Origin of the sequence: Embleya hyalina (genome assembly GCF_003967355.1) — a bacterium.
Taxonomy (GTDB): domain Bacteria; phylum Actinomycetota; class Actinomycetes; order Streptomycetales; family Streptomycetaceae; genus Embleya; species Embleya hyalina.
The window spans coordinates 1-45,106 of record NZ_BIFH01000062.1; the positions used below are offsets into that span (position 1 = coordinate 1).

The 45,106-nt window shown below is 71.7% G+C and carries 36 protein-coding genes; 14 read left to right on the forward strand and 22 right to left on the reverse strand.

Annotated features, from left to right (window positions below; translation table 11 throughout):
• Positions 1–34 precede the first annotated feature (34 nt).
• Both EMA17_RS49795 and EMA17_RS49800 read right to left on the reverse strand, forming a co-directional pair.
• Positions 35–694 (reverse strand): alpha-ketoglutarate-dependent dioxygenase AlkB family protein, encoded by a 660-nt coding sequence (locus tag EMA17_RS49795; protein WP_126643834.1) that lies wholly within the window; start codon positions 692–694, stop codon positions 35–37.
• Between the two features lie 52 nt (positions 695–746).
• Positions 747–1,586, reverse strand: coding sequence for an enoyl-CoA hydratase family protein (locus EMA17_RS49800; RefSeq protein WP_246127434.1), 840 nt, complete (start codon positions 1,584–1,586; stop codon positions 747–749).
• Between the two features lie 375 nt (positions 1,587–1,961).
• On the opposite strand from EMA17_RS49800, the gene EMA17_RS49805 reads away from it, so the two are divergent.
• Together EMA17_RS49805 and EMA17_RS49810 are read left to right on the forward strand one after the other, a co-directional pair.
• Positions 1,962–2,693, forward strand: a complete 732-nt coding sequence (locus EMA17_RS49805; protein ID WP_126643865.1) for a response regulator transcription factor — start codon at positions 1,962–1,964, stop codon at positions 2,691–2,693.
• A complete protein-coding gene (locus tag EMA17_RS49810; protein ID WP_126643835.1) occupies positions 2,693–4,102 on the forward strand; it encodes a sensor histidine kinase in 1,410 nt (469 codons plus the stop codon). The genes EMA17_RS49805 and EMA17_RS49810 overlap by 1 nt, the downstream gene beginning before the upstream one ends.
• An 83-nt stretch (positions 4,103–4,185) precedes the next feature.
• Here EMA17_RS49810 and EMA17_RS49815 read toward each other — a convergent pair whose 3' ends face one another.
• From EMA17_RS49815 to EMA17_RS49835, 5 genes are all read right to left on the reverse strand, one after another.
• Positions 4,186–4,494, reverse strand: a complete 309-nt coding sequence (locus EMA17_RS49815; RefSeq protein WP_126643836.1) for an antibiotic biosynthesis monooxygenase family protein — start codon at positions 4,492–4,494, stop codon at positions 4,186–4,188.
• A gap of 146 nt (positions 4,495–4,640) precedes the next feature.
• A complete protein-coding gene (locus tag EMA17_RS49820; RefSeq protein ID WP_126643837.1) occupies positions 4,641–5,438 on the reverse strand; it encodes a peptidase in 798 nt (265 codons plus the stop codon).
• Positions 5,435–6,709 carry a VWA domain-containing protein gene (locus tag EMA17_RS49825; protein WP_246127436.1) on the reverse strand — a complete coding sequence of 425 codons (1,275 nt, stop codon included), beginning with the start codon at positions 6,707–6,709 and terminating at the stop codon, positions 5,435–5,437. Before EMA17_RS49825 ends, EMA17_RS49820 begins: the two co-directional genes overlap by 4 nt.
• A gap of 67 nt (positions 6,710–6,776) precedes the next feature.
• Entirely contained in the window at positions 6,777–8,972 is a 2,196-nt protein-coding gene (locus EMA17_RS49830; RefSeq protein WP_170222385.1) for an ArnT family glycosyltransferase, read from the reverse strand.
• Entirely contained in the window at positions 8,969–10,282 is a 1,314-nt protein-coding gene (locus EMA17_RS49835; protein ID WP_126643838.1) for a bifunctional glycosyltransferase family 2/GtrA family protein, read from the reverse strand. The genes EMA17_RS49830 and EMA17_RS49835 overlap by 4 nt, the downstream gene beginning before the upstream one ends.
• A gap of 215 nt (positions 10,283–10,497) precedes the next feature.
• On the opposite strand from EMA17_RS49835, the gene EMA17_RS49840 reads away from it, so the two are divergent.
• A complete protein-coding gene (locus EMA17_RS49840; RefSeq protein ID WP_126643839.1) occupies positions 10,498–11,394 on the forward strand; it encodes an alpha/beta fold hydrolase in 897 nt (298 codons plus the stop codon).
• Positions 11,395–11,473: 79 nt separating this feature from the next.
• Here the strand turns inward: EMA17_RS49840 and EMA17_RS49845 are convergent, their stop codons facing one another.
• The 3 genes from EMA17_RS49845 to EMA17_RS49855 all read right to left on the reverse strand — a co-directional run bounded on the left by EMA17_RS49845 (position 11,474) and on the right by EMA17_RS49855 (position 14,381).
• On the reverse strand, positions 11,474–12,895 hold the full coding sequence (locus tag EMA17_RS49845) for a selenium-binding protein SBP56-related protein (protein WP_126643840.1): 1,422 nt from the start codon (positions 12,893–12,895) through the stop codon (positions 11,474–11,476).
• Between the two features lie 66 nt (positions 12,896–12,961).
• Positions 12,962–13,471: a hypothetical protein gene (locus EMA17_RS49850; RefSeq protein ID WP_126643841.1), complete on the reverse strand. Its 510-nt coding sequence runs from the start codon at positions 13,469–13,471 to the stop codon at positions 12,962–12,964.
• Positions 13,472–13,589: 118 nt separating this feature from the next.
• The gene (locus tag EMA17_RS49855; protein WP_126643842.1) at positions 13,590–14,381 is read right to left on the reverse strand and encodes a dioxygenase family protein; all 792 of its coding nucleotides are present in this window, start codon (positions 14,379–14,381) and stop codon (positions 13,590–13,592) included.
• A 126-nt stretch (positions 14,382–14,507) separates the two neighbouring features.
• Between EMA17_RS49855 and hrpA the strand changes: the two genes are divergently transcribed.
• Positions 14,508–18,461 (forward strand): ATP-dependent RNA helicase HrpA, encoded by a 3,954-nt coding sequence (gene hrpA / locus EMA17_RS49860; RefSeq protein WP_126643843.1) that lies wholly within the window; start codon positions 14,508–14,510, stop codon positions 18,459–18,461.
• A 51-nt stretch (positions 18,462–18,512) separates the two neighbouring features.
• Here the strand turns inward: hrpA and EMA17_RS49865 are convergent, their stop codons facing one another.
• The 4 genes from EMA17_RS49865 to EMA17_RS49885 form a co-directional block, all read right to left on the reverse strand.
• Entirely contained in the window at positions 18,513–18,803 is a 291-nt protein-coding gene (locus EMA17_RS49865; protein WP_246127438.1) for a YiaA/YiaB family inner membrane protein, read from the reverse strand.
• A 918-nt stretch (positions 18,804–19,721) separates the two neighbouring features.
• Positions 19,722–22,139 carry an endopeptidase La gene (gene lon / locus EMA17_RS49875; protein ID WP_126643846.1) on the reverse strand — a complete coding sequence of 806 codons (2,418 nt, stop codon included), beginning with the start codon at positions 22,137–22,139 and terminating at the stop codon, positions 19,722–19,724.
• 349 nt (positions 22,140–22,488) lie between these two features.
• The gene (locus tag EMA17_RS49880; RefSeq protein ID WP_126643847.1) at positions 22,489–23,094 is read right to left on the reverse strand and encodes a dihydrofolate reductase family protein; all 606 of its coding nucleotides are present in this window, start codon (positions 23,092–23,094) and stop codon (positions 22,489–22,491) included.
• A gap of 223 nt (positions 23,095–23,317) precedes the next feature.
• On the reverse strand, positions 23,318–23,671 hold the full coding sequence (locus EMA17_RS49885; protein WP_126643848.1) for a hypothetical protein: 354 nt from the start codon (positions 23,669–23,671) through the stop codon (positions 23,318–23,320).
• A 183-nt stretch (positions 23,672–23,854) separates the two neighbouring features.
• Here EMA17_RS49885 and EMA17_RS49890 point away from each other — a divergent pair, with 183 nt between their 5' ends.
• From EMA17_RS49890 to EMA17_RS49900, 3 genes are all read left to right on the forward strand, one after another.
• Positions 23,855–25,084 (forward strand): MFS transporter, encoded by a 1,230-nt coding sequence (locus tag EMA17_RS49890; protein ID WP_126643849.1) that lies wholly within the window; start codon positions 23,855–23,857, stop codon positions 25,082–25,084.
• 138 nt (positions 25,085–25,222) lie between these two features.
• A complete protein-coding gene (locus EMA17_RS49895; RefSeq protein WP_126643850.1) occupies positions 25,223–25,849 on the forward strand; it encodes an NADPH-dependent FMN reductase in 627 nt (208 codons plus the stop codon).
• 66 nt (positions 25,850–25,915) lie between these two features.
• Positions 25,916–27,430 carry a DHA2 family efflux MFS transporter permease subunit gene (locus EMA17_RS49900; RefSeq protein WP_126643851.1) on the forward strand — a complete coding sequence of 505 codons (1,515 nt, stop codon included), beginning with the start codon at positions 25,916–25,918 and terminating at the stop codon, positions 27,428–27,430.
• Between the two features lie 475 nt (positions 27,431–27,905).
• On the opposite strand, the gene EMA17_RS49905 is transcribed toward EMA17_RS49900, so the two are convergent.
• Both EMA17_RS49905 and EMA17_RS49910 read right to left on the reverse strand, forming a co-directional pair.
• Positions 27,906–28,619: an HdeD family acid-resistance protein gene (locus tag EMA17_RS49905; protein WP_126643852.1), complete on the reverse strand. Its 714-nt coding sequence runs from the start codon at positions 28,617–28,619 to the stop codon at positions 27,906–27,908.
• A gap of 139 nt (positions 28,620–28,758) precedes the next feature.
• A complete protein-coding gene (locus tag EMA17_RS49910; RefSeq protein ID WP_126643853.1) occupies positions 28,759–30,600 on the reverse strand; it encodes an AMP-binding protein in 1,842 nt (613 codons plus the stop codon).
• 377 nt (positions 30,601–30,977) lie between these two features.
• Here EMA17_RS49910 and EMA17_RS49915 point away from each other — a divergent pair, with 377 nt between their 5' ends.
• Positions 30,978–32,150 (forward strand): acyl-CoA dehydrogenase family protein, encoded by a 1,173-nt coding sequence (locus tag EMA17_RS49915; RefSeq protein ID WP_170222386.1) that lies wholly within the window; start codon positions 30,978–30,980, stop codon positions 32,148–32,150.
• On the forward strand, positions 32,147–33,292 hold the full coding sequence (locus EMA17_RS49920) for an acyl-CoA dehydrogenase family protein (protein WP_174861547.1): 1,146 nt from the start codon (positions 32,147–32,149) through the stop codon (positions 33,290–33,292). Before EMA17_RS49915 ends, EMA17_RS49920 begins: the two co-directional genes overlap by 4 nt.
• 115 nt (positions 33,293–33,407) lie before the next feature.
• Here EMA17_RS49920 and EMA17_RS52455 read toward each other — a convergent pair whose 3' ends face one another.
• The 6 genes from EMA17_RS52455 to EMA17_RS49945 all read right to left on the reverse strand — a co-directional run bounded on the left by EMA17_RS52455 (position 33,408) and on the right by EMA17_RS49945 (position 39,734).
• Positions 33,408–33,554, reverse strand: coding sequence for a hypothetical protein (locus EMA17_RS52455; protein WP_160161879.1), 147 nt, complete (start codon positions 33,552–33,554; stop codon positions 33,408–33,410).
• A 107-nt stretch (positions 33,555–33,661) separates the two neighbouring features.
• A complete protein-coding gene (locus tag EMA17_RS49925; protein WP_126643855.1) occupies positions 33,662–34,186 on the reverse strand; it encodes a hypothetical protein in 525 nt (174 codons plus the stop codon).
• Between the two features lie 59 nt (positions 34,187–34,245).
• The gene (locus tag EMA17_RS49930; RefSeq protein ID WP_078974646.1) at positions 34,246–34,989 is read right to left on the reverse strand and encodes an ABC transporter ATP-binding protein; all 744 of its coding nucleotides are present in this window, start codon (positions 34,987–34,989) and stop codon (positions 34,246–34,248) included.
• Positions 34,986–35,747 (reverse strand): ABC transporter ATP-binding protein, encoded by a 762-nt coding sequence (locus EMA17_RS49935; protein WP_126643856.1) that lies wholly within the window; start codon positions 35,745–35,747, stop codon positions 34,986–34,988. Before EMA17_RS49935 ends, EMA17_RS49930 begins: the two co-directional genes overlap by 4 nt.
• Complete coding sequence (locus tag EMA17_RS49940) at positions 35,737–37,965, reverse strand: branched-chain amino acid ABC transporter permease (RefSeq protein WP_126643857.1); 2,229 nt, start codon at positions 37,963–37,965, stop codon at positions 35,737–35,739. Before EMA17_RS49940 ends, EMA17_RS49935 begins: the two co-directional genes overlap by 11 nt.
• 197 nt (positions 37,966–38,162) lie before the next feature.
• Positions 38,163–39,734, reverse strand: a complete 1,572-nt coding sequence (locus tag EMA17_RS49945) for an ABC transporter substrate-binding protein (RefSeq protein WP_160161880.1) — start codon at positions 39,732–39,734, stop codon at positions 38,163–38,165.
• 470 nt (positions 39,735–40,204) lie between these two features.
• Between EMA17_RS49945 and EMA17_RS49950 the strand changes: the two genes are divergently transcribed.
• From EMA17_RS49950 to EMA17_RS49970, 5 genes are all read left to right on the forward strand, one after another.
• Entirely contained in the window at positions 40,205–40,885 is a 681-nt protein-coding gene (locus EMA17_RS49950) for a spermidine synthase (RefSeq protein ID WP_126643859.1), read from the forward strand.
• A gap of 109 nt (positions 40,886–40,994) precedes the next feature.
• Positions 40,995–41,480 carry a nuclear transport factor 2 family protein gene (locus EMA17_RS49955; RefSeq protein WP_126643860.1) on the forward strand — a complete coding sequence of 162 codons (486 nt, stop codon included), beginning with the start codon at positions 40,995–40,997 and terminating at the stop codon, positions 41,478–41,480.
• Entirely contained in the window at positions 41,477–42,964 is a 1,488-nt protein-coding gene (locus EMA17_RS49960; RefSeq protein ID WP_126643861.1) for an MFS transporter, read from the forward strand. The genes EMA17_RS49955 and EMA17_RS49960 overlap by 4 nt, the downstream gene beginning before the upstream one ends.
• A 94-nt stretch (positions 42,965–43,058) precedes the next feature.
• Complete coding sequence (locus tag EMA17_RS49965) at positions 43,059–44,270, forward strand: sensor histidine kinase (protein ID WP_126643862.1); 1,212 nt, start codon at positions 43,059–43,061, stop codon at positions 44,268–44,270.
• Positions 44,267–44,938 carry a response regulator gene (locus EMA17_RS49970; protein WP_126643863.1) on the forward strand — a complete coding sequence of 224 codons (672 nt, stop codon included), beginning with the start codon at positions 44,267–44,269 and terminating at the stop codon, positions 44,936–44,938. The genes EMA17_RS49965 and EMA17_RS49970 overlap by 4 nt, the downstream gene beginning before the upstream one ends.
• Positions 44,939–45,106 lie beyond the last annotated feature (168 nt).

The following is a 45,106-nucleotide window of genomic DNA, read 5'->3' on the forward strand; positions in this document are numbered from 1 at the left end:
CCCAACCCCACCGCCCGACCGTCCACCCCGCCCGCTACCGGCTCGGCCGTCGGCCCGAGGCTCGGATCGTGATGTTCAGGCGGCCGCCCGCCAGGCCCGTTGCCGGGTTGCCTGTGGTCGGGCGGATTCTTGGTACTCCGTGGTAGGCGAGTCGGGACGGGCCGCCGAAGGCGATCAGGTCGCCGCCGTGGAGGTCCACGTCCGTCCATGGGCGGGTGCGGGTCTCGGTGTTGCCGAAGCGGAACACGCACCTGTCGCCGATGCTCAGCGACACCACCGGGGCCGGGGACGCCTCGTCCGCGTCGCGATGCAGGCCCATCGTCGCCCCGGCGTCGTAGTGGTTGACCAGGCCGATGTCGTACGGGTCCGGCGGGACCGACCCATACACGTCGGCCACCGCCCGCCGGGCCAGCGCGCCGAGCAGTGCCGGGAACGGCTTGACCGGTGTGCCGTCCGGTAGGAACTCGCTGTAGTGGTACGGCTCCCAGTGCAGCCCGAGGCACACGGTGCGCACGCTCATCACCCCGCCGGAGGGCATCACCACGTGCCGCATGCCGGCCGGCGGCGCGGCCCAGGAGCGAGCCGCGACCACCAACTCCCGCTGCTCGTCCAGCGAAAGCCAGTTCGGCACGTGCCAGGCCCCGGGAGCGAGTTCGACCCGCTCCCGGGGCACCGGGAAGAGTTCGCCGGTCACGTCGCGGCAACTCCCGATCGGCCGTACATGGTTGCGCGTCGCGCAGGGTCCGTCACCGTCCCGCTTTCCCCTCGCTCACCCACTTCGGCTCCCGCTTCTCCCGAAACGCCGCCATCCCCTCCGTCGCGTCGGCCGAGGCGAACAGTTCGGCCGAGCGCCGGGCCAACTCCCGCCCGTCCCGGTCGAAACCGGCCTGGAGCGCGCCGATCGTCAACTTCTTCGACTCGATCAGCCCCTGCCGCGAGCACAGCCGGAACGACGCGACCAGCGCCGCCACCGCCTCGTCCGCGCCCTCGGGGCCGTCCACCGCGCGGGTGAGCAGGCCGATCCGCTCCGCCTCGGCGCCGTCGAACACGTCGCCGGTGAGGTAGTACCGCGACACCGACCGCGGATCCATCCGCGGCGCGGTGGTCAGCGAGATCACCGCCGGGCTGAGCCCGAGCCGCGCCTCGGTAAACGCGAAGGTGGCCTGCGCCGGCGCGATCGCCAGGTCCGCCGCGCCGACCAGGCCGATTCCCCCGGCGCGCGCGTTGCCGCGCAGGTGTGCGACCACCGGGACCGGCACCTCGACCACCAGGCGCAGCAGCGCGAGCAGTTGCTCCGCGCCCTGGGCCATCCCGCCCGCCGCCGCCTCGCGCAGGTCCATGCCCGAACAGAACGTCGGCCCGGTGTGGGTGAGCACCACCGCCCGGACCCGCTCGTCCACGCCCGCCTCGGCGAGGTGGTGGCGCAGTCGGGCGACCAGGCGGGCGGACAGCGCGTTGCGGTTGGCGGGCGAGTCGAGGGTGATGGTCGCGATGCCGTCGTCCAGGGTCATCCGGACCGGATCGTCGGTCGGGTGCGGGTGGCCGGGCTCGTCGTCCAGGCTCGTGCGTACCGGCTCGGGCTCCACGGTTTACCTCCGGGTTCGGGGCGGTCGGCGCGGGGACTCGGGGGTGGCCCGGACCGCGCGCCCGGTGCCGCGTATGTTGCCGGTCGCGGCACCCGCGTGTGTCGTCGGCCCCCCGTTCGGCCGACCGAGGACGTCACCTCGATCGGCGCGGGCGAGGGCCCGCCGCGATTCCATGATCCTCACACGCGAGGGGCTGCTTCGATCGAACCGCGTCGCGTTCATGTTCCTTTCATGTCGAGCGCGCACATTGGCACGACACGCTTTGTACCGAGTCCACACGGAGGGTGTCCGCGTGCGACCGTGGGGCGACCCGGAGTAACCGGATCCCCCGGGATCCGCCGCCGAATGAAGGAGTCGCCCGCCATGACGCCCGCCATGACGCCCGCCGCCGACACCGGAACGCCGCCGCACATTCTCGTCGTGGACGACGAACCCGCCGTCCGCGAGGCCCTCGAATCCAGCCTGCGCTTCGAGGGATACCGGGTCACCCTCGCCGACGAGGGGGTGGCCGCGCTCACCGCGATCGCGGGCGACGCGCCGGACCTGGTGCTGCTCGACGTGTTGATGCCCCGCATGGACGGGCTGACCGCGTGCCGCCGGCTGCGCGCCCGGGGCGACACGCTCCCGGTACTGATGCTCACCGCGCGCGACGCGGTCGGCGACCGGGTCACCGGGCTCGACGCGGGCGCGGACGACTACCTGGTCAAGCCGTTCGAGCTGGACGAACTGCTGGCCCGGGTACGCGCGCTGCTGCGCCGCAGCGCGATGGCCGGGGCGCGCGAGGAGGCCCGGGACGACGCGCTCGCCTACGCCGACCTGCGGATGGACACCGCCTCGCGCGAGGTCACCCGCGCCGGCCGGGCGATCGACCTGACCCGCACCGAATACACCCTGCTCGAACTGTTGCTCACCCACCCGCGCCAGGTGCTGACCCGGGAGCAGATCCTGCACAACGTATGGGGGTTCGACTTCGAACCCGCGTCCAATTCGCTCGACGTGTACGTGATGTACCTGCGGCGCAAGACCGAGGCCGGCGGCCTGCCCCGGCTCGTGCACACCGTTCGCGGCGTCGGCTACGTCCTGCGCACCGCGGAGGCGCCGTCCTGATGAACCGTCACCTGCCGCTGCGCGCCCGCCTGGCGCTGCTCACCGCGCTCGCCGTCGCCCTCGCGGTCGCGGCGGCGGCGGTCACCTGCTGGGTGCTGACCCGCAATCAGCTGCGCGAGCAGATGGACCGGACCCTGGCCACCACCGGGACACCGTTCCTGAACCCGCGCGGCGGCCAGGCGACGACCATCGCGGACATCTGTCTGCGTCCCGCGCCGCCGTTCCAGCGCGGCCTGTTGACGTATCAGGTGGTGCGCGGCGACGGCTGGTCCTGCACCCAGCAGGGCAGCAGCGCGGTGCCGGTCAGTCCGGTCCCGGTGACCGAGGACGACAAGGCGGTGGCGGCGGACACGTCGGGCACGAAGAAGGTCGTCTTCCACGACGCCACCACCAAGAGCGGGCAGCACGTGCGGGTGATGACGCAGCACGTCAGCCGGGACACCGCGGTGTCCGTGTCCCGGCCGCTCGACGAGATCGAGAGTTCGCTGGACAGCCTGGCCACGTGGCTCGTCGCGGTGAGCGCGATCGGCATCCTGGGCGCGGCCACACTGGGCCTGCTGGTCGCCCGGGCGGCGCTCAAGCCGGTGGACCGGCTCACCGAGGCGGCCGAACACGTGGCCCGCACCGAGGACCTGGACACGGTGATCCCGGTCGCGGGCAAGGACGAGATCGCCCGCCTGGGGCGCTCGTTCAACGCGATGACGGCCTCGCTCAAGGCGTCCCGGCTGCGCCAGCAGCGGCTGATCGCCGACGCGGGGCACGAACTGCGCACTCCGCTCACCTCGTTGCGGACCAACACCGACCTGCTGCTGCGCAGCGAACAGACCGGCCGTTCGATCCCGCCCGCCGACAAGGAACGCCTGCTGCACAACGTGAAGGCGCAACTGGTCGAACTCTCCGACCTGGTCGGCGATCTGCTGCTGCTGGCCCGCCCGGATCACGTGGCCGGCCAGCCGCCGGCCGAGGCCGCCGCGCTGCACACCGCGGTCGAACGCGCGGCGGAGCGGGCCCGGTTGCGGGCGCCCGACGCGCGGATCGAGGTGGACGTCAGCCCGTGGTACGTGCGCGGCGAGCCGGCCGCGCTGGAGCGGGCGGTGGTCAATCTGCTGGACAACGCGCTCAAGTTCGGCGGCCCGGAGGGGGTCGTGACGGTCCGGCTCGCGGACGGCCGCCTCACCGTGCGCGACCACGGCCCGGGCGTCGCCGCCGCCGACGCCCCGTACGTGTTCGAACGTTTCTGGCGCGCGCCCGCCGCCCGCGGCCTGCCCGGGTCCGGCCTGGGCCTGTCCATCGTCGCCCGAACGGTGGCCGACGGCGGCGGCACGGTGACCCTGGAGCCGGCCGCCGACGGCCCGGGCACGATCGCCACGATCCACCTGCCGGGCACCCGGGACACGCCGCCGGGCTGAGCCAGCCGAAACACACCGGGACCCCCGCCCCGACGCACGGGGACAGGGGTCTCGGGGACGGACCGGGCGACCGGCTGCCCGGCTCAGCCCTCGTCGGCCGGCGTCAGGTCGCTCTCGTAGTGCACGATCGTCGGCGGCACCGCGAAGAACTCGCCGACGATGCCGCGCCACTGCGGGAACAGCTCCGACTCGCGGAAGCCGACCGTGTGCGCCTCCAGCGTCTCCCAGCCGATCAGCAGCAGGTACGAGGTGGGCGACTCGACCTGGCGCACCAGCCGGGCCCAGCGGAAGCCGGCCGACTTCGCGACCACCTCGCGCCCGCGCAGGAACGCGGCCTCGAATTCGGCCTCGCGGCCGGCGGTGACGGTGATGTCCGCGTGTTCGATGATCATGATGGCTCCCTGCGTCGTCGGATCGGGGTCCGGCTCGGATTCGGTGTCGGCACGACTGTCGAATCATGGCGAACCGCCCCGGCGCGGGGTGCGCCGGGGCGGTTCGCCACGCGGTGACGCGGCCGGGATCACCGGGATCGGCCGGATCAGCTGAACCAGTGCCGCTTCTTCCGGGTGAGCTGGTAGCCCAGGATCCCGAACACGACCGCGACGAAGGTCGCCATCGCGGTCCAGAACCACCGCGCGTTCGGACCGTCCATCCAGTCCCACTGGTACCAGTGGTCCTCTTCCTGGTCCCACGCGACCGACCGGGTGTCCGCGGTCTGCCCGCTCTTGAGCACCGCGCCCGCCTTGCTGATCGGCACCAGCGGATCGGCCAGCTTGCGGTCCGAGGTCGGCACCTGGTCGTCGCCGTCCTCGGTGTCCACCCGCACCGCCACCTTGACCGCGGCGCCCGCGTCCAGGTCGGGTACGTCCATCGCGGCGATCCGGACGAAGTACATCCCCGGCAGCGGGTCGGTCGACCACGGCTCGGCCCAGTCCCGCACCACGCGCGGAACGCACGTGAGCGCGAGCTTGGTGTCGCTCTTCTGCGCGGTGGCGACCTGCTTGCCCTCGACACACGGCTGGCGCCGACGCAGGCCGTCGTAGATCTCGATCCGGTAGGTCACCGGACCGGTGCGGGCGTTGCCGGACGCCAGGTCGAGGTCGACCTTGGCGTGGATCTCCTTGCCCGCCTTGGCCGGGAACTGCCAGTACAGGTATTCGCCCTGGGACGCCGACCAGCGCGCGTCCTGGCCGAGCTTGAGCGTGCCCGCGGCCAGGAACGTGGTCCCCGGCGGCACGTCCTGGTCGGCCGCCGCCGCGCCCGCGAACAGCGTCACCCCGACGAACGCCGCGGCGACCGCCGCGAGCGCCCGCCTCATCGTACGGATCGCCGTCATGACATCGCCTTCCCGAGAGCCTTGAACGCGCGGCGCAGCCAGCCGGCCAACAGGCCCGAGATCAGGCCGAATCCGGCGAGCACGCCCAGGAACACCCAACCGCGGCCCAGGCCGTGCACGTTGGCCGCCTTGCTGTCGGTGGCCTTGACCAGGTCCACCGTCAACTCCAGCGGCAGACCGGGCTTGGTGGCCACGTTCGGCTGCGCGGCGAACGCGTTGGTGACGACCAGGCAGACCGTCTTCGTCTTCGCGTGGTCGTTGTCCGTCTTGTACGGGTAGCGGAACCCGGCGGACTGCACATCCGTACGGCCGTTGCCCGCACCGGCGTTGCCGACCAACTCGCGGCCGTCCTCGCCGAACGCGGTGACCGTCACGTCGTAGTCCCGCGCCACCTTGCGGTCGGCGCCGACGGTCGCGGTGGCCCGCAACTCCTGGTTCGGCTTGACCGGGACCTTGTACCACAGGTGTTGGCCGAACTCCTCGCGGTCGCTGTACACCCCGGGCGCGAGCAACGGGGCGTCCTGGCAACCGTTCGGGCTGCCCTTGACCGGAGCGGGCGTCTCGTCCACCTCGCGCACCGCGCGCTTGACGATCTGCTGGACCTTCTGCGACAGCTCGTCGGCGTTCAGCACCGAGGTGTACGTACCACCGGTGGCCTCGGCGATGCAGGACAGCTGCCGGCGGGTGTTCTCGTCGGGCACCAGACCGAGGGTGTCCACCACGAGGTTGAGGCCGGAGGCGGCCAACTCGCGGGCCACGTCGCACGGGTCGGGCGGCGCGCAGGTCTCCTCGCCGTCGGTGATCAGCACGATGCGCCGGGTACCGGTGCCGGTGCCGAGGTCCTTGGCGGCCTCGCGCAGGGACAGCGCGATCGGCGTCCAGCCGGTCGGCTGCAACTTGGCGATCTCGTTCTTGATCACGACCTTGTTGGGTCTGCCGACCGGGGCCAACTGCTGGGTGTCGACGCATCCCTTGGCCTTGTCGTTGCCCGGGTACGTCGCACCCAGCACCCGGACGCCGAAGTCGGCGGGTTCCGGGACGCCGTCCACGACCTCGTTGAAGGCCTTCTTCGCCGCGTCGATGCGGGTCATCCCGCCGGCGTCGTTGGCCTTCATCGAGCCGCTCACGTCGAGGATCAACTCGACCTTCGGTGGCGGCGCGGTCGAATTCGTCTCGTCGGCCATCGCGGACGGCGCGGAACCGCCCACGACAGCCAAGGTCGTCAGCAGGCCGATCAACCCGGCCCCGACCTTTCGCATCTTGATCGTCACGGGGAGGGATCCTACGGATCATCCGGGCCCGCCGTTTGCCGCACGCGGCAGGTCGATTGACAACCCGTCAGGCGGTTGGTGACGATTCGTCGGGAACGTTCCCCTCCGGCGCGGTCAGGTCGTAGAGGGTGACCCCGTCGACGGTGGTCGCGGTGAACGTGCGCTCGACCCAGGTCGCGATCTCCTGCGCGGTGTTGCTGCCGCCCATGCTGCGCATCCCGCCGAAGCCGCCGCCGATGAAGTAGTGGATCCGGCCGTTTCGCACCAGCTTGCGGAATTCGTCCAAGGTCGGTGACGGGTCGCTGCCGTTGAAGCCGCCGATGGGCATCACCGGCTCGCCGGTGGCCAGTTGATAGCCGGAGGCGCTGTTCGAGCCGACGGAGGCGGCCACCCAGGTGTAGCGGCCGGCATCCCGCTTCAGCGCCGCGACGACCTCCTTGCCCGGCGTGCTGCCGTTGAGCAGGCCGCCCATGCCGCCACCGCCCGCGCCGCCGGCGGGTCGGCGCGCCGTGCCCCCTCCGTCCTGCGGGGCGGTGCCGTCGCCCGGGCGTTGCCCCCGGGTACGGCCGGTGCCGTCGGGAGCGCCCGGGAACACCTGCGCACCCGCGCCGGGTTGCCCGCCGGGCGCCTGGCCGCCCGGCACCCGACCGGGCGCCTGACCCGGCGCCTGTCCGGGCGGCACGCCCGGGAAGCCCCGCGGCCCACCGTCGCCCCCGGGACCTCCGGGGCCGCCCGGGAAGCCGCGCCCGAAGCCCGCCCCCGCCGGACCCGCGCTCGGGATCGACCCGCGCTGTGCCGTGGTCGCGGTGGCCCAGGTGTAGGCCGCCGGCCCGGCCAGCAGCGCCACCGCGGACACCCCGGCCGCCACCGGCGCCAGCCCGCGCACCGCGGTGAGCGTGACGGCGAACACACCCAGCGCGCCGACGACTCCGCCGATCAGCACGGCGTGCCGCAACCACGGATGCCAGTCCGGCGTACGGTCCAGCAGGTGGTACGACCACCACGCGCTCACCGCCACGGTGAGCGCCGCGACCGCCGCCGCCCGCAACACCCGGCGCCGCTCCCACAACAACGCGGCGCCCATCGCGACCAGCGCCGCGATCGCCGGCGCGAGGGCGATCGTGTAGTAGGCGTGGAAGATGCCCGCCATATAGCTGAACGTCAGCGCGGTGCCCAGCAGCCACCCGCCCCACAACACGATCGCCGCCCGGCCGGGGTCGGTGCGCGGCGCCCGACGGGTCGACCACAGGCCCACCACCAGCAGGATCAGCGCGGCGGGCAACAACCACGAGATCTGGCCGCCCATTTCGGGGTTGAACATGCGGTCCCAGCCGGTGGCGCCCCAGCCGCCGCCCCGAGGCCCGCCGCCACCCACGCTGCCGGTCTCGTCGCCGTTGAGCCGACCGAGTCCGTTGTAGCCCAGGGTCAGTTCGAGGATCGAGTTGTGCTGGGAGCCGCCGATGTAGGGGCGCGAGGATTCCGGCCACAGTTCCACGATCGCGATCCACCACCCACCCGCGACCAGCAACGCCAGCCCCGACCAGAGCAGTTGTCGCACCCGTCGCCAAAAGCCCACCGGCGCCAGCACCAGGTACACCGCCGCGAGCACGGGCACGACCAGGAACGCCTGGAGCATCTTGGCCAGGAACCCGAACCCCACGCCGGCCCCGGCCAGCACCAACCAGCGGGTGGCGCCGCTCTCTTGCGCCCGCAGGACCGCGTAGGCGGCGACGGTGAGCAGCAGGACCAGCAGCGCGTCCGGGTTGTTGAACCGGAACATCAGCGCCGCGACCGGTGTGAGCGCCAGCACGGCCCCGCCCAACAGGCCGGCCCAGGCCGGGAATCGGCGCCGGATCGCGAGATACAGCACACCGACCGTGGCCACACCCTCCAGCGCCTGCGGGATCAGGATGCTCCACGCGTTGACGCCGAAGATCCGGGCGGACAGGCCCATCACCCACAGCGCCGCCGGCGTCTTGTCGACGGTGATCGAGTTGCCCGCGTCGGAGGAGCCGAAGAAGAACGCCTTCCAGCTCTCGGTGCCCGCCTGAACGGCCGCCGCGTAGAACGAGTTGGCCCACCCGGAGGCGCCCAGGCCCCAGATGTAGAGCAGGCCGGTGCCGACGAGCAGTGCGAGCAGCGCGGGGCGCACCCACGGCGCGTCCGCCTCTCGTCCGCGCACCAGGCGGACGTACCAGGGTCGATCGACCGTGCCCCCGACTCCGGGAGCGGGGATCGGCAGCGGAACCACCACGGCGGTCATGCGTCCTCCTCACGAGACGTGCTCTTGGCCGCGCCGGCCGACGTGATGGAAATCACCGAGGCCGTCGACGCGTTCGGGCCTGTCGCGCCGGCCGCGGCCGGGCCGGGGGGTGGATCCGAGGCGGGTGCGGCCGACGGGTGGCGGGTGCGGAAGACCCAGACCCGCAGCAGCAGGAAGCGCACGACGGTGGCGACCACTCCGGCGCCGACCAGCGCGGCCGACTCGAGCGTTCGGGACGGATCCGCGACGGCGGCGTGCAATCCGGCCAGCACGGCGCTGCTCAGACCCAGGCCGACGACGAACGCCAGGCCGCCCTGGGCCTGATGGCGCCAGGCACCGGCGCGCCCGCGTACCCCGAAGGTGAAGCGCCGATTGGCCGCCGTGTTGGCGATCGTGGTGACGGTCAGCGCGAGGGCGTTCGCGGCGAGCGCGTTCAGGCCGTCCCGAAGCAGGACGTACAGCAACAGATGGGCCAGCGTGCTGAGTACGCCGATCGTCGCGAAGCGCGGGAGTTGGGCGCGCATCCCGGTGGGCAGCCGCGCCTCGCGCACCCGGGCCGGGACCGGGACGCGAAACGTGCCGGCCGCGATCCGCCGGGCGACGCGGGCCATGCCGCGCAGATCGTCGATCGCGGTGTGCAACACGTCGACCCGGCTGTCCGGATCGTCGACCCAGTCCACCGGGACCTCGTGGATCCGCAGCCCGTTGCGCTCGGCCAGCAGCAGGAGTTCGGTGTCGAAGAACCACTCCTCGTCGTGCACGTGCGGCAGCAGCGCGTGGGCGACCACGGTGCGCGCGGCCTTGAAGCCGCACTGGGCGTCGGAGAAGCGCGCCGCGAACACCCCGCGCAGCAGCAGGTTGTACGACCGCGAGACCACCTCCCGGCGCGGCCCGCGCACCACGTCGGCCGAGCGGGCGAGGCGGGTGCCGATCGCCAGATCGCTGTGCCCGGTGACCAACGGCGCGATCAGCGGCAGGAACGCGTCCAGGTCGGTGGACAGATCGACGTCCATGTAGGCCACCACGTCGGCGTCGGACTCGGTCCAGACCTTGCGCAGCGCTCGGCCGCGTCCCTTGCGGTCCAGGTGGACGGCGCGGACGTGCGGGAGTTCGCGCGCCAACTCGCGCGCCACCGCGTGGGTGCGGTCGGTGCTGGCGTTGTCCGCGACGATGATCCGGAAGGCGTACGGGAAGCCGCGCAGGAGGTAGGCGTGCAGGCGCCGGATGCTCGCGGTCAGCACGTGCGCCTCGTTGTACACGGGCACCACCACGTCCACGATCCGGGTGCGCGTGGGTGTCGTCAGGCTCATGGTCGGACGGTGTCGGGGCGGCCTGGGAGCAGGATGAGGCGTTTCTTAAGGTGCGATGAGAATCGCGCGAACGCGAGCATGTCGCGGGCCGGGCCCGGATGTGGCCGAGGGGGGACTGGCGCGGGACGTGCGTGGGATGCGAATCTCGCGTACCGAGACGCCTATGCTGCCGATCGGAAGACCGGCACGGCGCGACACATCGATCCGGAGGTCGGATGAACACCTCGGCGGGCAGATCAGTCGGCGCGGACTCCCCGCAACCGTTCGTGGAGGCGGCCGAGATCACGGCCGGCGGCTGGGTCTTCAACGCCCGCGTGGCCGGACCGGCGGCCGGGCGGCCGGTGTTGTTCCTGCACGGCTTCCCGCAGACCTCCGCCTCCTGGACCGCGCAACTGCTCGGCCTGGCCCGGGCCGGCCACCGGGCGATCGCCTTCGACCAGCGCGGCTACTCGCCGGGGGCCCGGCCGCCGCAGGAATCGGCCTACGGGCGCGACGAGTTGGTCGGCGACGTGCTCGCCGTACTGGACACCCTGGGCCTGGACCGGGTGGACCTGGTCGGGCACGACTGGGGTGGCGCGCTGGCGTGGCAGGTCGCGGGGCTGGCGCCGGAGCGGTTGCACACGCTGACGGTGGTCTCCACGCCGCATCCGGTCGCGCTGGCCGCGGCGGTCCGGGACGAGACCTCCGGACAGCGCGAACAGTCCTCGTACATCCGGCTTTTCCGCACGCGCGGCGCGGCCGAGGAGAAGCTGCTCGCCGACGACGCGGCCTATCTGCGCGCGTTGTTCGCCTCCCTGCCCGCCGAGATCGCCGAACGCCACCTCGCGGTGCTGCGCGAACCGGGCGCGCTCACGGGCGCGTTGAACTGGTACCGGGCGATCGACCCGAAGGTCCTGCGCGACATCGGCGACATCGACACCCCGACCCTGTACGTCTGGAGCGACCGGGACGAGGCCTTCGGCCGCACCGCGGCGGAGGCCACCGTCGACTCGGTCACCGGCCCGTACCGCTTCGAGGTGCTCCGGGACGTGGACCACTGGGTCCCGGAGAACGGCGCGAAGGCCCTGACCGGTCTGCTGCTGGAGCACTTGGCGGCGTTCCCGGCGCGGTGAGGCGACCGTGCGCGGGCGGGCGGCGGCCGTCACGACGAACGGCGCCCGCCCACCCGCGCCGGGTGGGCGGGACGCGGGTTCAGGGCCGGGGATCCGAGGGGTGGCAGTAGGAGTCGGACGAGGCGTCGCCGCCCTGGAGCCGGGTCTGGTGCACCCGTCGGCCGCGGAACTCCTCACCGTGCGGGAAGAAGCGCTCGTCGACCGACAGGCCGCCGTGCGCGGTGTCCGCGTCGAGCTTGACCAGCCACGGCTCGACACCGTCCGGGTAGAACTGGTCGTCCCACGAGCCGTACAGCGAGTTGGTCAGATAGACCCGCCGTCCGTCCCGGCTGATCTCGACCATCTGCGGCCCGCCGGTGAGCGGGACCTCGGGCGCCCGGGGGTGCGGCACCCGACCGGCGATGCCGCCCAGCCGGACGGACGCGGTGCGCCGGGGGCGGAACGGGTCGGCGACGTCGTACTGGATCAACTCACCGGTCCCCCAGGCCGATATGTACAACCAGCGGTCGTCGACCGACAGGTTGATGTCGGTGATCAGCGGCGGCACGGCACCGAACGGCCGGATCACCGGCGGGAGTCGATCCGGCTCGGCGGCCTCGGCGGGGATCGTGATCACCTTTCGGACGGCGAACTCGTCGCCGTCGCGGTGCCACAACCACACCGACGCCGACAGGTCCGTCACGTCCACCACGACGCCGACGAATCCCCAGGTCGCCCGCGGATCGTGGGCCGGACGCAGCTCCAGCACCATCTGGTGTCGATCGCCCAGGTCCAGCCGCTGGAGGTGCCGGCCGGAGTGCAGTTCCCAAAAGTGCAGCGCGTGGCCGTAGCGCCGGCCGAGCAGCAGTTCGGCGTCGACGCCGTTCTCGATCATCGAGGGGGTGCCCCACTCGCTGGTCACCGCGACGTCGTGGTTCAGGTGCCACCACACGTCGTACGCCAGGTGTTGGGGGCCGCGGTCGCTCTCCCAGGCCCGCCGCACCTCGAACGTGTCGTGATCGAGCAGGGCGACACCACCGGGCCCGTCGGCTCCGCCCGCACCGCCCAGGCAGGACAGGAAGACGCCGTCGGGACCGCAGTGCAGCGTGTGCGGGCGCGAATAGCCCGCCCGGTCGGCGAGTTCCTTGGCCTCGATGGTCTTCAGGAGGGTCGGACGGGTCGGATCGGGCCGGGTGTCGAACACGTGCAGGCGCGAGGAACGCAGTCCGGGCGCGAGCAGGTAGCGCCGTTCGGGATGCTCGTGGCAGGCGTGCGCGAGGGCGCTGGAGCAGGCGTTCCAGCCGAAGTGGTGCAGTTCGTCCCCGGTGCCGCTCACCTCGACCAGACTCAACACCCGCCCGTACGAGGGGGACTCCGGGTCGGTATCGACGGTGAACAACGCGTCGGGGCGCTGCTCGGTGCGGTCGAAGCCGACGATGTAGGCGAGTTTCTCCGGGGGCGCGGCGATCGCGTCCTCCGGTGTGCGGTAGAGAGTGGGGTCACCGTGCTCGGTCTCGGTCATGCCTTCTCTCCTCGGTTCATACGTCGAAGATGGACACGCAATTCCTCGGCGGGGGCGGACTCTCCCTCACTCCTCCCACAGGCCCGCCACCGTCAGGCCCGGGTCGATGTCGGCGAGCGCGCTGGTGGGGTCGAGGGTGGGCAGGACGCGGTGGGTGGCGGCGGCGTGCGCGTAGACGAGCAGCAGGTCCTCGGCGGTCCAGCGGACCGAGGGCCAGACCGCGTCGCGGCCGGGACTCAGTCGGGTCAGGCGGGTGTGGAACTCGTCGAGCTCGGCCGGGTTGGTGAAGCTCCGGGCGGCCTCGATCGCATCGCGATCGGTGCGCAGCAGGGCGTGTGTGGGCACCACGGGGACGCGCATCACCGCGTCGGGATCGCCGTCCGACATGCCCATGCCGCGCGCGACGCGGTGCAGCGCCGAGGCCATCAACAGCGCGACCAGCAACCCGCTGTCCTCGCGCACTCCCCCGGACGGGAAGAACCTCGCGTCCCAGAAGTGTTGTTCGGCGTTCAGGTGCTCGCGCACGAGCATGCAGCCGACGCCCACGCAGCTCTGCGGCAGGGTTCTGGCAGCCATGCCGCTACGGTACGGCTCCGGTGGCGCGCCGTGGCGCGCTTTCGGTTATTTACGACAAGGGCCTCTTTATGGTGTTGGCGAGCCGTACGACCATCACCCTCGGGCCGCCCCTCCCGGCTCAGCCCAGCTGGATCGATCGTTTCGACAGCCCGAACCAGAAGCCGTCGATCACCTGGCGCAGCGTGTCCAGGTCCTCGTGTCCGGCGCCGAGCGAGACGAACAGCGGGGCCAGGTGCTCGGTGCGCGGGTGGGCCAGGCGCGCGGCCGGCGCCTTGTGCGCGAAGTCGAGCAGCGCGTCCAGGTCGCCCGCGCGAAACGCCTCGTCGCCCCAGTGGTCGAACTCGGCCGACCACCCCGGCACCGGCGCCTCGGCCCGGGGATCCAGGCCGCGCAGGTTGTGCGTGAAGAAGCCGCTGCCGACGATCAGCACCCCCTCGTCGCGCAGGTCGGCGAGCCGGCGCCCGACCCGGAACAGCTCCACGGGGTCGAGCGTGGGCAGCGACATCTGCAGGACGGGTACGTCGGCGTCGGGATACATCTCCACCAGGGGCACGTAGGCGCCGTGGTCGAGGCCGCGCTCGGGCGCGTCGCGCACGTCCGGCCCGAGCAGCGCCCGCACCCGCTCCGCCAGCCGGGGCGCGCCGGGGGCGGGGTAGGCGACCCGGTAGTAGTGCTCGGGGAAGCCGCCGAAGTCGTACACGAGCGGGACGGTGCGGGTGGCCCCCAGCGCGATCGGGGCGTCCTCCCAGTGCGCGGACACCATCAGCACGGCCGTGGGCCGGGGCAGGTCGGCGGACCACGCGGCCAGCTGGCCGGTCCACAACGCGTCGTCCGCGAGCGGCGGCGCGCCGTGACCGAGATAGACGACGGGCATACGCGACACGGCGGGCCGCGACGAGGTGGTCTCCATACGACCAGAATACCAAGTAGTTCTATGTTCAACAATTGACCCGGCAGAAGGAACGACACCCCGAACGCCGTCGGGAGTAATCCACTGGCCGTCGCCCCCGGGGTGCCACTTATCCTTGACCCCGTAATGGGAACGCCAGTAGCCACATCTCAGCTCGCCGACCTCCAGGCGCGCCTGCCCCACCTGATGCTTCGGGATCAGGACCGTCTGCGCCGTCGCCTCGACCGGACCCGCAAGAGCCGCAAGGGCCCGCAGCAGGTCGCCGAGACCGAGAGCCTGATCGCCGCGTTCGACGCCGCCGAGACACGGGTCGCGAACCGGCGCGCCGCCGTGCCCACGATCGGCTACCCCGAGGCGCTGCCGGTCAGCCAAAAGAAGGACGACATCCTCGCCGCGATCCGCGACCACCAGGTCGTGATCGTCGCGGGCGAGACCGGCTCGGGCAAGACCACCCAGATCCCGAAGATCTGTCTGGAGCTGGGCCGGGGCGTCCAGGGCCTGATCGGCCACACCCAGCCGCGCCGGATCGCCGCACGCACGGTCGGCGACCGCATCGCCGAGGAGCTGGGCGGACAACTCGGCGACGTGGTCGGCTACAAGGTCCGCTTCAACGACCAGTCGAGCGATCACACCCTGGTCAAGCTGATGACCGACGGCATCCTGCTCGCCGAGGTGCAGAACGACCGGTTGCTGCGCCAATACGACACGCTGATCATCGACGAGGCGCACGAACGCAGCCTCAACATCGACTTCCTGCTCGGCTACCTCAAACAGCTGCTGCCGCGCCGCCCCGACCTCAAGGTGATCATCACCTCGGCGACGATCGACCCCGAGCGCTTCTCGCAGCACTTCGACGACGCGCCGATCATCGAGGTCTCCGGCCGTACCTACCCGGTCGAGGTGCGCTATCGCCCGCTGGTCGCGGAGGTCGACGAGGACGAGGACGACGAGGAGGGCGGCGGGAAGCGCCGACCCGACGACCGCGACCAGGTCCAGGCGATCGGCGACGCGGTCGACGAACTGCTCGGCGAGGCGTCCGGCGACATCCTGGTCTTCCTCAGCGGCGAGCGCGAGATCCGGGACACCGCAGAGGCGCTGAACAAACGCCGGCTGCGCGACACCGAGGTGCTGCCCCTGTACGCCCGGCTGTCCGCGGCCGAGCAACATCGGGTCTTCCAGCAGCACACCGGCCGGCGGATCGTGCTCGCGACCAACGTCGCGGAGACCTCGCTGACCGTGCCGGGCATCAAGTACGTGATCGACCCGGGCACCGCGCGCATCTCCCGCTACAGCCTGCGCACCAAGGTGCAGCGGCTGCCGATCGAGGCCGTCTCGCAGGCCTCGGCCAATCAGCGCAAGGGCCGCAGCGGGCGCACCTCCGACGGCATCTGCATCCGGCTGTACTCCGAGGAGGACTTCGAGTCGCGGCCCGAATTCACCGATCCGGAGATCCTGCGCACCAACCTGGCCTCGGTCATCCTGCAGATGACCGCGCTCGGCCTGGGCGACATCGCCGCGTTCCCGTTCGTGGAGCCGCCGGATCGGCGCAACATCAAGGACGGCGTACAACTGCTCCAGGAGCTGGGCGCGCTCGACCCCGACGAGCCGGACGTGCGCAAGCGGCTGACCCCGATCGGGCGCAAGTTGTCCCAGCTGCCGGTGGACCCGCGCCTGGCCCGGATGATCCTGGAGGCGGACCGCATCGGCGTGGTCCGCGAGGTGCTGATCATCGCCTCCGCGCTGTCCATCCAGGACCCGCGCGAGCGGCCCACCGAGCACCAGCAGCACGCCGACCAGTTGCACGCGCGGTTCGCGGACAAGGAGTCCGACTTCCTCGCGTATCTCAACCTGTGGAACTACATCAGGGAACAGCGCGACGAGCTGTCCTCCAGCCGGTTCCGCAAGATGTGCAAGAGCGAGTTCCTGCACTATCTGCGCATACGCGAATGGCAGGACCTGCACAGCCAGTTGCGCTCCGCCGCCAAGTCGCTGGGGATCGAGGCGACCGGCGAGCCGAAGGAGCCGAACACCCAGCACATCCACACCGCGATCCTGTCCGGTCTGCTCTCGCACATCGGCCTGATGGACCCGGCCAAGCGCGAGTACGGCGGCGCGCGCGGCACCCGCTTCTCGGTCTTCCCCGGCTCGGCGCTGTTCAAGAAGCCGCCGCGGTGGGTGATGGCCGCCGAACTCGTCGAGACCTCCCGGCTGTGGGCCCGGATCGCCGGCCGGATCGAGCCGGAGTGGATCGAACCGCTGGCCGGGCACCTGATCAAGCGCACCTACAGCGAGCCGCACTGGGAACAGAAGATGGCCGCGGTGATGGCCTTCGAGAAGGTCACGCTCTACGGCGTGCCGATCGTGGCCGCGCGCAAGGTCGGCTACGGCAAGGTCGATCCGGAGCTGTCGCGCGAACTGTTCATCCGGCACGCCCTGGTGGAGGGCGACTGGCGCACGCACCACAAGTTCTTCGCGGCCAACCGGCGACTGCTCGCCGACGTCGAGGAGCTGGAACACCGGGCCCGGCGACGGGACATCATGGTCGACGACGAGACCCTGTTCGACTTCTACGACGAGCGGGTCCCGGCCGACGTGGTCTCCGGGCGGCACTTCGACGGGTGGTGGAAGAAGGCCCACCGCACCGATCCGGACCTGCTGAGCTTCGAGAAGTCCATGCTGATCAACGCCAAGGCCGGCGGGATCACCGAGGAGGACTACCCGAACACGTGGGTCGAGGAGGGTCTGGAGCTGGCGCTGACCTACCAGTTCGAACCCGGCTCGAACGCCGACGGGGTGACCGCGCACATCCCGGTCGCGGTGCTCAACCAGCTCTCCGGCGAGGGCTTCGAGTGGCAGATCCCGGGGCTGCGCGAGGAGTTGGTGACCTCCTACATCCGGTCCCTGCCCAAGGGCATCCGGCGCGGCTTCGTGCCGGCGCCGGACTACGCGCGGGCGATCCTGGCCCGCCTGACCCCGCGCCGGGGCTCCCTGGTGGACGGCCTGGAGCGGGAGTTGAGCCGGATGGCCGGGATGCCGGTCAAGCGGGAGGGCTGGGACCTCGCGAAGGTGCCCGAGCATCTGCGGATGACCTTCCGGGTGCTCGACGACGACCGGCGCGTGCTCGCCGAGGGCAAGGATCTGGACGCGCTGAAGCTGAAGCTGCGCGAGCGCATGCGGGCGGCGGTGTCCGAGGCGGCGAGCACGCTGGACATCGAGCGCGCCGGCGTCACCACGTGGGATCTGGGCGAGTTGCCGCGCGTGGTCGAGCAGCGGCGCGGGCCGCTGGTGGTCAAGGCGTATCCGGCGCTGGTCGACGAGGGCGGCTCGGTGGCGGTGCGGCTGTTCGACAGCGAACCGGAGCAGTCGCGCGCGATGCGGGACGGGACGCGGCGCCTGGTGTTGCTCAACGTGCAGTCGCCGGTCAAGCAGATCCAGGGCCGACTGCCCAACATGGCCAAGCTGACGCTCAGTCACAACCCGCACGGGGGCATCGATCCGCTCTTCGAGGACATCCTCGCGTGCGCGGCGGACATGCTGATCCGGGACGCGGGCGGGCCGGTGTGGGACGAGCCGGGCTTCGTACGGCTGCGCGATCGGGTCAAGGCGGGGCTGCCCCGGCTGACCGAGGACACGGTGGTCAAGGTCGAGCGCATCCTGGGCGCCTCCCACGGCGTGGCCGGGCGGCTGAAGGCGACCCGCAGTCCGGCGCTGGCCCCGGCGCTGGCCGACCTGAAGGCGCAGTACACGGCGCTGGTGCACAAGGGCTTCGTGACCGAGGCGGGGTGGCGCCGGTTGCCCGACGTGCACCGCTATCTGCAGGCGATGGAGCGCCGGTTGCAGCGGCTGGAGGCGGACCCGGTGCGGGATCGCGAGCGCATGCAGAAGGTCCATCAGATCCAGGCGGCGTACCGGGACTTGATGGACCATCAGGCAAAGGGTGCGCCGATTCCGGCCGAGGTGGCGGCGGTGCGCTGGCAGATCGAGGAGTTGCGGGTGAGCTATTTCGCCCAGTCGCTCGGCACCCCGCAGCCGGTGTCGGACAAGCGGATCCTGAAGACGATCGAGGAACTGGGCGGGTAGCGGCGGGCGGTGCGGCGGGCCCGGGGAGCCTCGGGCACCGCCGGCCCGCGTTCAGACCAGGTCGTTCTTGAACAGGTCGTGGTCGGTCAGCAACTTCTCCAGGCGCGCCTGGTCGACCCGGCTGACCACGGCCTCGCTCTCCTGCCGGTCCCGGACCACCTTGGCGAGCGTGATGCTGGAGGTCACCACGTAGAGCACGCCGATTCCGAGGAAGGCCCGGATCCAGCGGTCGACCGGGAGATAGACGATCCCGATCAGGACCGCGCTCACGGACACCCCGAAGGACAGTGCGGCCTGAACGAAGAACCCTTGGGTGTTGTTGGTGCGCAGCGGCGAAGTCATGACGACAGTTTTGGGCCGAACGGGCGTTGCGCACATGAGTAGGCGTACTCAAGTGGCACGGCCCCCGGCGGTGGGCCGGGGGCCTCGAAGGGTGCGGAATCACGTCGAGCGTGCGAGTGAACCGCCTGTCGGGATCAGGCCGCCCGCCACCGGACGTAGTTGTCGCCCGCCTTCGCCGAGCAGACCATCGGCGTGCCCTTGACGGTGAAGCCACGGGCGCCGAGCGGTGAACAGAACGCGCCGGGGTGAACCGAACCGACCTGTCCGGAACCGGGTTTCGGCGGATCCTTCTTCGGTGGGTCCTTCTTCGGTGGGTCCTGCTTGGGCGGGTCCTGCTTGGGCGGGTCCTTCCTCGGTGGATCCGCTCGAGGTGGATCCTGCCCGGGTGGATCCACCACGACCGGCTCCGGGGCCGGCGGGGCCTCGGCCTTCGGCGGTGCAGTGGTCGGTGCCGACGTCGGTGGTGCCGAGGTCGGCGGCGCGGACGAGGACGGCGCGATCGTCGCCGACGCGCTCGTCGAGGCGACCGGGGTCGGCGTAGCGGTCGCGCCGACCGAGGTGCGCGTGGGAATCGGGCGAGCCGACCCCTTGTCGTCCTCGGTACACCCAGAGATCACCGTCAGCGCCAGTAGTGCGGCCACCCCCGCCGCCCACCGACCCGTTCCACGCCTCGGGCGCGTGGTTCGTGCGTTCTTCGAAAACCCGGGCACGGCACGAGAGGAAACCCGTCCCCGGCCCGGTCCCCCACCTGTTCGATTGGACATGCGCGCATGATGACAGCACGCAATCGAACAATCCGATCATGTGATCGAATCGAGATTCGCCGCCAACCGGGTTGTCCGCTCGTGGCCGGAAAATGCCGCACGAGCCGCCCCTTCGGACGGCTCGTGCGGCTGGTCGGCGGGAGCTGACGGAGGATCAGGCAGCCACCGCGTGCTTGGTGTTGGCGGGTTCGAGGGCCAGGTGCAGCACCTCGCGGACGTCGGCGACCGCGTGCACGGTGAGCCGGCTCAGGATCTCCTCGGGCACGTCGTCCAGGTCGGCCTCGTTGCGCTTGGGGATCAACACCGTGGTCACACCGGCGCGTTCCGCGGCGAGCAGCTTCTGCTTCACGCCGCCGATCGGCAACACCCGGCCGGTGAGCGAGACCTCGCCGGTCATAGCCACGTCGGAGCGGACCGGCCGCCCGGTCAGCAGCGACACCAGCGCGGTGGTCATCGTGACACCGGCACTCGGGCCGTCCTTGGGCACCGCTCCGGCCGGGACGTGGACGTGCACGCCGCGGTCCTTGAGGTCGCCCACCGGCACCTCCAGTTCCGCCCCGCGCGAGCGCAGGTAGGACAGCGCGATCTGGGCCGACTCCTTCATCACGTCGCCGAGTTGGCCGGTCAGGGTCAATCCGGTGCCGCCGGTCTCGGCGTCCGCGAGCGAGGCCTCGATGTAGAGCACGTCGCCGCCCGCGCCGGTGACCGCCAGGCCGGTGGCCACGCCCGGCACCGCCGTGCGCTGTTCGGCCTTGCTCAGCAGCGACTCCGGGGTGTGCCGGGGCCGGCCGAGGTAGTCGCGCAGGTCGCCCGCGTCCACCGTGATCGGCAGCGGGTGCGACGCCGCGTCGAGCGCCTGCCGGGCCGCGACCTTGCGCAGCACGCGGGCGATCGAACGCTCCAGGGTGCGTACGCCCGCCTCGCGGGTGTACTCGCCCGCGAGCAGCCGCAGCGCGTCCTCGGTGAAGGACACCTCGGTGGCGTCCAGACCCGCCTTGTCCAACTGACGCTTGATCAGGTGGTCCCGGGCGATGACGACCTTCTCGTCCTCGGTGTACCCGTCGAGGCGGACCAGCTCCATCCGGTCGAGCAGCGGCTCGGGGATGGTCTCCAGGACGTTGGCGGTGGCCAGGAACACCACGTCGGACAGGTCGAGTTCGACCTCCAGGTAGTGGTCGCGGAAGGTGTGGTTCTGGGCCGGGTCGAGCACTTCGAGCAGGGCCGCGGTCGGGTCGCCCCGGTAGTCCGAGCCGACCTTGTCGATCTCGTCGAGCAGGACGACGGGGTTCATGCTGCCCGCCTCCTTGATCGCCCGGACGATCCGGCCCGGCAGCGCGCCGACGTAGGTACGGCGGTGGCCGCGGATCTCCGCCTCGTCGCGGACGCCGCCGAGGGCGACCCGGACGAACGAGCGGCCCATGGCGCGAGCGACCGACTCGCCGAGCGAGGTCTTGCCGACTCCGGGCGGGCCGACCAGGGCGAGCACCGCGCCGGAGCGCCGGCCGCCGACCACGCCCAGACCGCGCTCCTCGCGGCGCTTGCGGACCGCCAGGTATTCGACGATGCGCTCCTTGACGTCGTCCAGACCGGAGTGGTCCGCGTCCAGGATCGCGCGCGCCTCGGCAACGTCGTACGCGTCCTCGCTGCGCTCGTTCCAGGGAATCTCCAGGACCGTGTCCAGCCAGGTCCGGATCCAGCCGCCCTCGGGCGACGCGTCGGAGGCGTGCTCCAGCTTGTCGACCTCCTTGAGCGCGGCCTCCAGGACCTTCTCCGGCAGGTTCGCGGCCTCGACCCGCGCCCGGTAGTCCTCCTCCTCGCTGTCCGGGGTGCCGTTGAGCTCGTTGAGTTCCTTGCGCACCGCGGCGAGCTGCTGCTTGAGCAGGAATTCGCGCTGCTGCTTGTCCATGCCCTCCTGGACGTCCTTGCGGATCGTCTCGGCCACGTCCAGCTCGGCGAGGTGGTCCCGGGTCCAGCCGACCACCTTGGTCAGCCGCTCCTCGACGTCGATCGTCTGGAGCACGTCGATCTTCTGCTGCAGGCTCAGGTAGGGGGCGTAGCCGGAGTTGTCCGCCAGGTCGCTGGGGCTCTCCAGGGCCTGGACGTGGTCCACCACCTGCCACGCGCCGCGCTTGCCGAGCACGGTGGTGACCAGGGCCTTGTACTCCCGGGCCAGCTCCAGGGTGCGCTCGTCGGCCTCGACGTCCGGCACCCGGGTCGCCTCGACCCACAGCGCCGCGCCGGGGCCGGTGGTACCGCTGCCGATCCGCACCCGGCTCTCGCCGCGCACCACCACGACCGACTCACCTCCGGGCAGTCGGCCGACCTGCTCGATCACGCCGAGCGTGCCCACCGCCGGGTACTGTCCGTCGTCGCGCGGAACAAGCAGCACCCGCGCCTTGCTCTCACTACGGATGCCCGGTCCGGCCGACCGCCCCGCGGCGGCCCGCGCGGCATCCACGGCGGCTCGGGTCTCCGCGTCGTCGAGTTCGAGCGGGACCACCATGCCGGGGAGGACGACGACGTCGTCCAGCGGAAGAACCGGCAGGGTCAGGGTCCCGATGGTCTCGCTCATGTCATGCCCCTTCAGTGGCCACAGTCGAAAAAGTTGCGCTGTACCGACTCAAGAAACACGAGCCCCTCTTTGTTCCCCCACCCTCCCCACTCCGTGTTCGCCCTGGGCGAAGTTCGAGGCGGCGCGGGCGGACGGCGTTCGTCGCCGGGTTCGGGCGACACTCGCCGATGCCCCGTGACTCCGGCATCCGGCCGTTCGGGGGTGGCGGCGGCGGTGTCGGCTCCGTTTTTCCGAATCGCCGCGCAACCTCGGGTCGACCTCGCCCCGAGCCCGCACGGGAGCCGGGTCCGGTAGCGGTGATCCTCGGGACCCGGCGGGCTTCGGCGCGGCGAATGTGGCCGGTGACCTGCTAGTAGCTGTCGTAGTCGGGCTTGCCATGCGGTCGGTAGACGCCGAGGACGGTGCCGCCCCTGGTCGTCGAGAGGCTGACCGGCTCCAGCGCGGTGGGGATCGCTCCGTCGGCGAACAGCCGCTTGCCGGTGCCGATGATCACCGGGTGGATGGTCAGCCGGTACTCGTCGACGAGGTCGTGCCGCATGAGGGTCTGGGCGAGGTCACCGCTGCCGACGACGTTGATGTCGCCGCCCTCGGATGCCTTCAACGCGCGTACGGCGTCGACGGTGTCGCCCTCCAGGAGCGTGGAGTTCTGCCACTGGACGGAGGTCAGCGTTCGCGACGCCACGTACTTGCGCATGCCGTTCATCCGCTCGGTGAACGGGTTGTCGGGATCGGCGGTCGGCCAGTACGACGCGAAGATCTCGTACGTCTTGCGGCCGAGCAGCATCGCGTCGGAGTCCCGGTACCAATCGGCGATACCCGCGCCGACCTCCTCGTCGGACACCGGCTTCTGCCAGCCGCCGTGCTCGAAGCCGCTCTCCGCGTCCTCGTCCGGACCGCCCGGTGCCTGCATGACGCCGTCGAGCGTCAGGAACGTACAAACGATGATCTTGCGCATGATGTGCTCCTTTGTCGTCGACGGGTAGACCCCACAACCGCCGAAAACTCATCGGCGCACCTCGGACGACGTCCTCGATCGGGCCGTGGCGCGCCCTGCCCGACGGACGACCGGCCCCACGCGGGGACGATTGCGCGACGGGGACGTCCGGTGGGCGTTCGACCATCGGCGATCTCCGGACACGGCGGTCGACGGGTCGAAGACCTTCGGGTCGGGGCCGGGGTCAGAGGTGGCGTCGGGCGGCTTCGACGATGGTGTCCACGGTGGTGTTGAACGCGATGGCCGCCCCGGGGGCGTGGATGCGGATGAGGTTGACGATCTGCTCGAAGAGCGAGAGGAGTTGTTCCGACTTGCGGACGCCGCCGCCGATCAGGACCACGTCCCAGGCGCGCTCGGTCAGGGCGGCGACGACCTTGGGCCCGGCGGTCTCGTCGGGGCCGAACACGGTCATGGAGGCGTGGATGCCGTACTCGGCGAAACGGGCCAACTCCGCCTCCAGGGTGGCGAGTATGGCCGCGCCATTGGTGCCGGGGACGATGTGCGGGTCGACGCCGAGAACGAGTACCGAAGAAGTCATGGGGTCAACCTACGAAATCGGATCCGGCGGATCGAACGGCGGGCACCCGTGGGTCGGTTGGGCCTCCGAGCGGTGCCGGCGCGGTGTTGAGGGCGGGTTTCCGCCAGACCCGGGGTGGTGGGGGTGGCTGTACTGGATCCGCCCCGGCTTGCGGGGCTCCCCCACATCGCCGAAGGGACACCCATGCCCGCCATCGCCCGAGTCGACGAACATGCGGCCGCGTCACCCGAGTTCAAGCCGGATTCCGGGCCGCCGCGGCAGTATCGGGCCGCCGTCGTGTGTCTGTTCCTGGGGATCTTCGCGATCGTGACGACGGAGATCCTGCCGATCGGGTTGTTGACGCCGATCGCGGACGACTTCGGGGTCTCGGACGGGACGGCCGGGTGGTTGATGACCGTGCCCGGGTTGCTGGCCGCGATCTGCGCGCCGGTGGTGACCGTGTCCACCGGGCGGCTGGATCGGCGGAGCATGCTGGTCGCGCTGATCGTGCTGCTCGCGGTGGCGAACTTCCTGGCCGCGCTGGCGCCGGCGTTCTGGGTGGTGTTGGTGGCGCGTGCGCTGGTCGGGGTCACCATCGGCGGCTTCTGGTCGATCGGGGCGGGTCTGGCGCCCCGGCTGGTACGGCCCGAGGCGGTGGGTACGGCGACCGCCGTCATCTTCGCCGCGGTGCCGGCCGGCTCCGTACTCGGCCTGCCCGCCGGTACCCAACTCGGCGAGCACCTCGGCTGGCGGGCCTCGTCCGTGGTGATGGGCGCCCTCGCGCTGGCCGTGTCGGTCGCGCTGCTCGTCCTGCTGCCCCCGCTGCCCGCGACGACCGTGACCCGGGCCCGGGTGCTGCGCGGCCTGGTGCGCGGCGCCGACGTGCGGATCGGCCTCGCCGCCACCGCCCTGGTGGTGATCGCGCACTTCGGGGCCTACACGTACGTGACGCCCTTCCTCGAGGAGGTCACCCGCGTGGACCGCGGCCGGATCGGGCCGTACCTGCTGGCCTTCGGCGTGGCCGGCATCGTCGGGAACTTCGTCGCGGGCGCGACCCTGGCCCGCGGCCTGCGCGCCACCTTCGCCGGCTGCGCGGCGCTGATCGCCGCGGCCACCGCGCTGTTCCCGGTCCTGGGCCGGTGGGACGCGGGCGCGCTCGGCCTGCTCGTGGTGTGGGGGCTGGCCTACGGCGCGGTCCCGGCCTGCTCGCAGACCTGGTTCGCTCGGTGCGCGCCCGACGCCCCGGAGGCCGCGACGGTGGTGTTCACGTCGTCCTTCCAGCTCACCTTCGCCGCCGGCGCCCTCCTCGGCGGCGGCGTCGTGGACGCGACGTCCCCCTCGACGGTCATGGTGTGCGCGAGCGCGGTCGCCCTGACGATGGTCGCCGTCGTCGCGACCCTCGGCGGGCCGGGTCGGGACAGGGCTTCGGGGTAGCCGGGCATCCGCCCGGAACACGCCGAAAGAGTTCGGGAAAGCGGCAGTTGACTTCAAGTCGACTTGAACTTCTAACGTTTTCCTCGTCGCCCGGAGCACCCGCTTCCGAGGCGCGTCCGAACTCTTCTTGGGGAACCCATGACCACGCTCACGCACACCGACACCGACACCACCGCCGCTGCCGCCGGCGGCGACCCGTTCCGGCTCGCCGTCATCGTCGGCAGCACCCGGCAGGGCCGGTTCGCCCCGGTGGTGTCGAACTGGTTCGCCGCCGCGGCCGAGGAGCACGGCGACTTCGACGTCGACATCATCGACCTGGCGGAGGACCGCCTGCCCGACGTATGGGCCCCGCTGAGCGGCGAGCCCGCCGCCGTGGTCGCCCGGGTCGGCGCCCGACTCGCCGACGCCGACGCTTTCGTCGTGGTCACGCCGGAGTACAACCACAGCTTCCCGGCCGGGCTGAAGAACATGATCGACCTGTTCCGGAACGAGTGGCAGGGCAAGCCCGTCGGCTTCGTGTCCTACGGCGGCATCTCCGGCGGCCTGCGCGCGGTCGAGCAGCTGCGTCTGGTCTTCGCCGAGCAGCACATGGTCACCACCCGCGACGGGCTCGCCTTCCCGATGGCGTGGGAGAAGTTCGACGCCGACGGCAAGCCGGTCGACGCGGCCCGTACCGCCGCCGCCGCCAAGGTCATGCTCGACCAGCTCGCCTGGTGGACCGAGACCACGCGGTCGATGCGCGCGCGCCGCCCGTACGGCGTCTGACCCCGAGCACCGACGCCGCACCCGACGCCGCGGCGTACCCACCCCGTCGAACGCCAGGAGCCCGCGATGGCAACGACCACCGCCCCGGCCGCGAACTCCCCTGCGGCCACCACCCCCACCGACACCCCGCCCCGCGGCATCGCCGCCATCGCCCTCGTCGTCGTGCTCGGCTCGATCATGTCGGTCCTGGACGTGACGGTCGTCAACGTCGCGCTGAACCACCTCGCGCGGGACTTCGACGCCCCACTGGCCACGATCCAATGGGTCGCGACCGGGTACACCCTCGCCCTGGCCACGGTCATCCCGATGGCCGCGTGGGCGATGGGCCGCTTCGGCACCAAACGGCTGTACATGTTCTCGATCGGCACCTTCGCCGCCGGATCGATCCTGGCCGGCCTGGCCTGGTCGGCCGAATCGCTGATCGTCTTCCGGGTCCTGCAGGGGCTCGGCGGCGGCCTGATCATGCCGGTCGGGATGACCATCCTGGCCCGCGCCTCCGACCCGAGTCGGATGGGCCGCACGATGGCCATCATGGGCATCCCGGTCCTGATCGGCCCGCTGGTCGGCCCGATCCTGGGCGGATGGCTGGTGGACGACGTCTCGTGGCGCTGGATCTTCTTCATCAACGTACCGATCGGCGCGATCGCCCTGGGCCTGGCCGCCAAGGTCTTCCCGCGCGACACCGCACAACCGACCAGGCCGCTGGACGTACCGGGACTGCTGATGCTCTCCCCCGGCCTTGCCCTGCTCATCTACGGGCTGGCCACCGGCGGCGAGAAGGGCGACTTCGGCGCCGCCGGGGCGCTGGTGCCGGCCGTGCTCGGTGCGCTCCTGGTGATCGGCTTCGTGGCCCGGGCGTTGCGGGTCGAGCACGCGCTGATCGACCTGCGGCTGTTTCGCGGTCGGGCGTTCGTGGCCGCCGCAGGCACCATGTTCCTGTTCGTCTGCGCGTACTTCGGCTCGATGATGCTGGCTCCGCTGTACTACCAGCTGGTGCGTGGGGAGAGCGCCACCGCCTCCGGCCTGTTGGGCGCGCCGCAGGCGCTGGCGACGGCGCTGTCCATGCAGGTGGCCAGTCGGCTCAGCGACCGGATCGCGCCGGGGCGGATCGTGTTGATGGGGATCGTGGTCGCCGCGTCCGGGTTCCTCGCGTTCACCACGCAGGTGGCGGCGGACACGCCGTACTGGGTGCTGATGGCGTGCATGTCGGTGACCGGTGTCGGGGTGGGGATGACGCTGATGCCGACCACCGCCTCGGCGCTGCGCACGATGTCGCACGAGCAGGTCGCGGTCGCGGGGACGACGTTGACGATCATCCAGCAGGTGTCGGCGGCGATCGGTGGGGCGTTGATGTCGGTGCGGTTGGCCGGGGCGATGCGGGATGGCCTGCCGGCCGGGCAGGGGGCCGGGGGGCTGGGCGAGTTGCACACGTTGTCGCCGGATGTGGTGGTGGCGGTCGGGCCGGCGTTGGCCGACGCGTTTCAGGGGACGTACTGGTGGGCCGTGACGTTGATGGGGCTGGCGTTCCTGCCGGCGTTGTGGATGAGCCGGCGTCGGCCGGCAGCGCCGGTGGGCGAGTAGGCCGGGGTCGGGGCGGCCGTCCTCGAACGCCGGACGGGCTGAGGGGTTTGGTGCCCCGAGCGCCGGAAGCTGCGGTTGGTCGTGGCCTCCGGCCCGGTGTCCTCAAACGCCGGACAGGCTGAGATCGTCGACCCGAGTCGGTTGTCCTCAAACGCCGGACGGGCTGAAGGGCTTGGTGCCGCGAGCGCCGGAGGCTGCGGTTGGTCTCGGCCTCCGGCCGGGAGTCTGCAAACGCCGGACGGGCTGAAGGGCTTGGTGCCCCGAGCGCCGGAAGCTGCGGTTGGTCGTGGCCTCCGGCCGGGTGTCCTCAAACGCCGGACGGGCTGAAGGACCTGGTGCCGCAAGCGCCGGAAGCTGCGGTTGGTCGTGGCCTCCGGCTCGGTGTTCTCGAACGCCGGACGGGCTGAAGGGCCTGGTGCCCCGAGCGCCGGATGGGCTGTCGAGCGATGGCCCGTCCGGCGTTTTGGGTTGCTTGTTATTCGTTCGGGGGCTTTGTCATCGTGTCCGGGCCCTTGTGGGTGCCCTCCCTTGTGGGGGGCTTTTCGGCTGTCCATTCGGCCGGTGGGGTGGGGGGCGTCTCGGGGACTTCCGCGTCTCGGACCATGCCTACGATTCGGCGGCCGGTGAGGCCCAGGCTGACCAGGCTCAGGCCGTCGAAGAGGAGGGCCAGGGAGATGAACGTGCCGATCACGTAGCGGCTGCTGCTCGGCCATTCGGCCAGTACCAGCAGGCCCAGGACCAGGTCGACCACGCCGACGCCGATGGTCCAGATCATCTTGGCCGACATGCTCGCCACGCCGCCGACGATGCGGAACATGCCCGCGCCCAGCAGCAGCAGGGCCACGAACAGGGTGAGCGCCTGGGCCCCCACGTCGGGGCGGCGCAACAGCACCACGCCCGCCGCGATGTTCAACGCCGAGACCGCGACCACGAGCCAGAACGCGTTCTCCTTGCGCGCCTGGATCGCCTGGACGAAGCCGACCACGCCGCCGATCAGCAGCAGCCAGCCGAACAGCACCATCGTGGTGAGCGTGGCCAGGCCCGTGTAGATCAGGCCGACGACCCCGCCGAGCACGAGGACCATGCCGAGCACCACGAGCAGACCGAACCCGAATCCCTTGCCGCTGCGTCGATGCCGCCCCGCGCCGGACTCGGCGGAGGGACCGGTGACGCCCTTCGTGCTCTCCATGGGTGCCGCTCCTCGGATCCGTCCCGCGCCCGCGTCGTCGCGTGCGTGGTACGCCTTCCCGCTGGAAAGCGACATATCCGCGGCATCGGCTGTTCGCATGATCGTTTCGGACCGGTGCGAGCCCGGCGAAGCGCGCCGCTCAGCGCCCCTTCCCCGGGGGCAACGACGGCGGCAGCGCGGAGCGCACCGGGGACAGGGCCGGGGCGAGCGCCGGCCGGGCCGCGGGCATCGGCGTGGCCGTCGCCGTGGTCACCGTGACCCCGCGCACCGCCGGGCCCGGCCGATCCGTCAGGCCCAGGAAGTGCCGGCGCAGCCGATACTTCTCCACCCGCCCGTTCGGCGTCCGCGGCATCCGGGCCACGATCCGCACGTACGCCGGCCGCATGTACGCGGGCAGCGACTGGACGCACCACGCGCGTAGCTCGTCGGGATCCAGCGGCCGGCCCGGTTCCGGCTCGGCGTACAGCACCACCTCGTCCTCGTCGTCCCGGTCGGCGGGCACCCCGAAGACCGCGCCGACCGCGATGTCGGGATGCTGGTTGACCAGGTCCTCGATGTGGTACGCCGACACGTTCTCGCCGCGGATCCGGATCCGGTCCACGACCCGGTCGACGAAGTGCAGCAGCCCGTCCTCCTCGTCGAACACCGCCGCGTCGCCGGTGTGGAACCACAGGTTGCGGGTGGCCTCGGCGATGCTCAGCGGGTCGCCCACGTACTCCTGGACCAGCAGCCCCGGCAGATGCGGACGCATCGCCAGGTGGCCCACCACCCCGCGCGGCACCGGCCGGTCGTGCTCGTCCAGGATCGCCACCCTGGTGAACGGCAGCGGCGCGCCCAGGCAGCCCCGGCGCACGATCCGGGACGCGGGCACGACCGGTACGCCCAGGCGATCGCAGACCCGCTTGACCTCCTTCGCGCCGAGCCCGCGCCGCAGCGCCTCCGGGGTGCCCTCTCCCGGCTCGGCGCCGATCAGCACGGCGGCGATCGGCAGTCCGGTCTCGACCTGCCCGTAGCCCGCCACCACGGTGTCGATGCCGTAGCGGCGCGCGAACGAGTGGTGGATCGCCGGCAGCGGCTGCATCAGCACCTTGCTCAGCGGGTTGTCCCGCTCGCCGCGCCGCTCGGGCGCGCCGGAGAGCCAGCCCACCATCGTCTCGGTGAGCACCGCGCTGGTGGCCCCCGCGGCCGTCACCCGGCGCCAGAAGTCGACCGGGTGGAACCGGTCCCACAGCGACACCCCCGCGCCCGTCCAGGCCGCCCGGGCCAGCCCGGCGAACGCGCCCTGGAGCGAGTGCAGCGGCAGGTCCACGTGCACCACGTCGTCCGGCGTGGTCAGCCGGCGCAGCAGCAGCGTGTACGCCGCCAGCCAGCGATGCGGCAACACGGCGGCCTTGGGCCGGCCCGTCACCCCGGCGGTGTGCACGATCATCCCGACGTCGGCGGGATCGATCACCACGCCCGGCGGCTCGGCGCGGGCCAGGAAGTTGGCGTAGGCGATCTCGGGGTAGCCGTGCGGCGGACGCGGCCCGACCGCGTCGTGCACGGTCAGCCGGGGCAGCCGGTCCAGGTGCGGGCGCACCGCCTCCAGCGCCTGCACCAGCAGGCGCTCGGTGACCACCAGCAGCGGCCCGGTGGCCTCCAGTTGCTCGACCAGCGGGTCGCCGATCAGGTCCGGGTCGATCGGGCAGTAGACCGCGCCGGCCTTCCAGATGCCGAACATCCACAGCGCGGCCGCGTACGAGCTGCGGCAGTGCACGGCGATCCGGTCGCCGCGCCGCACGCCCGCCCGGGCCAGGTTGCCGGCGATCGTGTCGGTGGCCCGCTTGGCCTCGGCGTAGCCGAGGTCCAGGCCGTGCTCGCCGTAGTGGATGAAGACCCGCGTCGGGGTGCGCGCCGACCACCGGTCCAACGCTTCGGTGACCGACTCCCCGTCCGCGGCGAGTTCGGCGGCGAGACCCGCCTCGAGTTCTTCGGCGGTCATGGCTTGTGACAACCCCCTTGCGACACGCAGAAACCCGGAAGCCGGCGGCTGGAGACCGTGCGTGTACTCGATCACACGGGGAGAAGAACATATCGCCTGTGCGTGCGGGTTGGGGGCCCGGGCACGGGCTTCCTACCGGTGAGTTCAGCACTTAGCATCCAGGTGGCCCGGTTGTCGACGGAGTGTCGTCCGACGGGAACAGGGCGTCATGGTGGCGAACGGAGGCACCTCCTGTGCGAGAGCGGGGCGGCGTGAGCGATACGGACAACCAGCCCGACGACGGGCGCGACGACGGGCCCGGCAACGAACCCCGGGCCGCATCGGGAACCGCTCCCGACGGCCCACCGGCCGCGGGCGGACCGCTCGACGCGGCGGAACTGCGGCGGCGGGTCGCCGACTTGGTCGCGGCGCACGATCCCACCACGATGACCTCGGTGGAATTCCTCGGGCACCGCTTCGACGCGGGCCTGGCCTGGGTGCACTTCCCGGTCGGCTGCGGCGGCCTGGGCGCCTCGCGGGCGCTGCAACAGGTGGTCGAGGACGCGTTGATCGCGGCCGGCGCCAAGGTGGTCAGCGCGTACCGCAATCCGATCGGCCTGGGCATGGGCGCGCCCACGATCGTCGCGCACGGCGACGCCGAGTCGCGCGCCCGGTTGTTGCGCCCGCTGTGGACCGGCGAGGAGGTCTGGTGCCAGCTGTTCAGCGAACCCGGCGCGGGATCGGACCTGGCGGGGCTGGCCACCCGGGCGATGCGCGACGGCGACGGCGACTGGATCGTGACCGGCCAGAAGGTGTGGACCTCGCTCGCGCACAAGGCGCGCTGGGCGATGTTGCTCGCCCGGACCGATCCGGACCTGCCCAAGCACCAGGGGCTGACCTACTTCTTCCTGGACATGACCTCGCCCGGGGTGGAGGTGCGCCCGCTGCGCCAGGCCACCGGACAGGCCGAGTTCAACGAGGTGTTCCTGACCGACGTACGCGTGCCCGACGCGCATCGCGCGGGTGAGGTGGGTCAGGGCTGGGCGGTGTCGAACACCACGCTGATGAACGAGCGGGTGGCCATCGGCGGCGGCGCCGCGCCCCGCGAGGCGAACGCGATCGGGGCGGTGGCGCGGATGTGGCGCGACCGGCCGGAGTTGCGCACTCCCGGCCTGCACGACCGGCTGCTTCGGGCCTGGGTGGAGTGCGAGGTGGCCCGGCTCGGCAACGAGCGCATCCGCCAGCAACTCGCGGTCGGCGCGCCCGGGCCGGAGGGGTCGGCGGCCAAGATCGCCTACGCGCGGCTGAACCAGGACGTGACCCGGTTGTGGCTGGAGCTGACCGGCGAGGAGGGCCTGGGCTACGACGAGTGGACCATGCGGCGCAGCGACATGGGCCAGGCCACGCTGGGCGCGCGCGCTCCGGGCTACTACTACCTGCGGGCCAAGGGCAATTCGATCGAGGGCGGCACCTCGGAGGTGTTGCGCAACGTGATCGCGGACCGGGTGCTGGATCTGCCGCGCGAGCCGCGCACCGATACGAAGGTGGCGTGGAAGGAGATGCCCCGGTGAGCGAACCCACGATTCCCTCGCTGCTGTACGGCGAGATCGAGGAGGAGTTGCGCGCGACGCTGCGCGAGCTGCTGCGGGACCGGTGCGGGTGGCACGACGTGCTGGCCCGGATCGACACCGACGAGGCGTACGACGAGGGCCTGTGGAAGGCGGTGGCGGCCGAGTTGGGGCTGGCCGGGCTGCTGATCCCGGAGGAGTTCGGCGGGGCCGGCGCGGGGCCGAGGGAGGTCGCGGTGGCGCTGGAGGAACTGGGCCGCGCGGTGGCGCCGGTGCCGTTCCTGGCCAGCGCGGTGCTGGCCACCTCGGCGCTGCTCGCCTGCCCGGCCGGTGCGGCGCGCGATACCGCGCTGCGCGCGCTGGCGGAGGGGACCCGTACCGCCACCCTCGCGGTGACCGCGACCACCTGGCCGGAGGCGGGCTTCCCGCTGTCGGTGACGGGGGCGTGGGAGGACGGGGAGTTGTCCCTGACCGGCGCGGTGACCGGGGTGTTGGCCGTGGATCGGGCCGAGCTGCTGGTGCTGCCGGTGATCGTGGCCGGCGAGCCGCATCTGGCGCTGGTGGCGGGCGACGCGGCGAACCTGGCCCGCGGCGCGGTGACCTCGTTGGACGCGACGCGTCCGGTGGGTCAGGTGACGCTGGATCAGGTGCGCGCTCGGGTGCTGGCCGGGCCCGAGCACGCCGAGCGGGCCCTCGGGCACGCGGTGCGCTACGGCGCGGCGCTGCTCGCGTCCGAGCAACTGGGCGTGGCGGAGCAGGCGTTGGCCGAGGCGGTCGGCTATCTGAAGGTGCGTCACCAGTTCGGCCGGCCGATCGGCTCGTTCCAGGCGCTGCGCCACCGTGCCGCCGACCTGTGGTCGGACCTGGCGTCGGCCCGGGCCGCGGCCCGCTACGCGGCGGCGTGCCTGGCCGAGGACTCCCCCGACGCGGCGGTGGCGACCGCGCTGGCCCAGGCGTACTGCTCCGAGGTGGCGGTGCGTACGGCGGAGGAGTGTGTGCAGATGCACGGCGGGATCGGCTTCACCTGGGAGCACCCGGCGCACCTGTACCTCAAGCGGGCGATGGCCTCGGCGCTGCTCCTCGGCACCGCGGACCGACACCGGGCCACGCTCGGCGCGCTGGTGGACCTGCCGCCGGCGATCTGAGCGCCCCGCGCACGTGCGGATGGCCGGCCCCGTTCTCGGGACCGGCCATCCGCAGGTGTGGGTGTGCGCGGCCCGAAACGGCTCCGGGGTGTGTCTTCGAGACCGGCGACCCGCGCTAGCTGCGCAACATCAGGACGATCATCACGATCGCGAGCGCCATCAGCACCGCCCACACCGTCGTGACCAGGCGCAGGCGGCGGCCGTCGCGCGGTGTGGTCGTGTCGGGCGGGGCGGAATCTCCCGGCGGTGGGTTCTCGCTCATGTCCTCGCTGCCCTCCACGGGTGCTGCGCGCGGCGTCCGTCCTGTTCAGGATGACACCGCGCGCGGCCCGTTGAGGAGCCCCCGAAGCGGTCGGGGGCCGCGATCGCTCAGTGCTGCGCCGGCGTGGTCGGCAATACCGTCGTGGCGTCCGTGCCCGCGTCCGCCGGCCCCTGCCGCGGGCTCTGCTGGGCGGCGATCAGCCGGGCCAGCCAGAACCGCATGAAGGTGGACAGCGAGAAGCGCAGGAACAGGGCGAACCCGAGGAGCGAGACCGGGATCGCCGAGATGCCCAGGGTGATGGCGTCGTTCTGGGTCAGGATCAGCGTCGTGCCGTGGGACATGAAGTAGGCGCCGAAGCCCATCCCGATCCCGAGCACCATCAGCCCCACGCCCAGCCACATCAGCTGGGTGTCGAGCATGGTCTTGGGCGCGCGCAGCTTGAGGGCCCCGACGTCGGCGGTGAACTGTCGGGTCCGGTCCTGGGTGGCCGCCGGTACGGCCGCGTGGCGCGGCGGTGCGTACGCCGGTGGCCCGGCGGTCGGCACGCCCTGCGGAACCGTCGGCGGCACGCCGGGGGGCGGACCCGCGGGTGCGGGTGGCTGCCCGTCGGCGTTCACGCTGTTCATACTCATATAAGTGCTCACCTCGTGGGTCGCCGTGAGGTTGATGCGTACCCGACGGCCATGTGCGATCAGCCGCCCAGGTACGCGCTGTGCAGGTCGCCGGCGATCTCGTCCGGGGTGCCGACCTGAAGGATCCGGCCACCGCTCATGACCGCGGCGAGGTCGGCGACGGCCAGGGCCGTGCGCGCGAACTGCTCGACCAGGAGCACGGTGACACCGGTCTCGGCGATCTTGCCGACCACGTCGTACAGCTGGTCGACGACGAGGGGCGCGAGGCCCATCGACAACTCGTCGAGCAGGATGATGGCCGGGTTGGTGGCGATCGCCCGGGCGACGGCCAGCATCTGCTGCTCGCCGCCCGACATCGTGCCCGCGGCCTGGTTCCGGCGCTGCTCGAGGCGGGGGAAGATCGGGAAGACCTTCTCCTCGATCTCCTTGCGGGAGACTCCTCGATAGGTCGCCATCCACAGGTTCTCGGACACGGTGAGATTGGGGAAGACGCCGCGGCCTTCCGGGATGCTGCACAGGCCGATCCGGGCCAGGTCCACGGGAGCCGCCCCGGTGACGCACCGGCCGGCCAGGTAGATGTCGCCGGCGGTGGGCTGGTGCAGCCCGGTGATCACCTTGAGCATCGTGGTCTTGCCGGCGCCGTTGGGGCCGAGCACGGCCATCACCTTGCCGGTGGGGACCGCGAGGTCCACCTTGTGCAGCACCTCGACCTGCTCGTACGCGGCGCTGATCCCGCGCAGTTCGAGCAGCGGCGGGGCGCTCGGCGCGCCGGCCGGCTGCGCGTCGGCCACATTCAGGGTCATACGCTCTCCTGAAGGACTTCGTCGGCCTCCGCCGCGTCCGCGGTACCGAGGTAGGCCGCCTGGACGGCGGCGTTGTGGCGGATCTCGTCGCACGTACCGTTGGCGATTTTTTTGCCGAAGTCAAGTACGTGCAGTTCGTCGCAGGTGTTCATCACCAGGTCCATGTCGTGCTCGACCAGCAGCACCGCGACGCCGTCGGCGGCGATCTCGCGCAGCAGTTGGCCGAAGCCGCGCGTCTCCTCGTCGTCCTGGCCCGAGGCCGGCTCGTCCAGGAGCAGGATCTTGGGCCGGCAGGCCAGCGAGCGGGCCAACTCGACCACGCGGCCCTGCCCGGTGGGCAGTTGGTCGGCGCGCACGTGCGCGATCGCGGTCAGGTCGAGGCGGTGCAGCAGGCGCGCGGCGGTGTCCTGCGGCGTCTCCTTGGTGCCCCGGTGCAGTCGGCGGTACTGCGCGGCGGCGACCTGGATGTTCTCCCGGACCGACAACGAGCCGAACAGTTCCAGGCGTTGGAAGGTGCGGGCCATGCCGAGCCGGGCCCGGCGGTAGGGCGCCAGTTTGCTGACGTCGCGCCCGTCCATCCGCACCTGTCCCGAGGAGGGTGGTTGCAGGCCGGTGATCACGTTGAAGATGGTGGTCTTGCCCGCGCCGTTGGGCCCGATCAGGCCGGTGACCTTGCCCTCGTGGGCCCAGATGTCGACGTTGTTCAGGGCCGTGTGCCCGCCGAAGCGGACCGTGACGCCCTCGACCTCAAGCCCCATGACGTGCTCCCGGCAGGATGGGTGACGGTGCCGCGGCCGTCGCCGCCGCGGGCAGCGAGGGCAGCGCGATCAGTTTGTCCAGCGCCTCGATGTCGGCGGCCTCGAAGCGGTTCCCGTTCAGGCCCAGGCCCTCGGGTTGCCCGGACAGGCCCTCGGGCACCTCCGGTTCGGTCCGCGGCGCCTTGATCATCACCTCGATCTTGAGCGCGGCCGGGATGCCGATCACCGCGAGCAGGATGCCGAGCACGAACGGCCAGTTGCCGATCACGTCGGTGAACCGGAGCACGATCAGCGCCAGTTGGGCGGCGGCGCTGCCGGCGAGGACGACCGGGCGGCCCAGCGCGGGCTCCCACTCGGGGCGGATCTTGGCGGCGATGAAGCCGTTCGGGTTCTTGCCGAGCGCGATGCCGTTGAGGCCGATCAGGATGGTGGTGAGCTGGGCGTAGTCGGGGAAGAGGTTGGTCATCAGCGGGGTGCCCAGGAAGATGCCCGCGAACAGCGCGGCGCCCGGTGAGGTGAGCCCGGCGATCACCATCAGCATCAGCACCGAGAGCCCGGCGGTGAAGTCGAAGTTGACCGGGGACAGGGTGCCGGCCGCGCCGCCCAGGATGCCGCCGCCGACGCCGGCCATCGCGGCGGAGAGCCCGAAGACGGTGAGCGTGGTCAGCTTGTGGTTCATCCCGATCGTCGCGCAGGCCGCAGGGCTGTCCTTCATGGCCAGCAGCCTGCGACCGAACTCGCCGCGCCGGATCCACACCACGACCAGCGAGGACAGCGCGAAGAAGACCGCGCCGAAGATGAAGTACGCCCGGTCGGAGGAGATGTCGATGCCGGGCCAGTCGAAGCGCTCGAAGTTGAGCGTGCCGCTGTTGAACAGGTCGATCTTCGTGTCGCCCCAGGTGAAGGCGGGCAGGCCGAAGATCCAGCGGTCCAGCATCACCGCGAACGCGGCGGTGGCCAGGGCGAGATAGATCCCGGACAGGCGCAGCGCGGGCAGCGCGACGAGCACGCCGATGCCGGCGCAGATCAGCGCGGCCCACAGCAGCCCCAGCGGGTTGCCGCCCTCGCCCAGGTGCGAGACGCAGATCGCGCCGATGCCGGCGAAGCCCAATTGGGCGAGCGACATCTTCCCGGCGTAGCCGACCAGCGGGATCACCGACAGGCCGATCAGCGCGAAGCCCCACATGCGGGTGCTGGCGAACAGGTCGGCGGCGGCGAGGGAGTTGGCCGCCACCACCGCGCCCGCGATCACGATGCCGGCGAAGACCAGCGAGCCGGTCCAGGTGGGGCGGTGCGAGATCTCCCGGGTGCGGGAGGAGGCGTGGCCGCGCAGCCGGGAGGTGGGCAGCAGCATGATCGCCACGAACAGCACCAGGACCGGCATCGAGTCGCTGAGGCCGGACAGGTAGGGGCCGGCGGTCGGGAAGCGGGTCTCGGTGAGGTAGCCCTTGCCGTACTCGGTGACCAGGCCGATGATCATCGCGCCGACGAACGTCCACGGCAGGCTCTTGAGCCGGCCGATCACCGCCGCGGCGTAGGCGTTGACGATCAGCAGGGTGAGCGGCAGCGCGGCGAAGGAGAGTTTGGGGGCGATCAGGATGCCCGCGACCGCGGCCAGCATGGTGCCGGTGGCCCAGGCCAGCATGCCGGGCACCTCGGGGCGCGAGCCGTTGAGCACGGCCAGGTTGCGGTCGTCGACGGTGGCGCGCATGGCCACGCCCGCGCGGGTGGAGCGCAGGAGCACCCACAGGCCGATCGCCACGATCAGCGCCACGGCCAGGGTGATCAGGTCGTGGTAGGAGACCCGGGTGCCGGCCATGTCCACGGACTCGCCGGGGAAGAAGTTGACCACGTTGCGCGGGGTCTGCGGATCCCAGATCCACATCACCGCGGCCAGCAGGCTCAGCAGCACCGCGACGGTGACCATCAGGCGGGTGGTCTCCGAGGTGCCCTCGAGCCGGCGCATGATGGCGAAGTGCAGGAACACCCCGAACGCGGGGGCCAGTACGCCGAGCACGACCAGCAGGGACAGCCACACGGGCCAGCCCCAGTCGAAGTGCAGTTGCCAGTAGGTGAACGCGGCGAGCGCGCCGGTGGCGCCGTGGGCGAAGTTGAAGATGCCCGTGGTGGTGTAGGTCAGGGTCAGGCCGCCGGCGGTGATGGCATAGATGCCGCCGGTGACCAGGCCGCTGATGGTGAGGATGATGAACTCGTGCACGCGCCCTCCGTTCGGGCCGGGCCGTGTCGCGGGGCGATCGGTCTCGGAGACTGGTGCGGCACGGCGCCTGACAGGTCGTCAGGGCCGCGGGGCCGCCCTCCCGCCCGGTGCGGGGCGAGAGGGCGACGGGGTGTCGCGGGTGCTTCGGGTGCTGCGGGTGACGCGTGGCGTGGGGGTGTGCTCCCGGCCCAGTGGGGTCAGGAGGTCACTTCCTCCGGCGGCGCGGCCGGCGGCGGCTCGCCCCCGTCGGCGGGCGGCGGGCTGCCGGTGCCCGAATCGCCGGCCGGCGGCGGAGCGGTTCCCCCGTCGGCGGGCGGGGTCGTGGCCGGGGCCGACGGTGGCGCGCTCGGCGCGCCCGGGGCGACGGCGACCACGTTGGCCGGGTCGCAGTTGAAGAACTCGGCCTTGTTCGGCTTGGTCAGCGCGGCGTCGTACTCGAAGCCCTTGGCGGTCGCCTTGACCATGGTGAAGCAGTCCGAGGCGCGTACGTCCTTGGTCTCCACGATCGGGCCGGGGGCGAACAGGCCGCCCGCGTCCCAGTTCGCCCGCTTGCCCTTGGCCAGCACGCACTCGGTGGTCAGGTCGGTACCGCACTCCTTGACCGCGCTCGCCCACAGCAGCCAGGAGTTGATCCCCGACATGTGGAAGAACTCCAGGTCCTTGCTCGGCTCGGCGAGGTGCAGGATCTCCAGCGCCTTCTGTACGGCCGGGTTCTTGTCGCCGAGCGACTGCGGCACGTAGGTCGGGTAGATGTAGGTGTCCGGGATCTTGGAGTTCTTGGCGGAGGCCAGGGTGTAGCGGTTGTACGCCGAGGCGTCGCTGACGATGACCTTGGGGTGCCAGTTCATCGCGTCCATCTCGCGGAACATCGAGGCCGAGTCCACCGCGAGCCAGGTGGTGATCAGCATCTCGACACCGGCCTGCTTCATCTTCTCCAGCGTCGTGCGCCCGGGGGGCGGCATGACGGGAACGTCCTCCTTGAAGACGATGGTGCCGCCCGCCGCCTCCACGCCGGCCTTGTAGCGGGCCATCGCGGGCCGCAGCGAGGCCATGTTCTGGCCGAGCAGGCCGACCTTGGCCTTGACCTCGGGACGCGCCGCGAAGACCGCCTTGTAGGCGCCCACCACGGTGGTCGTGGTCGGCAGGCCCACCGCGAGCACCTGGAGGTCGGCCTTGGCCGACTCCTCGCCCACCACGTAGGCGGGGAAGGCGCCGAGCTTGCACCCGGTACGGGCCTTGACGCCGTCGTTGTCGAACGGGTTGCCGCCGCCGACGACCATGAAGTCGTTCTGGCAGGCGGCGGTCATCACGGTGCCCACGTTGCTCAGCGCGGCGTCGCGCTGGGTCAGCTTGATGGTGCGGCCGTTGATCCCGCCGAGGCCGTTGCACCACTTGGTGAAGCCGTCGGCCATCTCGAAGAACTCTTTGCCCAGGCCCGGTTGTGCGGGGGCGCCGGGGTCGCCGGTCACGCTCACCGAGATCTGCTTCTCGGTCACGCCCCGATCGGCCTTCTTGGTCAGCGGTTTGCCGTCGCCCTTGCCGCACACGTCCTTGAGCGTGCCGAAGTCGCCCGGCGCGCCGCCGCCGACGGGGGCCTTGCCGTCCTGGGTACCGGTGGCGGCGGGGCCGCCGCCGCCCGATCCCGGTCCCTTGGCCACCGCGTCCTCGCCCGAGCGGCTACAGCCGACCGCCACAAGGAGCGGCACGACCAGCAAGCCGGCCGCCGCTCGTCGGCGCATCCCACGCCGCCCGGCGGAAGTTGATGCCATCAGCCCTCCCGACACTTCGTTTCCGCGGGCCGGGCCGGGGGCCCGGTGCGCTCTCACGTACTTCTCCTGCGCTGTGCTCGCGTTGTTCACGTCTAGTGCTTCCGCCCCGTCTGCGAGGCATCCTCGCGACTGGATCTGACATGCCATCAGTTAATGGGCCATGAAGCAATGGCCGGGACCTTAACCGGGTGTCCTACAGGGTGCAAGGGTCACCGAACCGGCGAAAACCGCTGGCCGGCAGCCCTGACGAAGCCGGGTACGAGGCGGGGCGCACGAGTACACACGTGTCACCGATCGGACCGTACGGACGGTCGTTTCCGGGCTTCGTGATGGCACTGTTACGAGGTGCGGAAAATCCGTGCCGGGAGATACCCGAGGGGTTCGTGAGGCATTCGAAGGGATACCGCGACAAGGAAAAGGCGACACGACGACACCCGTTCTCCATAAAGCGACAAGGAGTCAGTGCACCGATGCATACGTTCGAGGCGACCACCGACGCGGAAGAGATCGAACGCGTTCCGGCGGCCGACGGCGAACTCGCCCTGCGCCGCGCGGGCGAGCACTACGAAATCATCAGCAACGGGTGCTTTTTGATGGACACCCGCGCGGGCGCCTCCGAGCGTCTGCTCGCGCGCACCGCGCTCGCGGCCGTGACCGCGCCGGGCGACCTGCGTGTGCTGGTCGGCGGCCTGGGCGTCGGCTTCACCCTGCGCGAGACGCTGACCGACCCGCGCGTCGCGCACGTGCGCGTGATCGAGCGCGAACCGGCCGTCGTGCGCTGGGGGCGCGGACCGCTGGCGCCGTTCTCCGGCCACGCCCTGGACGACGCGCGGGTTCGCGTGGTCACCGCCGACCTGGTGGCCTGGGTGCGCTCCGGCGCCGCCGACGAGCGTTTCCACGCGCTGTGCCTGGACATCGACAACGGGCCGGACTGGACGGTCACCGACGGCAACGCCTCGCTCTACGACGACGCCGGACTGGCCGCGCTGCGGGCGCGGTTGGCGCCGGGCGGCGTACTGACGGTGTGGAGCGCGACCGCCTCCCCCGACTTCGCCGACCGGCTGCGGGCCCACTTCGCGCGGGTACGGGTGGAGCGGGTACCGGTCGCTCGGGGCGAACCGGACGTGGTGTTCGTGGCCCGGGAGGGGTGAGCCGGGCCGAGCGGGGGCGCGGGGAGTGTAACTGACGCAACGTCAGATTAACTTGCGTGTGTCATCCAACTGCTGCCAGCATGCGAACACGGTTGCCGAAAGGGTGGACATGCACGACGACGAGGCGGATTCGCCCGCTGCGCACACGCCGAGCCGACTGCGCGATCGCAGCGAACTCCGCGATGTGGTGCAGACCTACGCACACGGCGCGGACCGCCGCAAGCCCGACCTCGTCGCCTCGATGTTCACCCCCGAGGGCCGGCTGGTGATCCACCGCGACCCCGGATCCACCGAACCCCCCGCGGTACGCGCCGGGCGCGCGGAGATCGCCCGGGCCCTGGAGAGCCTGGACCGCTACCCGGTCACCACCCACCTGATCGCCAATCAGCTGATCACCTTCGCCCCCGACGGTGACCGCGCCGACGGCGAGACGTACTGCACCGCGCACCACATCTACGAGTCGCAGGGAGTGCGCCGCGACCGGGTGATGTCCATCCGCTACCTGGACACGTTCGTGCGCACCGACGAGGGCTGGCGCATCGAGACCCGCACCCTGCACTGCGACTGGGTCGAGGACCGGCCGCTGACCGCATGAGCACCCGCACGAAGAGGGCCGGGCGCGCATCGACCAAACGCCACGGCCCGACCACGATCCTGGTCGCCCTGTCCTTCGCCGCGACCACGATGGCGGTCATGCAGACCGTGGTCTCGCCGATCCTGCCCCAGTTGCAGAACCGGCTCGGCGTCTCCAGCTCGGCCATCGCCTGGGTGCTCACCGGCAACCTGCTCGCCTCCGCCGTGGCCACCCCGCTGCTCGGCCGACTCGGCGATCTGCGCGGGCGCAAACGTTTCCTCCTGTACGCGCTCGCCGCGGTCGCGCTCGGCTCGATCCTGGCCGCGTGCACCACCTCCTACGTGATGCTGATCGCCGGGCGCGTACTCCAGGGCATGGGCGGCGGCGTGGTCCCGCTCGCCCTCAGCGTGGTCCGCGACGAGTTCCCCCGGGAACGCTCCGCCGGCAGCATCGCCACCATCGGGGCCACGATCAGCGTCGGCGCCACCTTCGGCTCGGTGAGCACCGGGCTGATCGCCGACCGCTGGGACTACCACCTGCTGTTCTGGCTCTCGGCGCTGGTCGCGCTGCTGTCCATGCTCATGGTGTGGCGGGTCGTGCCGGACACCGCCGAGCGGCGGCAGGGCCACGTGGACCTGATCGGCGCGCTGACCCTGTCCGGCTGGCTGGCCGCGCTGCTCGCCGCCGTCAGCACGGGCGGCCGATCCGGGTGGGGCGATCCGCTGGTCGTCGGCGGCCTGGCCCTGGCCGTACTGCTGTTCGCCGCCTGGATCGGCTGGGCGCTGCGCCACCCCGAACCCCTGGTCGACCTGCGCGTGATGGCCCGCCGACCGGTCCTGCTCGCCAACCTCTCCGGGATCTTCACCGGCATGGCGATGTACGGCTCGTCCCTGCTGTTCCCACCGTTCATCCAGGCGCCGTCGGCACTCGGCTACGGCTTCGGCAAGTCGGTACTGATCGCGGGCCTGATCATGCTCCCGGGCACCCTCGGCAACCTCGCCGCCGCACCGGTGGCCGCCCGGATGACCAATCGCCACGGCCCCAAACCGGCGCTGGTCCTGGGGCCGGTGCTCAGCGGTACGGCGTTCGCCCTGCTGCTCCCGCTGCACGGGCACTGGTGGGCGTTCTCCATGGTCGGCGTGCTGTTCGGGTTCGGCCTCGGACTGGCCTTCTCGGCGATGCCCGCGCTGATCAACGACCACGTGCCGGCGGACATGACCGGGGTGGCCAACGGGATGAACGCGGTACTGCGCACGGTCGGCGGCGCGACCGGGACGGCGGTGCTCGGCGCGATCCTGAGCGCGAGCCCGGCGGGCGCGGCCGCCGCCCGGGCGGCGGGCGTCGCCCACGCGCCCGGATTGACGGGCTACCTCGTCTGCTTCGGCATGCTCGGCGTCGGTTGCCTCCTGGCGGCCGTGCTGGCCTGGTCGATCCCGGGGACGCGGCGAAGCGTGCGGGGCGCGCCGACGAAGGCGGAGCCGGAGCGGGTGGAGGCGGGGAGATAGCGGCCCGACGGCCGCCGAACGACCGACCAAAGTCGATGGTGGGGTCGACTCCCGGTCACTGCCGCGACACCGACGTCGCTGCCTAGGCTGGAGTGTGATCAAGAGCCACGTCACCCGAACCGCCCCCGGCGCACCCCCCACCGGCCTCGTCCGCCGCCTGGTCCCGCGACGCACCCGTCGGGAATGGGCCGCCGACCTCGGCTACGCGCTCGGCGCCCTCGGACTCGGCTCGCTGATCCTCGCGACCGCCCTCCAGGAGGACAACCCGCCGGGCGTCCTCCTCGAGGTCGTCCTCGGCGGCGTCATGTTCGTGGCCATGCTGCTGCTGCGCCGCAGTCGACCCACCGGGCTCACGGTGACCTGGATCCTCGTCGGCTTCTTCTCGGCCGCGGTCACCGGATCCGCGCCGGTGGCCCTGCTCAGCCTGGCCATCCACCGGCCCTGGCGGGCCGTCGCGTCCGTCGCCGCCCTGGACATCACGCTCGTCACCGGCACCTTCTGGGTGGGCGCCACATCGGCCCGCGCCTACTGGACCTCGGTCCTGGCCATGACGCTGCTGATCACCACCGCCGTGGCCACCGGCATGCTGATCCGCTCCCAGCGCGAACTGACCGCGTCCTGGCGCGAGCGGGCCCGGCAGGCCGAGGAGGGCCAGCGACTGCGCGTGGAGGAGGCCCGCCACCTCGAACGCGAGCGGCTGGCCCGGGAGATGCACGACGTGCTCGCGCACCGGATCTCGCTGCTCGCGATCCACGCGGGCGCGCTGGAATACCGGGCCGGCGCCTCGCCCGAGGAGGCCCGCGCCGCCGAGGTGATCCGCCAATGCGCGTTCGAGGCGCTGGAGGACCTGCGCGAGGTGATCGGCGTCCTGCGGGCCCACCCCGACGACGACGGCGACGGCGAGCCCGAGCGGCCCCAGCCGGTACTGAACGACCTGCCCGCGCTGATCGAGGAGTCCCGCCTGGCCGGCGCGACCGTCGACCTGGACCTGGCGAACCTGCCGTCGGTATCGGGACGCACCGGCCGGCACGCGTACCGGATCGTCCAGGAAGGGCTGACCAACGCCCGCAAACACGCCCCCGGCGCCCGGGTACGGGTCCTCGTCGCCCCCGCCCCCGACGACGGCCTCGCCATCGAGGTGGTCAACCGCCTCCCGCTCGGTCACCGCCCCACCGCCATCCCCGGCGCGGGCGCCGGCCTGATCGGCCTGCGCGAACGCGTCGCCCTGATCGGCGGCCGCCTCGACCACGGCCCCACCACCGACGGCGACTTCAGCCTGCGCGTGTGGCTACCGTTGGCCAAGTGAAAAGTACCGACGGCTGTGTACGGGTCCTCGTCGTCGACGACGACGCGCTGGTTCGAGCCGGACTGGCCATGATGTTGTCCGGGCTGCCGGACGTCCGCGTCGTCGGGGAGGTGTCCGACGGCGCCGACGTGCTCGGCGCGGTCGACGAACACCGGCCCGACGTGGTGCTGATGGACATCCGGATGCCCCGAGTGGACGGCCTCGCCGCCACCGCCACCCTGCGGGCCCGCCCCGAGGCGCCGGAGGTGATCGTGATGACGACCTTCGACACCGACGACCACATCCTCAAGGCGATGCGGGCGGGCGCCGGCGGCTTCCTGCTCAAGCACACCCCGCCCCCGGACATCGTCGAGGCCATCCGCCGCGTCGCCGCCGGCGAACCGATGCTCTCCCCCGACGTGCTGCGCCGCATGATGACCTACGTCGCCACCACGGGAATCGACCCCCGCCGAGCCCGAGCCCAGTCCGCCCTCGCCCACCTCAGCGACGGCGAACGCGCCGTGGCCACACTCGTCGGCAAGGGCCACACGAACGCCGAAATCGGCAAGGAACTCTCCATCAGCATCGCCACGGTCAAGGCCTACGTCTCCCGACTGCTCACCAAGCTGGACCTCAACAACCGCGTACAGATCGCACTGCTGGTACACGACGCATCCAACGACGCGTAACACCCCGCGCGACACGGCGAACCGGGCACGCGGGGCGGGGTGGGGGTCGGGCATTTCCGGCGGACGTCGCACCTTTGGCTGCGGACCGACCGGCCCGGCACAGGGGGTGGGCCACTGCCGGCGCGCGGGGCTCCGAGACTCGAAGCTCCCAGCGAGACGGGTGCGTTG

Excerpts from the sequence above, each read along its gene's own strand:
- EMA17_RS49805 (WP_126643865.1), top strand. The coding sequence starts at position 1,962 with ATGACGCCCGCCGCCGACACCGGAACGCCGCCGCACATTCTCGTCGTG.
- EMA17_RS49810 (WP_126643835.1), top strand. The coding sequence starts at position 2,693 with ATGAACCGTCACCTGCCGCTGCGCGCCCGCCTGGCGCTGCTCACCGCG.
- EMA17_RS49815 (WP_126643836.1), bottom strand. The coding sequence starts at position 4,494 with ATGATCATCGAACACGCGGACATCACCGTCACCGCCGGCCGCGAGGCC.
- EMA17_RS49820 (WP_126643837.1), bottom strand. The coding sequence starts at position 5,438 with ATGACGGCGATCCGTACGATGAGGCGGGCGCTCGCGGCGGTCGCCGCG.
- EMA17_RS49830 (WP_170222385.1), bottom strand. The coding sequence starts at position 8,972 with ATGACCGCCGTGGTGGTTCCGCTGCCGATCCCCGCTCCCGGAGTCGGG.
- EMA17_RS49835 (WP_126643838.1), bottom strand. The coding sequence starts at position 10,282 with ATGAGCCTGACGACACCCACGCGCACCCGGATCGTGGACGTGGTGGTG.
- EMA17_RS49840 (WP_126643839.1), top strand. The coding sequence starts at position 10,498 with ATGAACACCTCGGCGGGCAGATCAGTCGGCGCGGACTCCCCGCAACCG.
- EMA17_RS49845 (WP_126643840.1), bottom strand. The coding sequence starts at position 12,895 with ATGACCGAGACCGAGCACGGTGACCCCACTCTCTACCGCACACCGGAG.
- EMA17_RS49850 (WP_126643841.1), bottom strand. The coding sequence starts at position 13,471 with ATGGCTGCCAGAACCCTGCCGCAGAGCTGCGTGGGCGTCGGCTGCATG.
- EMA17_RS49855 (WP_126643842.1), bottom strand. The coding sequence starts at position 14,381 with ATGGAGACCACCTCGTCGCGGCCCGCCGTGTCGCGTATGCCCGTCGTC.
- hrpA (WP_126643843.1), top strand. The coding sequence starts at position 14,508 with ATGGGAACGCCAGTAGCCACATCTCAGCTCGCCGACCTCCAGGCGCGC.
- EMA17_RS49865 (WP_246127438.1), bottom strand. The coding sequence starts at position 18,803 with ATGACTTCGCCGCTGCGCACCAACAACACCCAAGGGTTCTTCGTTCAG.
- lon (WP_126643846.1), bottom strand. The coding sequence starts at position 22,139 with ATGAGCGAGACCATCGGGACCCTGACCCTGCCGGTTCTTCCGCTGGAC.
- EMA17_RS49880 (WP_126643847.1), bottom strand. The coding sequence starts at position 23,094 with ATGCGCAAGATCATCGTTTGTACGTTCCTGACGCTCGACGGCGTCATG.
- EMA17_RS49885 (WP_126643848.1), bottom strand. The coding sequence starts at position 23,671 with ATGACTTCTTCGGTACTCGTTCTCGGCGTCGACCCGCACATCGTCCCC.
- EMA17_RS49890 (WP_126643849.1), top strand. The coding sequence starts at position 23,855 with ATGCCCGCCATCGCCCGAGTCGACGAACATGCGGCCGCGTCACCCGAG.
- EMA17_RS49895 (WP_126643850.1), top strand. The coding sequence starts at position 25,223 with ATGACCACGCTCACGCACACCGACACCGACACCACCGCCGCTGCCGCC.
- EMA17_RS49900 (WP_126643851.1), top strand. The coding sequence starts at position 25,916 with ATGGCAACGACCACCGCCCCGGCCGCGAACTCCCCTGCGGCCACCACC.
- EMA17_RS49905 (WP_126643852.1), bottom strand. The coding sequence starts at position 28,619 with ATGGAGAGCACGAAGGGCGTCACCGGTCCCTCCGCCGAGTCCGGCGCG.
- EMA17_RS49910 (WP_126643853.1), bottom strand. The coding sequence starts at position 30,600 with ATGACCGCCGAAGAACTCGAGGCGGGTCTCGCCGCCGAACTCGCCGCG.
- EMA17_RS52455 (WP_160161879.1), bottom strand. The coding sequence starts at position 33,554 with ATGAGCGAGAACCCACCGCCGGGAGATTCCGCCCCGCCCGACACGACC.
- EMA17_RS49925 (WP_126643855.1), bottom strand. The coding sequence starts at position 34,186 with ATGAGTATGAACAGCGTGAACGCCGACGGGCAGCCACCCGCACCCGCG.
- EMA17_RS49930 (WP_078974646.1), bottom strand. The coding sequence starts at position 34,989 with ATGACCCTGAATGTGGCCGACGCGCAGCCGGCCGGCGCGCCGAGCGCC.
- EMA17_RS49935 (WP_126643856.1), bottom strand. The coding sequence starts at position 35,747 with ATGGGGCTTGAGGTCGAGGGCGTCACGGTCCGCTTCGGCGGGCACACG.
- EMA17_RS49945 (WP_160161880.1), bottom strand. The coding sequence starts at position 39,734 with ATGGCATCAACTTCCGCCGGGCGGCGTGGGATGCGCCGACGAGCGGCG.
- EMA17_RS49950 (WP_126643859.1), top strand. The coding sequence starts at position 40,205 with ATGCATACGTTCGAGGCGACCACCGACGCGGAAGAGATCGAACGCGTT.
- EMA17_RS49955 (WP_126643860.1), top strand. The coding sequence starts at position 40,995 with ATGCACGACGACGAGGCGGATTCGCCCGCTGCGCACACGCCGAGCCGA.
- EMA17_RS49960 (WP_126643861.1), top strand. The coding sequence starts at position 41,477 with ATGAGCACCCGCACGAAGAGGGCCGGGCGCGCATCGACCAAACGCCAC.